This is a genomic window from Actinomycetospora chlora (assembly GCF_039542135.1).
GTDB classification, from domain to species: Bacteria; Actinomycetota; Actinomycetes; order Mycobacteriales; family Pseudonocardiaceae; genus Actinomycetospora; species Actinomycetospora chlora.
In genome coordinates this window covers 1-52,600 of the sequence record NZ_BAABHO010000047.1, presented here as the reverse complement: position 1 = coordinate 52,600, position 52,600 = coordinate 1, and the positions used below count along the sequence as shown (strand labels likewise).

At 75.4% G+C, this 52,600-nt stretch carries 55 protein-coding genes and 1 pseudogene; 42 read left to right on the top strand and 14 right to left on the bottom strand.

Features of this window, described 5'->3' with window-relative positions:
• The 8 genes and pseudogenes from ABD994_RS23905 to ABD994_RS23870 form a co-directional block, all read left to right on the top strand.
• Window positions 1-247 (top strand): annotated as a pseudogene (locus ABD994_RS23905) (8-amino-7-oxononanoate synthase); the annotation flags it as partial.
• Between the two features lie 150 nt (window positions 248-397).
• Window positions 398-1,270: an STAS domain-containing protein gene (locus ABD994_RS23900; protein WP_345421289.1), complete on the top strand. Its 873-nt coding sequence runs from the start codon at window positions 398-400 to the stop codon at window positions 1,268-1,270.
• Entirely contained in the window at window positions 1,267-2,163 is an 897-nt protein-coding gene (locus tag ABD994_RS23895; protein ID WP_345421286.1) for a hypothetical protein, read from the top strand. Before ABD994_RS23900 ends, ABD994_RS23895 begins: the two co-directional genes overlap by 4 nt.
• A 14-nt stretch (window positions 2,164-2,177) precedes the next feature.
• Window positions 2,178-2,888, top strand: coding sequence for a dethiobiotin synthase (bioD, locus tag ABD994_RS23890; protein ID WP_345421283.1), 711 nt, complete (start codon window positions 2,178-2,180; stop codon window positions 2,886-2,888).
• 46 nt (window positions 2,889-2,934) lie between these two features.
• Window positions 2,935-3,969, top strand: coding sequence for a biotin synthase BioB (gene bioB, locus ABD994_RS23885; protein ID WP_345421280.1), 1,035 nt, complete (start codon window positions 2,935-2,937; stop codon window positions 3,967-3,969).
• Window positions 3,966-4,220 (top strand): biotin synthase auxiliary protein BsaP, encoded by a 255-nt coding sequence (gene bsaP, locus ABD994_RS23880; RefSeq protein ID WP_345421277.1) that lies wholly within the window; start codon window positions 3,966-3,968, stop codon window positions 4,218-4,220. Before bioB ends, bsaP begins: the two co-directional genes overlap by 4 nt.
• Window positions 4,217-4,852 carry a DUF2567 domain-containing protein gene (locus ABD994_RS23875; protein ID WP_345421274.1) on the top strand — a complete coding sequence of 212 codons (636 nt, stop codon included), beginning with the start codon at window positions 4,217-4,219 and terminating at the stop codon, window positions 4,850-4,852. Before bsaP ends, ABD994_RS23875 begins: the two co-directional genes overlap by 4 nt.
• The gene (locus ABD994_RS23870; RefSeq protein ID WP_345421271.1) at window positions 4,849-5,910 is read left to right on the top strand and encodes a M20 family metallopeptidase; all 1,062 of its coding nucleotides are present in this window, start codon (window positions 4,849-4,851) and stop codon (window positions 5,908-5,910) included. Before ABD994_RS23875 ends, ABD994_RS23870 begins: the two co-directional genes overlap by 4 nt.
• A gap of 6 nt (window positions 5,911-5,916) precedes the next feature.
• On the opposite strand, the gene ABD994_RS23865 is transcribed toward ABD994_RS23870, so the two are convergent.
• From ABD994_RS23865 to ABD994_RS23850, 4 genes are all read right to left on the bottom strand, one after another.
• Window positions 5,917-6,342 (bottom strand): ester cyclase, encoded by a 426-nt coding sequence (locus ABD994_RS23865; RefSeq protein WP_345421268.1) that lies wholly within the window; start codon window positions 6,340-6,342, stop codon window positions 5,917-5,919.
• A 160-nt stretch (window positions 6,343-6,502) separates the two neighbouring features.
• A complete protein-coding gene (locus ABD994_RS23860) occupies window positions 6,503-6,967 on the bottom strand; it encodes a DUF3237 domain-containing protein (RefSeq protein ID WP_345421264.1) in 465 nt (154 codons plus the stop codon).
• A gap of 2 nt (window positions 6,968-6,969) precedes the next feature.
• Window positions 6,970-7,680, bottom strand: coding sequence for an LON peptidase substrate-binding domain-containing protein (locus ABD994_RS23855; RefSeq protein ID WP_345421261.1), 711 nt, complete (start codon window positions 7,678-7,680; stop codon window positions 6,970-6,972).
• 60 nt (window positions 7,681-7,740) lie between these two features.
• Window positions 7,741-8,439 carry an NUDIX hydrolase gene (locus ABD994_RS23850; protein WP_345421258.1) on the bottom strand — a complete coding sequence of 233 codons (699 nt, stop codon included), beginning with the start codon at window positions 8,437-8,439 and terminating at the stop codon, window positions 7,741-7,743.
• Between the two features lie 226 nt (window positions 8,440-8,665).
• Between ABD994_RS23850 and nadA the strand changes: the two genes are divergently transcribed.
• The 6 genes from nadA to ABD994_RS23820 all read left to right on the top strand — a co-directional run bounded on the left by nadA (window position 8,666) and on the right by ABD994_RS23820 (window position 15,165).
• Window positions 8,666-9,670, top strand: a complete 1,005-nt coding sequence (gene nadA / locus ABD994_RS23845) for a quinolinate synthase NadA (RefSeq protein ID WP_345421255.1) — start codon at window positions 8,666-8,668, stop codon at window positions 9,668-9,670.
• Window positions 9,667-11,274: an L-aspartate oxidase gene (gene nadB / locus ABD994_RS23840; RefSeq protein ID WP_345421252.1), complete on the top strand. Its 1,608-nt coding sequence runs from the start codon at window positions 9,667-9,669 to the stop codon at window positions 11,272-11,274. Before nadA ends, nadB begins: the two co-directional genes overlap by 4 nt.
• On the top strand, window positions 11,271-12,143 hold the full coding sequence (gene nadC / locus ABD994_RS23835; RefSeq protein ID WP_345421249.1) for a carboxylating nicotinate-nucleotide diphosphorylase: 873 nt from the start codon (window positions 11,271-11,273) through the stop codon (window positions 12,141-12,143). The genes nadB and nadC overlap by 4 nt, the downstream gene beginning before the upstream one ends.
• 41 nt (window positions 12,144-12,184) lie before the next feature.
• Window positions 12,185-13,339 (top strand): NAD(P)/FAD-dependent oxidoreductase, encoded by a 1,155-nt coding sequence (locus tag ABD994_RS23830; RefSeq protein ID WP_345421247.1) that lies wholly within the window; start codon window positions 12,185-12,187, stop codon window positions 13,337-13,339.
• Between the two features lie 10 nt (window positions 13,340-13,349).
• Window positions 13,350-14,249, top strand: coding sequence for a GH12 family glycosyl hydrolase domain-containing protein (locus ABD994_RS23825; protein ID WP_345421244.1), 900 nt, complete (start codon window positions 13,350-13,352; stop codon window positions 14,247-14,249).
• A 127-nt stretch (window positions 14,250-14,376) separates the two neighbouring features.
• Complete coding sequence (locus ABD994_RS23820; protein WP_345421241.1) at window positions 14,377-15,165, top strand: GH12 family glycosyl hydrolase domain-containing protein; 789 nt, start codon at window positions 14,377-14,379, stop codon at window positions 15,163-15,165.
• Here the strand turns inward: ABD994_RS23820 and ABD994_RS23815 are convergent.
• Window positions 15,151-15,546 (bottom strand): RNA-binding S4 domain-containing protein, encoded by a 396-nt coding sequence (locus tag ABD994_RS23815; RefSeq protein ID WP_345421238.1) that lies wholly within the window; start codon window positions 15,544-15,546, stop codon window positions 15,151-15,153. The two genes, ABD994_RS23820 and ABD994_RS23815, sit on opposite strands and share 15 nt — an antisense overlap.
• Before the next feature lie 55 nt (window positions 15,547-15,601).
• Between ABD994_RS23815 and ABD994_RS23810 the strand changes: the two genes are divergently transcribed.
• Together ABD994_RS23810 and ABD994_RS23805 are read left to right on the top strand one after the other, a co-directional pair.
• Complete coding sequence (locus ABD994_RS23810; protein ID WP_345421235.1) at window positions 15,602-16,441, top strand: LLM class F420-dependent oxidoreductase; 840 nt, start codon at window positions 15,602-15,604, stop codon at window positions 16,439-16,441.
• 4 nt (window positions 16,442-16,445) lie between these two features.
• Complete coding sequence (locus tag ABD994_RS23805) at window positions 16,446-16,874, top strand: TIGR03668 family PPOX class F420-dependent oxidoreductase (protein WP_345421232.1); 429 nt, start codon at window positions 16,446-16,448, stop codon at window positions 16,872-16,874.
• On the opposite strand, the gene ABD994_RS23800 is transcribed toward ABD994_RS23805, so the two are convergent.
• Complete coding sequence (locus ABD994_RS23800; protein WP_345421229.1) at window positions 16,871-17,791, bottom strand: alpha/beta hydrolase; 921 nt, start codon at window positions 17,789-17,791, stop codon at window positions 16,871-16,873. The genes ABD994_RS23805 and ABD994_RS23800 overlap by 4 nt on opposite strands.
• Window positions 17,792-17,902: 111 nt before the next feature.
• A complete protein-coding gene (locus ABD994_RS23795; protein WP_345421226.1) occupies window positions 17,903-18,448 on the bottom strand; it encodes a hypothetical protein in 546 nt (181 codons plus the stop codon).
• A 191-nt stretch (window positions 18,449-18,639) separates the two neighbouring features.
• Between ABD994_RS23795 and ABD994_RS23790 the strand changes: the two genes are divergently transcribed.
• On the top strand, window positions 18,640-20,394 hold the full coding sequence (locus tag ABD994_RS23790) for an arabinofuranosyltransferase AftB family protein (RefSeq protein ID WP_345421223.1): 1,755 nt from the start codon (window positions 18,640-18,642) through the stop codon (window positions 20,392-20,394).
• Between the two features lie 16 nt (window positions 20,395-20,410).
• Here the strand turns inward: ABD994_RS23790 and ABD994_RS23785 are convergent, their stop codons facing one another.
• The 3 genes from ABD994_RS23785 to ABD994_RS23775 are packed head-to-tail and all read right to left on the bottom strand — an operon-like array spanning window position 20,411 to window position 21,877.
• Window positions 20,411-21,088, bottom strand: coding sequence for an MBL fold metallo-hydrolase (locus tag ABD994_RS23785; protein WP_345421221.1), 678 nt, complete (start codon window positions 21,086-21,088; stop codon window positions 20,411-20,413).
• 11 nt (window positions 21,089-21,099) lie between these two features.
• Entirely contained in the window at window positions 21,100-21,288 is a 189-nt protein-coding gene (locus tag ABD994_RS23780) for a hypothetical protein (protein WP_345421217.1), read from the bottom strand.
• Window positions 21,289-21,304: 16 nt separating this feature from the next.
• Window positions 21,305-21,877 (bottom strand): TIGR03086 family metal-binding protein, encoded by a 573-nt coding sequence (locus tag ABD994_RS23775; RefSeq protein WP_345421214.1) that lies wholly within the window; start codon window positions 21,875-21,877, stop codon window positions 21,305-21,307.
• 52 nt (window positions 21,878-21,929) lie between these two features.
• Here ABD994_RS23775 and ABD994_RS23770 point away from each other — a divergent pair, with 52 nt between their 5' ends.
• The 7 genes from ABD994_RS23770 to ABD994_RS23740 all read left to right on the top strand — a co-directional run bounded on the left by ABD994_RS23770 (window position 21,930) and on the right by ABD994_RS23740 (window position 29,519).
• Window positions 21,930-22,691: a helix-turn-helix domain-containing protein gene (locus tag ABD994_RS23770; RefSeq protein WP_345421208.1), complete on the top strand. Its 762-nt coding sequence runs from the start codon at window positions 21,930-21,932 to the stop codon at window positions 22,689-22,691.
• A gap of 176 nt (window positions 22,692-22,867) precedes the next feature.
• A complete protein-coding gene (gene uvrA, locus ABD994_RS23765) occupies window positions 22,868-25,768 on the top strand; it encodes an excinuclease ABC subunit UvrA (RefSeq protein WP_345421204.1) in 2,901 nt (966 codons plus the stop codon).
• 73 nt (window positions 25,769-25,841) lie between these two features.
• The gene (locus ABD994_RS23760; RefSeq protein ID WP_345421201.1) at window positions 25,842-27,008 is read left to right on the top strand and encodes a serine hydrolase; all 1,167 of its coding nucleotides are present in this window, start codon (window positions 25,842-25,844) and stop codon (window positions 27,006-27,008) included.
• Between the two features lie 280 nt (window positions 27,009-27,288).
• Window positions 27,289-27,894 (top strand): translation initiation factor IF-3, encoded by a 606-nt coding sequence (infC, locus tag ABD994_RS23755; RefSeq protein WP_345421198.1) that lies wholly within the window; start codon window positions 27,289-27,291, stop codon window positions 27,892-27,894.
• A 136-nt stretch (window positions 27,895-28,030) separates the two neighbouring features.
• The gene (rpmI, locus tag ABD994_RS23750; protein WP_345421195.1) at window positions 28,031-28,228 is read left to right on the top strand and encodes a 50S ribosomal protein L35; all 198 of its coding nucleotides are present in this window, start codon (window positions 28,031-28,033) and stop codon (window positions 28,226-28,228) included.
• A gap of 74 nt (window positions 28,229-28,302) precedes the next feature.
• Complete coding sequence (gene rplT, locus ABD994_RS23745; RefSeq protein ID WP_345421192.1) at window positions 28,303-28,698, top strand: 50S ribosomal protein L20; 396 nt, start codon at window positions 28,303-28,305, stop codon at window positions 28,696-28,698.
• Complete coding sequence (locus ABD994_RS23740; protein WP_345421298.1) at window positions 28,695-29,519, top strand: TrmH family RNA methyltransferase; 825 nt, start codon at window positions 28,695-28,697, stop codon at window positions 29,517-29,519. Before rplT ends, ABD994_RS23740 begins: the two co-directional genes overlap by 4 nt.
• A gap of 7 nt (window positions 29,520-29,526) precedes the next feature.
• Here the strand turns inward: ABD994_RS23740 and ABD994_RS23735 are convergent, their stop codons facing one another.
• Window positions 29,527-30,069, bottom strand: coding sequence for an NADPH-dependent F420 reductase (locus ABD994_RS23735; protein WP_345421189.1), 543 nt, complete (start codon window positions 30,067-30,069; stop codon window positions 29,527-29,529).
• Between the two features lie 86 nt (window positions 30,070-30,155).
• Between ABD994_RS23735 and ABD994_RS23730 the strand changes: the two genes are divergently transcribed.
• The 3 genes from ABD994_RS23730 to pheT all read left to right on the top strand — a co-directional run bounded on the left by ABD994_RS23730 (window position 30,156) and on the right by pheT (window position 34,361).
• Window positions 30,156-30,635 carry a MarR family winged helix-turn-helix transcriptional regulator gene (locus tag ABD994_RS23730; protein WP_345421186.1) on the top strand — a complete coding sequence of 160 codons (480 nt, stop codon included), beginning with the start codon at window positions 30,156-30,158 and terminating at the stop codon, window positions 30,633-30,635.
• Between the two features lie 83 nt (window positions 30,636-30,718).
• Window positions 30,719-31,786, top strand: a complete 1,068-nt coding sequence (pheS, locus tag ABD994_RS23725) for a phenylalanine--tRNA ligase subunit alpha (RefSeq protein WP_345421183.1) — start codon at window positions 30,719-30,721, stop codon at window positions 31,784-31,786.
• Window positions 31,787-31,847: 61 nt separating this feature from the next.
• Entirely contained in the window at window positions 31,848-34,361 is a 2,514-nt protein-coding gene (gene pheT / locus ABD994_RS23720) for a phenylalanine--tRNA ligase subunit beta (RefSeq protein WP_345421180.1), read from the top strand.
• Here the strand turns inward: pheT and ABD994_RS23715 are convergent.
• From ABD994_RS23715 to ABD994_RS23705, 3 genes are all read right to left on the bottom strand, one after another.
• On the bottom strand, window positions 34,358-34,954 hold the full coding sequence (locus tag ABD994_RS23715) for a TetR/AcrR family transcriptional regulator (RefSeq protein ID WP_345421178.1): 597 nt from the start codon (window positions 34,952-34,954) through the stop codon (window positions 34,358-34,360). The genes pheT and ABD994_RS23715 overlap by 4 nt on opposite strands.
• A gap of 15 nt (window positions 34,955-34,969) precedes the next feature.
• Window positions 34,970-35,404, bottom strand: a complete 435-nt coding sequence (locus tag ABD994_RS23710; RefSeq protein ID WP_345421175.1) for a VOC family protein — start codon at window positions 35,402-35,404, stop codon at window positions 34,970-34,972.
• 75 nt (window positions 35,405-35,479) lie between these two features.
• Complete coding sequence (locus ABD994_RS23705) at window positions 35,480-36,034, bottom strand: TetR/AcrR family transcriptional regulator (protein ID WP_345421172.1); 555 nt, start codon at window positions 36,032-36,034, stop codon at window positions 35,480-35,482.
• 23 nt (window positions 36,035-36,057) lie between these two features.
• Here ABD994_RS23705 and ABD994_RS23700 point away from each other — a divergent pair, with 23 nt between their 5' ends.
• The 15 genes from ABD994_RS23700 (at window position 36,058) to tyrS (ending at window position 52,309) form a co-directional block, all read left to right on the top strand.
• Window positions 36,058-36,894: an alpha/beta hydrolase family protein gene (locus ABD994_RS23700; RefSeq protein WP_345421169.1), complete on the top strand. Its 837-nt coding sequence runs from the start codon at window positions 36,058-36,060 to the stop codon at window positions 36,892-36,894.
• Window positions 36,891-37,955 (top strand): winged helix DNA-binding domain-containing protein, encoded by a 1,065-nt coding sequence (locus ABD994_RS23695; protein WP_345421166.1) that lies wholly within the window; start codon window positions 36,891-36,893, stop codon window positions 37,953-37,955. Before ABD994_RS23700 ends, ABD994_RS23695 begins: the two co-directional genes overlap by 4 nt.
• A 228-nt stretch (window positions 37,956-38,183) precedes the next feature.
• Window positions 38,184-40,235: an FAD-dependent oxidoreductase gene (locus ABD994_RS23690; protein ID WP_345421163.1), complete on the top strand. Its 2,052-nt coding sequence runs from the start codon at window positions 38,184-38,186 to the stop codon at window positions 40,233-40,235.
• A gap of 111 nt (window positions 40,236-40,346) precedes the next feature.
• Window positions 40,347-40,913 (top strand): hypothetical protein, encoded by a 567-nt coding sequence (locus ABD994_RS23685; protein WP_345421160.1) that lies wholly within the window; start codon window positions 40,347-40,349, stop codon window positions 40,911-40,913.
• Window positions 40,864-41,895, top strand: coding sequence for an N-acetyl-gamma-glutamyl-phosphate reductase (gene argC, locus ABD994_RS23680; RefSeq protein WP_345421295.1), 1,032 nt, complete (start codon window positions 40,864-40,866; stop codon window positions 41,893-41,895). The genes ABD994_RS23685 and argC overlap by 50 nt, the downstream gene beginning before the upstream one ends.
• On the top strand, window positions 41,892-43,052 hold the full coding sequence (argJ, locus tag ABD994_RS23675; protein ID WP_345421157.1) for a bifunctional glutamate N-acetyltransferase/amino-acid acetyltransferase ArgJ: 1,161 nt from the start codon (window positions 41,892-41,894) through the stop codon (window positions 43,050-43,052). The genes argC and argJ overlap by 4 nt, the downstream gene beginning before the upstream one ends.
• A 17-nt stretch (window positions 43,053-43,069) precedes the next feature.
• Window positions 43,070-43,984, top strand: a complete 915-nt coding sequence (gene argB, locus ABD994_RS23670; RefSeq protein WP_345421292.1) for an acetylglutamate kinase — start codon at window positions 43,070-43,072, stop codon at window positions 43,982-43,984.
• A gap of 3 nt (window positions 43,985-43,987) precedes the next feature.
• Complete coding sequence (locus ABD994_RS23665) at window positions 43,988-45,196, top strand: acetylornithine transaminase (RefSeq protein ID WP_345421154.1); 1,209 nt, start codon at window positions 43,988-43,990, stop codon at window positions 45,194-45,196.
• Window positions 45,193-46,131 (top strand): ornithine carbamoyltransferase, encoded by a 939-nt coding sequence (gene argF / locus ABD994_RS23660; RefSeq protein WP_345421151.1) that lies wholly within the window; start codon window positions 45,193-45,195, stop codon window positions 46,129-46,131. The genes ABD994_RS23665 and argF overlap by 4 nt, the downstream gene beginning before the upstream one ends.
• A complete protein-coding gene (locus ABD994_RS23655) occupies window positions 46,128-46,673 on the top strand; it encodes an arginine repressor (RefSeq protein WP_345421148.1) in 546 nt (181 codons plus the stop codon). Before argF ends, ABD994_RS23655 begins: the two co-directional genes overlap by 4 nt.
• Window positions 46,670-47,863, top strand: coding sequence for an argininosuccinate synthase (locus ABD994_RS23650; RefSeq protein WP_345421145.1), 1,194 nt, complete (start codon window positions 46,670-46,672; stop codon window positions 47,861-47,863). Before ABD994_RS23655 ends, ABD994_RS23650 begins: the two co-directional genes overlap by 4 nt.
• Complete coding sequence (argH, locus tag ABD994_RS23645) at window positions 47,863-49,287, top strand: argininosuccinate lyase (protein ID WP_345421142.1); 1,425 nt, start codon at window positions 47,863-47,865, stop codon at window positions 49,285-49,287. Before ABD994_RS23650 ends, argH begins: the two co-directional genes overlap by 1 nt.
• Window positions 49,288-49,432: 145 nt before the next feature.
• Complete coding sequence (locus tag ABD994_RS23640; RefSeq protein ID WP_345421139.1) at window positions 49,433-50,362, top strand: lytic transglycosylase domain-containing protein; 930 nt, start codon at window positions 49,433-49,435, stop codon at window positions 50,360-50,362.
• Window positions 50,363-50,379: 17 nt separating this feature from the next.
• Window positions 50,380-51,006, top strand: coding sequence for a DNA-3-methyladenine glycosylase (locus tag ABD994_RS23635; protein WP_345421136.1), 627 nt, complete (start codon window positions 50,380-50,382; stop codon window positions 51,004-51,006).
• Between the two features lie 22 nt (window positions 51,007-51,028).
• Window positions 51,029-52,309: a tyrosine--tRNA ligase gene (gene tyrS / locus ABD994_RS23630; protein ID WP_345421134.1), complete on the top strand. Its 1,281-nt coding sequence runs from the start codon at window positions 51,029-51,031 to the stop codon at window positions 52,307-52,309.
• Window positions 52,310-52,600 lie beyond the last annotated feature (291 nt).

Below are 52,600 nucleotides of genomic sequence, written 5' to 3'. Positions count from 1 at the left end.
CGGCCTGGACGTGCCGGCGCCGACGGCCGCGGTGGTGCCGGTGGTGCTCGGCGAGCCCGAGCCGGCGCTGGCCGCCGCGGCGGGCTGCGCTGAGCACGGCGTGCGCGCCGGCTGCTTCCGCCCGCCGTCGGTGCCCGCGGGTACCTCGCGCCTGCGCCTGACCGCGCGTGCCGACCTCACCGCCGACGACCTCGCGCTGGTCGACCAGGTGCTGCACAAGGTGCTCGGCCCGATCGTCGGCGCCTGAGCCCCCGACCGGCCGACGTCACACGCCACCGACCGGGCGTGCGCCCGCTGCGCCGAACTACGCAGCGTCGAACGACTCGTCACCCACCGTGTCAGCGCGGTAAGCTCCGTCCCCGCTTCGGGAGCCGCCCGGCGCGTTCGGGGAGGTGGCGTGACTCCGCTGCTGCCCGTGCGTCCGGATCTCGACGGCGCCACGCCCCACACGTTGCTCGTGGCCGACACGGTCGAGCAGGGCCGGCGCGGCACGGCGTCGTGGGTGGAGCGCGAGCTCGCCCACGGTTCGAAGGTCTACTACAAGGGCTGGCTGCACGAGGGGCAGCGGCTCGACCAGCACTGGATCACCGGACCGGCCGGCCCGCGCGGCGCCCGCGACGCCCTCGCGTCGGGCCAGCTCGAGTTCCTCGACTTCCTGAGCCTCATCGAGCGCTACGGCGCCACCAGCGACGGCGTCCTCACGCTCTACCGCAGCGAGGTCGAGCGCGCCCTCGAGGACATGTGGCCGACGGTCGCGATGACCCAGGAGAGCCCCGAGCTCCCGATGGCCGAGGCCGCCCAGGTCGCCGAGTACACGACCTGGGAGACCGGGTTCGACGGGCTGACCCAGCGGTGGCCGGTCCGGATGCTCTGCCAGCTCACCGTGCCCGTCGAGAACGAGACCGCGGTGTGGGAGACGGTCGCGGTGCACCACCGCGACGTCGTCGACGGGTTCTGGGCGGCCAGCGGGTGCGGCGACCGGTGGCGGCCCCACGGCGACCTCGACGCCCACGTCGCCCGCCGCTTCGGCGCCGCGGTCAACGGCGCGCTGCGGGCGGCCCGCGAGCGCGAGGACGGCCCGGACCTGCACCTCGACCTGACCGCCATCGACTTCATGGACGTGGCCTGCGCGGAGATCCTCATGCTGGCCGCGCGCTCCGCGCCGGACGGGCAGCAGATGGTGCTGCACGGCGGCCACCGGTTCCTGCGCCGCCTGTTCGACGCCGTCGGCCGCCCCCCGTCGGTGCGCGAGAGCGAGGACGTGTCGTGACCGGGCCGGCGCCGGAGGGCCTGGTCCACCTCGGGCTCGTGTACGACGGTCCGGACGACCTCGTGCGGCAGGCCGTGCCCGAGCTGCGGCGCCGGATCGCCGCCGGCGACGCCGTGTCCGTCACCGCCGACCGCGCCACGGTGCGCCGGGTCCGCGAGGAGCTCGGCCCGGCGGGGGAGCGCGTCGAGTACCCGCCGCCGTCGACGACGGTGACGCCGTCGGAGCCGGCGTTCCTCGCCACCGTGCGCGGCTGGGCCGGGTCGGGGCGGCGCACGACGGTGCTCGGCTGCTGCCCGGCGTCGATGTCCGCCGCCGAGTGCGGGTTCGGCGAGGACGCCCTCAACGCCGTGCTCGGCGACCTGCCGCTGACGCTGATCTGCTGCTGCCGCCGCGACCTCGACCCGGGCCTGCTCGCCGTCGCCCGCCGCACGCACCCGCTGCTCGCCACCCCGATCGGCACCACCGACAACCCCGACTACCGCGCCCCGGCCACCGCGTGCCCGGCGCCGGCCGCGCTGTGGGGCGCGGTCGCCGGCCGGGTCGACCTCGACGGCACCGGGGACCTCGCGGAGCTGCGCCGCTGCGTCGCCGCCGCCGCCGGCCGGACGGGGCTCGAGGGCGACGCCGTGCGCGCCGCGGTGCTCGCCGTGCACGAGGCGGCCGTGCTCGCCGTGCGCCGCCGCGACCCGGACGGGCCGGGCCTGGTCGTCGAGATCCGGGCCGAGCCCGGCCGCTCGCTCTTCTCCGAGATCGTGGGGCCGCGCGCGCCGCTGGACGACCACCTCGACGGCCACCACACCGACCCCCTCGGCCGGCTCCGGCCGTTCTGCACCGAGGCGCTGGTGCTCGACGACGCCGAGCACCGGGCGGTCCGGGTGCTGTCGACGATGTGACAGGCTCGCCGCCCGTGCGGACCTTGATCGTGACGGGGACGGGCACGGACGTCGGCAAGACCGTCGTGGTCGCCGCGATCGCGGCCCTGGCCCGTGCGGCGGGGGAGCGCGTCACCGTCGTCAAGCCCGCGCAGACGGGCGTGGCCCCCGGCGAGGACGGCGACCTGGCCGCGGTCGTCCGCCTGGCCGGGCCGGTGGACACGCTCGAGCTCGCCCGCTTCCCCGACCCCCTCGCGCCCGCGACGGCGGCCCGCCGGGCCGGGGCGACGCCGCTGACGGCCGCCGAGGTCGTCGCGGCCGTGCGCGCCCTCGACACCGACCTGGCGATCGTCGAGGGCGCGGGCGGGCTGCTCGTCCGCCTCAACGACGGCACCGACACCCACCCACCCCAGACCCTCGCCGACGTCGCCGCCGCCCTCGACGCGCCCGTCGTGGTCGTCGCGAGCGCCGGGCTCGGCGTGCTCAACACCGCCGCGCTGACGGCCGAGGCGCTGGCCCGCCGCGGGATCCCGCTGGCCGGCACCGTCGTCGGCGCCTACCCGGCGCAGCCCGACCTCGCCGAGCGGACCAACCTCGACGACCTCCCCGTCGTCACCGGTGCCCCCCTGCTGGGGGTGCTGCCGGGCGGGCTCGGGACGGCGTCGCCGGCGGCGCTCCTCGACGCCGCGCGGTGTGGCCTGGGTCCCGTCCTGGGCGGTCGGTGGTCCCCGGACCGCGCGTCGTGAGGCACACTGCGGCGAGCCCGAACAACCCCGACGAAGGGAGCCCTGCGTGACGGCCGTGGATCGCGGAGCGACCGCTCCGGAGACCGGCGAGGACGTCCTCGCCGTGGCCCGCGAGCAGGTCCTGGAACGCGGGGAGGGCCTGACGCAGGAGCAGGTGCTGGCCGTCCTGCAGCTGCCCACCGAGCGCCTCCCGGAGGCGCTGGCGCTCGCGCACGAGGTGCGGATGCGCTGGTGCGGGCCCGAGGTCGAGGTCGAGGGCATCGTCTCGCTGAAGACCGGCGGGTGCCCCGAGGACTGCCACTTCTGCTCGCAGTCGGGGCTGTTCGAGTCGCCGGTGCGCGCCGCGTGGCTCGACAAGGACCGCCTCGTCGAGGCCGCCAAGCAGACGGCGAAGACCGGCGCGACGGAGTTCTGCATCGTCGCCGCCGTGCGCGGACCCGACGCGAAGCTCATGGAGCAGGTGCGCGCGGGCATCGCCGCGATCCGCGCCGAGGTCGACATCAACGTCGCCTGCTCGCTGGGGATGCTGACCCAGGCCCAGGTCGACGAGCTCGCCGCGATGGGCGTGCACCGCTACAACCACAACCTCGAGACCGCCCGCAGCCACTTCCCGGAGGTCGTCACCACGCACTCCTGGGAGGAGCGCTGGGACACCCTGCAGATGGTGCGCGCGGCGGGGATGGAGGTGTGCTGCGGCGGCATCGTCGGCATGGGCGAGACGCTCGAGCAGCGCGCCGAGTTCGCGGTGCAGCTCGCCGAGCTCGAGCCCGACGAGGTGCCGCTGAACTTCCTCATCCCCAACCCGGGGACGCCGTTCGCGCACCTCGAGGTACCGCAGGGGGCCGACGCGCTGATGACCGTCGCCGCGTTCCGGCTCGCGCTGCCGCGCACCGTGCTGCGCTTCGCCGGCGGCCGGGAGCTCACGCTCGGCGACCTCGGCGCGGAGCAGGGCATGCTCGGCGGGGTCAACGCGATCATCGTCGGCAACTACCTGACCAACCTCGGGCGCCCGGCCGAGCAGGACCTCGACATGCTCGAGACCCTCAAGATGCCGATCAAGGCCCTGAACGACACGCTGTGAGCGCCGTCCTCGAGCCGACCGACGAGCCCGGCGGGCCCGACGGGACCGCGGCCTACTGCGCCTGGTGCGGCGGCGCGCGGGCCGAGGGCGACCACGCGGCGTGCGAGCGCCGGCTGGCCACCGTCGACCCGCCGCGGCACTGCCCGGTCTGCGCCCGGCGCATGGTCGTGCAGGTCGATCCCGTGGGCTGGACCGCCCGCTGCAGCCGGCACGGGGAGTCGGCCGGGACGAACGGGTTCTCGACACCGTGACGACGACGGTCGACGACGACTTCCTGCCCACCGAGCGGCCCGGGCGGCTCGTGCGGGAGGAGCTGCGCGAGGACGTCCCGGCCGCGCTGCGCTACGCCGCGATCCTCGTGGTGGTCGGGCTCCCGCTCGGCGCGCTGTGGGCGCTGCTCGCGCCCGTCGTGCACGTCGTCGCGCTGCCCGGGGCGGGCACCGGGTCGCCGGCGGGGGAGGCCGACCACGCCTTCGACGCGGTGGCGATCCACATCCTGCTCGTGGCGTCCTTCGGCGTGATCGCGGGCGCCGTGGCGTGGCGCCGTCGCCACCGGCGCGGGCCGGTGATGCTCGTCGCGCTGGTGGTGGGGACGCTCGTGGGCGGCTGGGTCGCCGGGCGGGTGGGCGCGCTGCTGGCGTGGGCGGCCTCGCCGGTCCCGGTGCTCGTCGACCCGTCGGCGCTGGGCAGCGCGGGCGCGCCCGGCGCGCCGCTGCCGGCCGTGCTGACGAGCCTGCCGCCGTCGCCGGGGCCCTGGTGGATCGCGCTCGTCGCCGGGCTCGGCGGGGCGCTGGCCTACGTGCTCGCCGCGATCGTCGACGGGCACGAGGACATGAGCCGGGACGACGGGCTGTCATCCCCGGGGCATCCCGGTCAGGCATGAGCGCCCTCGACCTCGCCGCCGAGCTCGTCCGCCTCGACACCCGCGGCGGCGGGGAGCGGGCCGCGGCGGACCTGCTCGCCGGCCGCCTCGACGACGCCGGGCTCGCCGTGACCGTGCACGAGACCCGGGCCGGCCGCGCGAACCTCGTCGCCCGGCACGGCGACGACACCCCGGTGACGCTCACCGGGCACCTGGACACCGTGCCCGCCGACGCGGCGGTGTGGTCGTTCGACCCGCTGGCCGGCGACGTCGTCGACGGGCGACTGCGCGGCCGGGGCAGCAGCGACATGAAGGCCGGGGTGGCCGCCGCGGTCGTCGCGGCGGCCGACCACGTCCGCGCGGGCGGTCGCGGCGTGCAGGTCGTGCTCACGTTCGGCGAGGAGACCGGCTGCGAGGGCGCCCGCGAGATCCCGGCCGGGACGCTCGCGCCCTCGCGGACGCTGCTCGTCGCCGAGCCGACCGCGAACCACGTCGTCCTGGGCCACAAGGGCGTGCTCTGGCTCGCGCTGCGGGCCACGGGCGTCCCGGCGCACGGGTCGCGCCCCGACCTCGGCCACAACGCGCTGGTCGACCTCGCCCGGGCCGCCGTGCGCGTCCACGAGCACGACGCCTGGCCCACGAGCCCGACCCACGGCGCCACCACCGCGAACGTCGGCATGATGCGTGCGGGTGTCCAGCCCAACGTCGTGCCCGACCGCGCCGAGCTCACCGTCGACCTGCGCCTCGTCCCGGGCGACACCCCCGACGCGGCCGAGGCCACCGTCGTCGACCTGGCCGGCGTCGCGGTCGAGACCGAGCGCCTCGTCGAGCTGCCGCTGATCGACACCGACCCGGCCCGCGTCGCCCGGGTCGTGGAGCTGCTCGGCGGGGGAACGCCCCGGTACGCCACCTACTTCACCGACGCGAGCGTCCTCGCCGCCGCGCTCGGGGACGCCGACACCGTCGTCTTCGGGCCCGGCGACCCCGAGCAGGCCCACGTCACCGACGAGACCGCGCCGGCCGGCCTCGTCGAGCCCGCCGCGGACGCGTTCCGGCGGGTGCTCGCCGCGCTGACCTAGGCGGGCTCACCCGACCGGCGCCGCCACGACCCCGAGCTGGGTCATCAGCTCGACCTGGTCGAAGTACAGCGCGAAGTCGGTGAACCGCTCGCCGTCGTTGTCGCCGATGTTGATGAAGGGGACGCTCACGCGGCGGCCGGTGGCCGGGAGATCCCCGCCCGGCGCGTGCAGCGTCTCGGTGTGGGTGCCCTCGAACACCGCCTCGAGCGCGCCGCTGGTGCCCCCGTCGACCAGCCGCAGGATGCGGCACCGGTTGTCGGGGAAGGCCTCCTGCCACAGGCGGTAGAACATCGTCACGATCTCCGGCCCGGAGCCGCCGACGCCGCCCGGCGCCCTCAGCGTCGCGTCCTCCCCGAAGAGGGCGCACCACCCGGCCCGGTCCTTGTCGTTCCAGCGCTCGAGGCTCAGTTCCATCAGTGCCCGCGTGTCCATGGGTGCTCCTCGGTCCTCGGACGGCGGCCCCGTCGGTCGCCGTCGGGGGAGTGCAGGATCGGGGCGCCGCGTCACCAGCGGGTACAGCGCGGGCCGAGGTTGGGTCTCGTCACTCACGGGGTCCGGACGGCCACGGCTCGGGTCCGGGCGAGGGCGACGGTCAGGTGAGCGTGTAGGCGTCGTACACCACGGCCGACGGGGTGCGTCGCGCCGCCGCGACCGTCAGCACCCGCGTCATCCAGCGGTACCGCGGCGCGGACGTCTCGAACGTCGCGGAGACCCGGAAGTAGTACGTCGCCGGGTCGACGTCCTCGCCGCGGGCCAGCGCGTCGAGCACCGCGGCCGGGCCGGCGCGCACGCCGGCGGTGCGGATGTGCACGAGCGCGCCGTCGTCGGCCCGCCACGTGTAGCGGGTGTCGACGACGACCGCGCCGTCGTCGTGGACCACCTGCCAGTCGGCGCCGCCCGGGACGACCACGCCCGAGAAGCGCTCACCGCGCACGGTGCCGCCGGTGATCGGGACGATGCGCCGGTGACCGGCGTCGGTGGTGCCGAGGTCCATCACCTCGCCGAGCTCGACCTCGACGTGGGCGAGGAACTCCAGGGCGGGGACGGGCAGGTCCATCGCTAGTTCAGGCTGTGCTCGACCGCGAACTTCACGCTCGGCGCCCACACCGCGCGCAGCTCGCCGAGCAGCACGGCCTCCCGCGTCATCGAGCGCCGGATGAGCTGCAGGCGTTCCATCGGGCAGGTCTGCTCGAGCAGCTCCTGGCGGTCCGAGAGCGGCAGCAGGCAGTCGCCGGCGAGGATGTGGGCGAGCTCGGGGCCGGCGACACCCGACGCCGCCTCCTCGGTGAGCTCGGCGGGCATCTCCCCGTCGCCGCCGCCCTGCTGGCGCCAGGCCGTCGTGCAGTAGCGGCGGTGGGCCGCCCGGGCGGCCATCGCGAGCGGCGCGAGGTCGCTCTCCTCGTCGCCCTCGTCGTCGGGCACCCACTCGACGTTGGCGACGAGGTACGGGGCCGCCGTCTCGTCGACGTCGAGGAGGCGGAACCGGCGGTCGCCGGTGGTCTGGATGTCGAAGCGGCCGTCGGGCAGGCGCCGCACCTCGCGCAGCGTCGCCGTGCAGCCGACGTCGTGCAGGCCGTCGCGGCCGTCGTCGGGGCTCCAGCCCTCCCGCACGGCGACCACGCCGAACTGCTTGCCGGGCAGCGTGCCCGTTACCAGGTCGATCGTCAGCTGGCGGTAGCGGGGCTCGAAGATGTGCAGCGGCAGCGACGCGCCCGGCAGCAGCACGGTCCCCAGGGGGAACAGGGGCAGCGTCTCGACCACGGCGCTCACGCTACGACCCCGAGGCGTACCCCGCCGGGTGGACGGCGACGCGCGGAACGGCCGGGCCGGTCAGCCGCCGTCGCCCGGTGGGCGCAGCGCGGCGAACGGGTCGGTGACGCGCAGGGCGTGCTCGCAGAACCGGAACGTCGCGGCCGGGCGGCCACCGGCGGGGCCGGGGGCGGCGGTCGCGCCGGTCGGGACGAGCACGCCGCGGCGGGTCAGGACGCGCTGGAGGTTGGTCGCCGAGACGCGGTGGCCGAGCGCCGCGGCGTAGAGGTCGCGCAGCTCGGAGACGGTGAACGTCGCCGGCGCGAGCGCGAACCCGATGTTGGTGTACGAGAGCTTGGCGCGCAGGCGGTCGAGCCCGTCGCGGGTGATGACGCCGTGGTCGAACGCCGTGGGCGGCAGCGCGTCCACGCGGTGCCAGGCGGTGTCGTCGGGGACCGCCGGATCGGCGTCGGTGGGCACGAGTCCGAGGAACGCCGTCGCGACGCGCCGCGGCGGCGGGCCGCGGTGGGGGTCGGAGAAGACGCCGAGCTGCTCGACGTGCGCGACCTCGGCGAGGTCGACCTTCTCGGCCAGGTGGCGGCGCACCGAGGCCTCGACGTCCTCGTCGGGCCCGAGGCGCCCGGCCGGGAGCGACCAGCGCCCGGCCTGCGGCTCCCGCGCCCGCTGCCAGAGCAGCACGCTCGGCACGGCCTCGGTGATGCGCAGGACGACGGCGAGCACGTCGTGCGCGTACGTCCCCGCCTCGCCGCTGCTCTCCACGGAGAGTGATCGTAGGCGGTGTCAGCGGTGGGGCCCCGCTGACGTTCAGTGTCCGCAACGCCACTCAGTCGCCGGCGCGTCCGTGGTGCTCGCCACCCGCCGTGACGGAGACCTGGCGCGAGGGCCCGGGGGCCGGGTACGGTCGGCCATGTTTTCGACCAAGAGGCGAAAACTACCGAGACCGGTCGCCCTCGACGCCGAGGGGCTGCCGGGGGAGGAGACGGCGATGACCGTCACCGCAGCCACGGACCTCGTCGAGCCGCTGACCGCGGGCCCGGGCTGGGCCGAGGAGATCCGCCGGCTCGCCCGGGAGCGCGACGCCGTGGTGCTCGCGCACAACTACCAGCGTCCCGAGATCCAGGACGTCGCCGACCACACCGGCGACTCGCTGGCCCTGAGCCGCATCGCCGCCGCCAGCGACGCGAGCACGATCGTCTTCTGCGGCGTCCACTTCATGGCCGAGACCGCGAAGATCCTCGCGCCGGACAAGACCGTGCTCATCCCCGACGCCCGCGCCGGCTGCAGCCTCGCCGACTCGATCACCGCCGACGAGCTGCGCGTCTGGAAGGCCGAACACCCCGGGGCCGTCGTGGTCAGCTACGTCAACACCACCGCCGCGGTGAAGGCCGAGACCGACGTCTGCTGCACGTCGTCCAACGCCGTCGAGGTCGTGCGCTCGATCCCGGCGGACCGCGAGATCCTCTTCCTCCCCGATCAGTTCCTCGGCGCCCACGTGAGACGGGAGACCGGCCGGGAGAACCTGCACGTCTGGGCCGGCGAGTGCCACGTCCACGCCGGCATCAACGGCGCCGAGCTCACCGCCCGCGCGCAGGCCGACCCGGAGGCGGACCTGTTCGTCCACCCCGAGTGCGGCTGCGCGACCAGCGCGCTCTACCTCGCCGGCGCGGGCGCGGTGCCCGCCGACCAGGTCCACATCCTGTCCACCGGCGGGATGCTCGACGCCGCCAAGAACACCACCAGGCGCAGCGTCCTCGTCGCCACCGAGGTGGGGATGCTCCACCAGCTGCGCCGGGCCAACCCCGACGTCGACTTCCGACCCGTCAACGACCGCGCGTCGTGCGGGTACATGAAGATGATCACGCCGGGCGCGCTGACGCGGGCGCTGGTGGAGGGCCGCGACGAGGTCCACGTCGACGCCGACACCGCCGCCCGTGCCCGCGGCGCCGTCCAGCGGATGATCGAGATCGGGCGGCCCGGGGGTGGGGAGTGACCGCCTGGGAGGTGACGGCCGACCTCGTCGTCGTCGGCTCCGGCGTCGCCGGGCTGACCGCCGCGCTGGAGGCCGCGCGCGCCGGGCTGCGGGTCGTCGTCGTGACCAAGGACGCGCCCGAGGAGGGCAGCACCCGCTGGGCCCAGGGCGGGATCGCGGTCGTGGTGGGTGACGGTGTCTCGGAGGAGCAGGGCGACAGCGTCGCCACCCACCTCGCCGACACGGTCGCCGCGGGCGGCGGGCTCGTCGACGCCGGCGCGGCGGGGACGATCCTCGCCGCGGTGCGGGCCGCCGTCGCCGCGCTGCGCGCCGCGGGCGCGGTCTTCGACGGCGAGCCGGGGGAGCTCGCCCGCGGCCGCGAGGTCGTGCTGTCGGCGTTCCGCGTCGTGCACGCGGGCGGCGACGCGACCGGCGCGGAGGTCGAGCGCGCCCTCGTCGCCGCGGCCCGGCGTGCCGAGCTGACGGTGCTCGCCGGCCACGCCGCGGTCGCCGTGCTGACGGGTGCCGACGGTGCCGTGCGGGGCCTGGAGGTCCGGGACGGCGCGGGCACGGTCGGGCGCGTGGCCGCGCCTGCGGTGCTGCTCGCGACCGGGGGCGTCGGCGGGCTCTACGAGACCACCACCAACCCGGCGGTCGCGACGGCCGACGGCTGGTCGCTCGCGCTGCGGGCCGGCGCGGCGCTCGCCGACGTCGAGTTCGTGCAGTTCCACCCCACCGCCCTCTTCACCGGCCCGGCCGCCACGGGCCGGGCGCCGCTGGTCACCGAGGCCCTGCGCGGCGCGGGGGCGGTCCTGCGCGACACCGCGGGCCGGTCGGTGACGGCGGGGGTCCACCCGCTCGGCGACCTCGCGCCCCGCGACGTCGTCGCCGCGGCGATCACCCGTCGGATCGGCGAGCTCGGTGCCGGGCACGTCTGGCTCGACGCCACCGGGGTCCCCGACGTCGCCGCGCGCTTCCCGACCGTCGCCGCCTCCTGCGCCGCGATCGGGGTCGATCTCGCCCGCGACCCGGTGCCCGTCCGGCCCGCCGCGCACTACTCCTGCGGCGGCGTCGTCACCGACACCCGCGGCCGGACCGGCGTCGCGGGCCTGTGGGCGGCCGGCGAGGTCGCGCGCACCGGGCTGCACGGCGCCAACCGGCTGGCGTCGAACAGCCTGCTCGAGGGCCTGGTCGTGGGCCGGCAGGCGGCCGCGGACGTGCTCGAGGCGCTGGCCGGGCCCCGCCGCCTCGCCCCGGCCGCCGATCCCGCGCCGGTGCCGGTGCCGGTGGCCGACCGCCCGGTGCTCCAGGCCGCGATGACCCGGGGCGCGGCGATCGGCCGCGACGCCGCGGGCCTGGCCGCCGCCTCCGACGCGATCGAGGCCGCGAGCGCCCTGCGGGTGCCCCGCTCCCGGGCCCAGGTCGAGGACGCGGCGCTCACCCTCGCTGCGCACGCCCTGCTGGCCGCGGCCGGGTCGCGCACCGAGACCCGCGGCTGCCACGTCCGCCACGACCACCCGACCACCGACGACCACTGGCAGCGCGCGTCGAGCACCGTCGTCCTCGACGGTGACGGCCGCCTCCACGTCGGCGTCACCGACGCCCGCCACGGAGGTGCGGCATGACCGTCACGACGCTGCCGGCGACCCTCGACCCCGCCGAGGTCGACGCCGTCGTCGCCCGGGCCCTCGACGAGGACCTGCGCGACGGCCCGGACGTCACGACGACGGCCTGCGTGCCCGAGGGCGCCGTGGCCGTCGGCGAGTTCCGCACCCGCCCCGCCGGGACGCTCGCGGGCGTCGGCGTCGCGGTCCGCGTGCTCGAGCGGGTCTGCGGGCCCGAGCTGGAGATCCTCGACGCCCGGCGTGACGGCGACCGGCTCGCGGCCGGCGACGTCGCCCTGGCCGTCCGGGCGCCGCTGCGCACCCTGCTCACCGCCGAGCGCACGGCGCTCAACCTGCTCGGGCAGCTCTCGGGGGTCGCGACGGCGACGGCGGCGTGGGTCGACGCCGTCGCCGGCACGCAGGCGCGCATCCGCGACACCCGCAAGACCGTGCCCGGGATGCGCGCGCTGCAGAAGTACGCGGTGCGCTGCGGCGGCGGGGTCAACCACCGGATGTCCCTGGGCGACGCGATCCTCATCAAGGACAACCACGTCGCGGCCGCCGGCTCGGTGACCGCGGCCCTCACCGCCGCCCGCGCGGCGGCGCCACACCTGCCGTGCGAGGTCGAGGTGGACTCGGTCGAGCAGCTCGAGGAGGCGCTGGGGCTCGGGGTCGAGCTGGTGCTGCTCGACAACTTCACCCCGGCGCGAACGGCCGACGCGGTGGCCCGCCGCGACGCCCGCGCGCCCGGCACCGGCCTCGAGGTCTCCGGCGGCCTGACGATCGACACCGCCGCGGCCCACGCCGCCGCGGGCGTCGACTACCTCGCGGTCGGCGCCCTCACCCACTCGGCCCCGGTCCTCGACCTCGGGCTCGACCTCCGTCCGTGAGTGGTTCCGTGGCCCATGGCCCACGCAAGCGCTCACACGGGGTGGTGGTCGTCGGCGGCGGCATCGCCGGGATGTCGGTGGCCGCGGAGCTGGCGCGTGGGCGTGACGTCCTGCTCGTCGAGGGGGAGCCCGAGCTCGCCCGGCACACCACCGGGCGCTCGGCCGCGAGCTACATCCCCGGCCATGGACGCCCGCCCGCCCGGGCGCTGATCGCCGCGTCCCGAGCGCGGTTCGACGCGTTCGCCGCCGAGGCGGGCCACCCGTTCCTGCGCCCGCGCCCGGTCCTGCGCGTCGCGCACGACGAGGACGAGGAGCGGCTCCTGCGGGCGGCCATCCGGGACCTCGAGACCCTCGACGAGCTCCCCGTCGCCGACGCCGTCGCCCGCTGGCCTGTGCTGCGCCCGGAGCCCCTGCGGGCCGCCGGCGTCGTCGAGGGCGCGCAGGACGCCGACCCGCTCGGCCTGCACCAGCACTACCGGCGGACCCTCCGCCACCGGGGCGGCACGATCCGGACGGGCACGCCGGTGACGGCCCTGGCCCGCACCGCCTCGGGCTGGCGCGTCGGCCTGGGCTCCCCGGGACACACCGAGCACGTCGACACCGACACCGTCGTCCTCGCCGCCGGCGCCTGGACCGACCACCTGCTCGCCCTCGCCGGCGCCCCGCCGCTGCGCCTGCGCCCGCTGCGCCGCACCATCGCCATCGCCCGGGTGCCCGCGGGCGCGCCCGTGCGCCGCGACGACCCGTTCGTCGTCTCGGCCGCCGAGCGCTGGTACGCCAAGCCCGAGGGCGAGCACCTGCTCGTCTCGCCGTCGGAGGAGACCCCGGCCGAGCCCGGCGACCCGCGTCCCGACGAGCTCGACGTCGCCCGCGCGCTCGAGGCCGTCAACGCCGTCACGACGCTCGGGCTGCGCTCGGTGGTCACCAGCTGGACCGGCCTGCGCACCTTCGCGCCCGACCGCGCCCTGGTGATCGGCGACCGCCCCGAGCACCCGGGCCTGCACCTCTTCGCCGGCCAGGGCGGCTCCGGCATCGAGACCGCGCCGGCCGCGGCCGCCCTCGCCGCGGCCGTGATCAGCGGCGACGTGCCCCCGCCGGACGTCCTCGCTGCCCTGCACGACCACGGCGCGGAGGTCGGGGCTCTGCTCGCCACCCGACCCGGGACCGGCGCCGGGACCTCGCGAGCACCTCGCTAGCCTCGCCCGTATGGGGGAGACTCGCCGCCTGGTCGCCGCGGTGCTGGCCGTGCTCGCGCTGGCGCTCGCCGGGTGCGCCACGGCCGGGGACGACCTGCCGCCGCTGCCGGTCACGGCGCCGGTGGGTCAGGACACGCCCGCCCCGGCGGCCCCGGACACGCCCGCGCCCGCTGCGGTGCCCAACGACGACGGACCGGCCGGCCTCCTCGCCCCGCTCCCGGCGATCGGCTCGCGCAACGGCCCGCGCATCTGCGGCAAGACCCAGTCGACGCCGGTCGCCGGCGGGCGCTACGAGGTCCAGAACAACGCCTGGGGCGACGACACCCCGCAGTGCACCACCGCGTTCGACACCGGCTTCGTGGTGCAGGCGAACCACAACAAGGACTCGGGTCCGGCCGCGTACCCGTCGATCGTCTACGGCTGCAACTACGGCACCTGCACCCGCGGCTCGCCCTTCCCCCGGCCCGTCGCCGACATGGGCGACGTGCGCTCCAGCTGGGCGGTGACGGTGCCCCGCCGCGGCGACTACAACGTCGCCTACGACGTCTGGCTCGACCCGACCCCGCGGCGCGAGGGGGCCAACACCGGCGCCGAGCTGATGATCTGGCTGGACCGCACCGACCGCGTCCAGCCGATCGGCGCCGAGCGCGGCAGCGTCCGCATCGGGGACGCGAGCTGGACGATCTGGACCGGCGAGAACCAGGGCACGCCGGTGATCTCCTACGTCCGCGACCAGCCGACCGCGCAGGTCCTCGACCTGCCGATCACCGAGTTCGTCGGCGACGCCACCCGCCGCGGCGTCGTGCAGCCCTCGTGGTTCCTCACCAACATCCAGGCCGGCTTCGAGCCCTGGATCGGGGGCGAGGGCCTGTCGACCGACGCCTTCGCCCTCACCCGCAACGGGGTCTGAACCGGCGCGTCACCCACAGGAACACCCATCCGTGCTGCTCCCGAACGAGGGAGGGCCACTCCCGCTCCGGCCGCGGCGAACGTAGCTTCAGCTGCGCCGAACGGTCGAGCAGCGAGGATGGCCAGAGATGAACGGTCGACGTCGGTCGACGAGCGGGATCTTCGTGGTGATGACGGTCGTGCTGGCGGTGCTGCTCGGCGGCGCCCCGGCGAGCGCCACCACGCCCCGGGTCGACGGGGTGCGCGTCTGCGACAAGTTCGGCTCGACGCCGGTCGCGGGCGGCCGGTACGAGGTGCAGAACGACGTGTGGGGCGCCGACACCCCGCAGTGCGTCACGGCCTTCGACACCGGCTTCGTCGTCGACCCCGCCGACCACCACAAGGAGAACGAGCCCGCGGCGTACCCGTCGATCGTCTGGGGCTGCAACTACGGCAACTGCACCAAGGACACCCCGTTCCCGCGGCCGGTCTCGCAGCTCGCCGGCCTGACGTCCTCCTGGGCGGTCACCGTGCCGCCGACCGGCGACTACAACGTCGCCTACGACCTCTGGATGGACCCGACGCCGCGCCGCGACGGCCGGCCGACCGGCCTCGAGCTGATGATCTGGCTGCGCCACACCGACCGCGTCCAGCCCATCGGGGACAAGAGGGCGGAGGTCCAGATCGCCGGCACGACGTGGGACGTGTGGCTCGGCGCGATCGACCTGCCCACGATCACCTACGTGCGCCACGAGCCGACCGACGAGGTCACCGACCTGCCGCTCGACCAGTTCGTCACCGACGCGCAGAACCGGGGCGTCGCGAAGCCCGAGTGGTTCATGACGAGCGTGCAGGCCGGCTTCGAGCCGTGGATCGGCGGCGCGGGCCTCACGACCCGGTCGTTCTCGGCGGACATCCCGCCCCTACCCGCCGCCTGACGGGTCCTCGCCCGGAGCTCCCGGACGGAGGGCGTCGATCATCCGGCGGTCCCGCTTGGTGGGGCGTCCCGCACCCCGGTCGCGCACGGCGACCGGCGCGGGGCGCTCCTCCGGCGGTGGGGGCGGCGGGGTGTGGTCGACGTAGCAGGTGACGGCGACGGGCGCGCCGACCCGCTTCTCGATCACCTTGGTGACCTCGACGATCCGCGGGATCTCGTAGACCCGCGTGCGGACGGTGTCACCCGGCTTGACCGGCGTCGCGGGCTTGGCCGGGGTGTCGTTGACGCGCACGTGCCCGCCGCGGCACGCCTCGGCGGCGTCGGCGCGGGTCTTCGTCAGGCGCACCGCCCACAGCCAGCGGTCGACGCGGGTGGAGTCCATCGCCTCCCAGCATGGCCCAGCATGACGCGGCCGTCGCGGGGATAACCCGCCGCACGTGGACCACGGCATCATGATGTTCCCGACGGACTACGCCATCGACCCGGCCGAGCTGGCCAAGGAGACCGAGGACCGGGGCTTCGACTCGCTCTGGTTCCCCGAGCACAGCCACATCCCGACGAAGCGCGAGTCGCCCTATCCCGGGGGCGGCGACCTGCCGCGGATGTACGTGCACACCTACGACCCGTTCGTCGCCCTCACCGCCGCGGCGGCCGCGACGTCGACGCTGAAGCTCGCCACCGGCATCTGCCTGGTCATCCAGCGGGACACGATCCACACCGCCAAGGAGGTCGCGAGCCTCGACCGCCTGTCGGGCGGGCGGTTCCTCTTCGGCATCGGCGGCGGCTGGAACCGCGAGGAGATGGCCGACCACGGCACGAACCCGAAGACTCGGATGCGCAAGATGGGCGAGCAGGTCCACGCCATGAAGGCGCTGTGGACGCAGGAGGAGGCCGAGTTCCACGGCGAGTTCGTGGACTTCGAGCGCAGCTGGGCCTGGCCGAAGCCACTCCAGGATCCGCACCCGCCGGTGTACGTCGGCGGGATGGGGCCGGGCGTCGAGGACCGCGTCCTCGACTTCGGTGACGCGTGGCTGCCCCAGCGCGTCGGGCCGGACAACATCGGCCAGTTCGAGCAGCGCGCGGAGGCCCTCCAGCGGCGCGCCGCCGACGCCGGCCGCGGCCGCATCCCGATGTCGCTGTTCGGGGCCGAGACGTCGTCCGAGGCGCTCGACGGCTACCGCCGCATCGGTCTGGAGCGCGCGATCTACGGCGTGAGCTCGTCGGACCGCGACACCGTCCTGAAGGAGCTCGACGAGCTGGCGACGCTGGTGGACTGACCCCGTGCCCACGCTCGACGTCGACGACGCGCGCCGCCGGTTCGCCGCGGCGCGCGTCGCGCGCCTGGCGACGGTGTCGGCCGACGGGCGGCCCCACCTCGTGCCCGTGGTGTTCGCCGTCGAGGGCGACGCCGTGCTGATGGCCGTCGACCAGAAGCCGAAGCGTCACCGCGACCTCAAGCGGCTGCGCAACATGGCCGACCATCCCGCGGTGTCGCTGCTCGTCGACCGCTACGACGACGACTGGGGCGCCCTGTGGTGGGTGCGCGCCGACGGCACGGCGACGGTGACCGACGACGGGGACGTCCTCGGCCGCGCCCGCGCGGCGCTGGGGGCGCGCTACCCCCAGCACCGCGCGGACCCGCCGGAGGGCCCGGCGTTCACCGTCGAGGTCACCCGCTGGACGGGGTGGGCTGCCTCCCGGAGCGGCTAGTGCTTGCCGGCCTGCAGGTGCTCGACGAACCAGTCGCGGGCGGCGGCCGAGGTGATCTCGAAGCCCGGGCCCTGGTAGGCGTCGAAGTGGCCGCCCGGGGCGATCACGATCTTCTTCGGGTGCACGGCGGTCTCGTAGGCCGCGGCGGCGAGCTCGCCGGCGATGAGGCGGTCGTTGGGGGTCACGACCATCTGCACCGGCGTCGGGGAGATCAGGGGCAGGAACGCGCGGGGCTCGTAGCCCTGGAGCAGCTCGACCGACCGCAGCGTCACCTCGTTGCGCCAGGACGGGGCGCGGTCGCGGTGGGTGCGCGTGAACCACTCGTAGGAGTCCGGGGTGGGCAGCGCGGCCGGCGCCGTCGGGTCCTCGGTGACCACCGGCATCATCGCCGGCTCGCCGCCGCGGGCGCGCTCGAGGCGGTCGGCGGCGAACGCCTCCCACGTCGGGCCCCAGGCGTCGATCCGCACGAGCGACTCGAAGCCGCGGCGCCCGGAGACCAGCGGCGCCTGCCCGGAGACGGCCTTGACGCGACGGTCGATCGCGCCGAGCACGTAGACGTGCCCGCCCGAGTAGCTGGAGCCCCAGGCGCCGATCCGGTCGGCGTCGACGTCGTCGCGGCCCTGGGCGTAGGTGACCGCGTGCTGGTAGTCGCGGATCTGCTCCCACGGGTCGATCTCCTGGCGCGGCTTGCCCGGCGCGGCGTCGGAGGCGCCGAACCCGCGGTTGTCGTAGACGACGCAGGCCAGCCCGGCGGCGGCGAACACCTCGGCGTAGTCGTCGAGGTGCTGCTCCTTCACCGCCGAGAAGCCGTGGGCCATCACCACGCAGGGATGGCCGCCGTTCGCGTCGCCCTCGGGGGCGTAGAACCAGCCCCGCAGCGTCACGCCCTCGGCGTCGAACTCGATGTCCTCGCGCATCCCCGCGCTCCCGTCCTCGTCGACCCTGGTCGTCCGAGCGTGGTGGAGCGCGGGGCGCCGGAGGTACCGCCGAGGACGATCAACCGCGTCACGGTTCGGTCTCGGAGCAGGTCAGCGGGCAGCCAGGTCGATCCGGCACTGCGGCACCGGGTCGTCGCCGACCGGGAGCTGCGCGACGGGCTGGGCCGGCGTGACGCCGGTGATCTCGAACGTGCCCGAGAGCGCGACGCCGCCGCCGGACTCGGGCGAGCGGGCCTGCACGTGGGCGGGGTCCGCGCCGTCAACCGTGATCAGCGCGTTCGCGGCCGCGCTGTCCGCGCCGGGGCAGCTGTAGTTGCGCATGACGATCGTCGCCGGCTGCGCCGCGAGGTCCCCGCCGCCGAGGGCGGCCTGGTCGATCTGCACGTCGAGGTCGACCTGCCCGCCGGCGAGCGTCCCGCCGCGGAAGGAGTCCTGGTAGCCGACGACCTGCGCGACCAGCCCGCTGGCGTCGACGTCGTTGCGGACCGTGCGGTCGATGTCCTTGGCGAACAGCCCTCGCGTCACCCCCGTGAGCACGAGGATCGCCAGGACGATGATCACCACGATCACGGCCCCGACCACCCCGAGGACGACCTTCGACCGGCCGCTGCGCGGCGTGCTCTCCTGCACCGACATCTGACCCTGCCCCCGACTGCTGCGTTGCGACGTTGTCACGTGCTCGATCGGCGCGAGCGGACGAAGCGTTAGCGCAGTTCGTCCGGACGGGGGACAGGGCGCGCGTCCGACGACCTCCGTGGCGGGGCCGCCCGGCCCCCGTGGTTGCATGTCCGTCTGGTCGAGCGGCGGGGAGCGGACCCATCGGTGCGGTGACGGCGGAGGTCGGCGAGGCGAGGCCTGCGCCGTCGGGACCACGGGCGTCGGCCCCGGCGCGGTGGAGGCCCGGCTGGAACGCGGTGGTGCTGGGCGGTACGGTCGCCGTGTTCGCCGTGCTCGTGTGGCACCGGCGCTGGATCAGCGACGACGGCCTGATCGTGCTGCGCACGGTGCGCCAGCTCGCCATCGGCAACGGTCCGGTGTTCAACGCGGGCGAGCGGGTGGAGGCCAACACCTCCACGCTCTGGACCGCCCTGCTCGCCCTCCCCGGCCTCCTGCCCGGCGCCGCACTCAACTGGTCGGCCGTCGTGCTCGGGCTGGTGCTCTCCGTCGCGGGCCTCGGACTCGCCCTGGACGCCGCGCGGCGCCTCTGGGGGGTCCCGCCGCGCATGCTCCCGTGCGGCGCCCTCGTCGTCGTCGCCCTCCCGCCCTTCTGGGACTTCGGCACCTCCGGGCTGGAGACCGGCCTCATCGTCGGCTGGCTCGGCCTCGTGTGGTGGATGCTGGTGCGTCGCCTCGAGGCCCGCCGCCGGGGTGCGGGCGGCGCCCTGTGGCCGCTCGCCGTCGTGCTCGGCCTGGCGCCGCTGGTCCGCCCGGATCTCGCGCTGGTGGCGATCGTCGTCGGCGTCGCGACGGTGCTGCTCGAGGCACCTCGGGGCTGGCCGCGACTGGCCGGGGCGGCGGGGGCGGCCGCGGTGCTCCCGCTGCTCTACGAGGTCTTCCGTGCCGGGTACTACGGGCTCCTGGTGCCCTCCACGGCGCTCGCGAAGGAGGCCTCCAGCCCGCGCTGGGAGCAGGGCCTGAGCTACCTCGACGACACCGTCGGCACCTACGTGCTCTGGGTGCCGCTGGCGGTGCTCGCCGTGCTCGGGCTGACGCTCCTCCTGGCGTCACGCGACGCCGTGCCGGACGCCGCCCTGCGCCGCGTCACGCTCGCCGTCGCGGCCGCCCCGCCGGTCGCCGCCGCGCTCCTGGCCCTCTACGTCACGCGGGTGGGCGGCGACTTCATGCACGCCCGCATGCTGCTCCCGGCGCTGTTCTGCCTGGTCCTGCCCGTGATGGCCGTCCCGTGGCGGCGCGAGGTGGTGCCCGCCGTGGCGGTGATCGCGGTGTGGGCGCTGGTGTGCCTGGCGGGCCTGCGGCCGGACTACGGCGAGGAACTGGGCCCGGACTTCATCGCCAACGAGCGCATGTACTACGTCAACATCACCGGGAACCCGCACCCGATCACCACCGACGACTACCTCGGCCACCCGGTCGCCCCCTCCGGCGCGGCGACGGTCGCGGCGGCACCGCCCGGGACGTTCGTGCTGCGGGGTCCCGGTGACGGCTGGACGCTCTTCCGCGAGGCGCCCGGGACGCCGTCGACCATCGTCTGGCTCAACCTCGGGGTCACCGGCGAGCTCGCGCCCCTCGACGTCCGCGTGCACGACGCGGTCGGGCTGACCAACCCGCTGGCCGCCCACTCGACGAGCCTCCCGAACGGGCGGATCGGGCACGACAAGGACCTGCCCGCCTACTGGGACCTGGCCGACGCCGGCGTGACCGACCCGCAGTGGCTCGACCCGGCGGAGCTCGACGCCGCCCGGCGCGCGGTGTCCTGCCCGCGCACGCAGGAGGTGCTCGCCTCGGTGCGGGACCCGCTGACCGCGGGGCGGTTCTGGGCCAACCTCACCGGGGCGTGGGAGCGCACCTCCTACCGCTACCCGACCGAGCCCGCCCTCGCGGCGGGCTGCCCGGGCGGCTGACGGCGGGCGGCGAAACTCACCAGCCGCGCTCGCGCCACTCCCCGAGCTTCGGGCGCTCGGTGCCCAGCGTCGTGTCGTCGCCGTGGCCGGGGTAGACGTGCGTGGCGTCGTCCAGCCGACCGAAGACCTTCGCCTCGAGGTCGTCCATCAGCGACCGGAACTCGTCCGGGCCTGCGGTCTTGCCCGGGCCGCCGGGGAAGAGGGAGTCGCCGGTGAAGAGGTGCCCGGAGCCCGCGGGGTCGCGGTAGAGCAGGGCGATCGACCCGGGGGTGTGGCCGTCGAGGTGGATGATCTCGACCTGCGACCCGCCGAAGGACACGGTGTCGCCGTCGCCGACGGTGTGGTCGGGCGCGACGGGCAGCTCGGGGGCGTCGGCGGCGCCGGCGTAGGTGGTCGGCGACAGCGCGCGGACGGCGTCCTCCAGCGACTGGATGTGGTCCCAGTGCTTGTGGGTGGTCGCCAGGCTCGTCACCCGGTCGCGGTCGGCCACCGTGTCGACGGTGTCGAGGAGCCGGTCGGTCTCGTTGGCGGCGTCGATGAGCAGCGCCTGCCCGGAGCCGTGGTCCACGAGCACGTAGGCGTTGTTGTCCATCGGCCCGACCGACACCTTGGTGATCGAGACGTCCTGGAGGTCGCGGCGGGCGGCGGGGCCGCCGGGCTCGACGTGGCCGGTGTAGTCGTCGATGAGGTCCACGGCCGGGGAGCCTAGCGCCGTTCGGGCTTCCAGCCCGCCCGCCGCAGCGCGTCGGGGGAGAGGACCGCGCCGCACTGCTCGCAGCGCGGCAGTTCGTCCTCGCCCAGGGCGACGGACCGGTGCCGGCAGTCGGCCGGCGCGTCCTCGCCCCAGGTGCGCGAGCGCAGGCGCTTCAGGTCCGCCGGGTCCACCTCGTCCATGCCGACCATGGTGCCCTCAGGGCCGCCACCCCGGGTCGCGCCCGGCGAGGGCGACGACGCGGTCGAGCATCGGCGCGTCGGGCGGCACGTCCACGGCGGCCCCGAACGCCCCCATCTGCCGTCCCAGCGGCGTCAGCTGGGCGAGCGCCTCGTGGACCTCCTCCAGCAGCGCGTCGTCCCAGCTCACCCGACGTCCGACCGCGGCGGCGAGGTCCCAGCCGTGCAGCACGAGCTCGCACAGTGCCATCGTCCCGACGACCGGTGCGGGGAGCTCCGAGCTCGTCATCGTCGTGGTGCCCGTCCACGCCTGCGGGTCGCTCCAGACGGCGACGAGGTCCGCGCGCTCCCGGCCGAGCACGTCGGGCCAGTCGTCGCCCAGGGCGCGGGAGGCGGGCTCCGGGGGCGCACCCCGACCGGCGCCGGCGAGGACCGGGGTCCAGGTCAGGAGGTGCTCGGCCAGGTCGCGGACGGTCCAGCCCTCGCACGGCACGAGCGCGTCGAGCTGCCCGGCCGCCTCGGCGACGAGATCCGCGTGCGGGGCGGCCGCGGCGGCGACGATGTGGGGGCGGGGGGCGAAGTCGGGGAACACGGGCGGGGACGCTAGCGACGGCGGCACCGGCCGGTCATGGAGGAACGCGACAGTGCGGCAACGGGATCCCCGCGAGCTCGGCGGGCACTGGCGCACCGCGCAGCGCATCGCCGTGCACGAGCCCGACGCGGACCTCGCGCCGTGGGTGGAACGGATCTGGACGGCGTCGTGGGACTACGCCGAGCCCTACGCCCAGAAGATCGTCCCGCTGCCGCAGGTGCACGTCTCGGTGATCGGTGGGGGGACCCCGCGCGTCGTCGGGCCGCGCAGCCGCCACATGGTCCGCGAGCTGGCCGGCCGGAGCTCGGTCGTCGGCGCCGCCTTCCGCCCCGGCGTCTTCCGAGCCCTGGCGGGGGCGCCGGTGAGCCGGCTGGTCGACCGGGAGCTCGACGCCGGCGACCTCCCGTCCCTCGCGGGCGGACCGGCGTGGGCGGGGGTCATGGCCGACTGGCTCCGCGCCCGCCTGCCCGCCGACGGGCCGGGCCCGGCGGCCCGGGAGGCGGGGGCGCTGGTGGCCCGCGTGGCCGCCGACCCGACGATCGCGCGGGTCGACCGGCTCGCGGCCGGGTCCGGGCTGGGCGTCCGGACCCTGCAGCGGCTCTTCGCCGAGCACGTCGGCCCCGGGCCGAAGTGGGTGATCCGCCGCTACCGGCTCCAGGAGGTCACCGCCCGGCTCGAGGCCGGGGGACCGGCCGTCGACTGGGCGGACCTCGCCGCCGAGCTCGGCTACGCCGACCAGGCCCACCTGTCGCGGGACTTCGCCGACCTGTTCGGCGAACCGCCCACCGCGTACGCCCGCCGCTACCCGGACTGACCACCCCCACGGCGCAACCGGTCGTCGCCCCTGGGGCCCGACCGGTCGCGCGGCACCGAGGTCGCAGGGCCGTTGTCGGGGGTCGCTCCTAGCATGGGGTGGACCGGGGGAAGAGACATTCGACGTCGCGTGTTGCACCCCCGGCGCGTCTCGCTACCGGCCAGGAGGCCCTGCACGTGGTCGATCGTCTCGTCGTCCAGGGCGCCCGTGAGCACAACCTCACCGGCGTCGATCTCGACCTGCCCCGCGACAGCCTGGTCGTGTTCACCGGCCTGTCGGGATCGGGCAAGTCGAGCCTGGCGTTCGACACGATCTTCGCCGAGGGCCAGCGCCGCTACGTCGAGTCGCTGTCGGCCTACGCGCGCCAGTTCCTCGGGCAGATGGACAAGCCCGACGTCGACTTCATCGAGGGCCTCTCGCCCGCGGTGTCGATCGACCAGAAGTCCACGAGCCGCAACCCGCGCTCGACGGTCGGCACCATCACCGAGGTCTACGACTACCTGCGCCTGCTCTACGCCCGCGCCGGCACGCCCCACTGCCCGACGTGCGGCGAGATCATCTCGAAGCAGACGCCGCAGCAGATCGTCGACCAGGTGCTCGAGATGGAGCCCGGCCGCCGCTTCCAGGTCCTCGCGCCGGTGATCCGCGGGCGCAAGGGCGAGTACGTCGACCTGTTCAGCCAGCTCCAGGGGCAGGGCTACTCGCGCGTCCTCGTCGACGGCACGGTGTATCCGCTGGCCGAGCCGCCGACGCTGAAGAAGCAGGAGAAGCACGACATCGCGGTGGTGGTCGACCGCCTGTCGGTGAAGGCCAGCGCCAAGCAGCGCCTCACCGACTCGGTGGAGACCGCGCTGCGCCTCGCCGAGGGCATCCTCGTGCTCGACTTCGTCGACCTCCCCGACGACGACCCGGACCGCGAGCGCCGCTTCTCCGAGCGCATGGCGTGCCCCAACGGCCACCAGCTCCAGGTCGACGACCTCGAGCCCCGCGCCTTCTCGTTCAACTCGCCCTACGGCGCCTGCCCGACCTGCCACGGCCTGGGCATCAAGAAGGAGGTCGACCCCGAGCTGCTCGTGCCCGACGACGAGCTCTCGCTCGCCGACGGCGCCATCGCGCCCTGGGCGATCGGCCAGTCCGCCGAGTACTTCACCCGCCTGCTCACGGCGCTCTCGGAGCAGGTCGGGTTCCGCATGGACGCACCGTGGCGCAAGCTCCCGGCGCGGGTGCAGAAGGCGGTGCTGCACGGGTCCGACGAGCAGGTGCACGTGCGCTACCGCAACCGCTACGGCCGCGAGCGCTCGTACTACGCCTCGTTCGAGGGCGTGGTGCCGTTCCTCGAGCGCCGGCTCGACCAGGCCGAGTCCGACAGCGCCCGCGAGCGCTACGAGGGCTACATGCGCGACGTGCCGTGCCCGGCCTGCGGCGGCACGCGCCTCAAGCCCGAGATCCTCGCGGTGACGCTGCGGCACGAGTCGCAGGGCGACCGCTCGATCGCCGACCTCACCGCACTCTCGGTGGCCGACTGCGCGGAGTTCATGAAGGACCTGGTCCTCGGCCCGCGCGAGCAGGTCATCGCCGGCGCGGTGCTCAAGGAGATCGACGCCCGCCTCGGGTTCCTGCTCGACGTCGGGCTCGACTACCTCTCGCTCGCCCGCGCCGCGGCGACGCTGTCGGGCGGCGAGGCGCAGCGCATCCGGCTGGCCACGCAGATCGGCTCCGGCCTCGTCGGCGTGCTCTACGTGCTCGACGAGCCGTCGATCGGGCTCCACCAGCGCGACAACCGCCGGCTGATCGACACGCTGTCGCGCCTGCGCGACCTCGGCAACACCCTCATCGTGGTCGAGCACGACGAGGACACCGTCCGCGCGTCGGACTGGGTGGTCGACATCGGGCCCGGCGCGGGCGAGCACGGCGGGCGCGTCGTCTACTCCGGGCCGGTCGCGGGCCTGGAGAAGAGCGCGGAGTCGCTCACCGGGGCGTACCTGTCCGGCCGCGAGCAGATCCCGGTGCCGGAGATCCGCCGCCCGATCGACAGGAAGCGCCAGGTCGGCGTCGTCGGCGCCCGCGAGCACAACCTCCACGACGTGGACGTGTCGTTCCCGCTGGGCTGCCTGGTCTCGATCACGGGGGTGTCCGGGTCGGGCAAGTCGACGCTGGTCAACGACATCCTGGCGACGGTGCTGGCCAACAAGCTCAACAACGCCCGCCAGGTCCCGGGCCGGCACACGCGCGTCACCGGGCTCGAGCACCTCGACAAGCTGGTGCGGGTCGACCAGTCCCCGATCGGGCGCACGCCGCGGTCCAACCCCGCAACCTACACCGGGGTGTGGGACCACATGCGCAAGCTCTTCGCGTCGACCAACGAGGCGAAGGTGCGCGGCTACGGGCCCGGCCGGTTCTCGTTCAACGTCAAGGGCGGCCGCTGCGAGGCGTGCGCCGGCGACGGCACGATCAAGATCGAGATGAACTTCCTGCCCGACGTGTACGTGCCCTGCGAGGTCTGCAAGGGCGCGCGGTACAACCGCGAGACCCTCGAGGTGCACTACAAGGGCAAGAACGTGGCCGAGGTCCTCGACATGCCGATCGAGGAGGCCGCCGAGTTCTTCAAGCCGATCGGCGCGATCCACCGGCACCTGCAGACGCTCACCGAGGTGGGCCTGGGGTACGTGCGGCTCGGCCAGCCCGCGCCGACTCTGTCCGGCGGCGAGGCCCAGCGCGTGAAGCTGGCCTCGGAGCTGCAGAAGCGCTCGATGGGCCGGACGATCTACATCCTCGACGAGCCCACCACGGGGCTGCACTTCGAGGACATCCGCAAGCTCCTCGGCGTGATCAACGGTCTGGTCGACAAGGGCAACACCGTGCTGGTCATCGAGCACAACCTCGACGTCATCAAGGTGTCGGACTGGGTCGTCGACATGGGGCCCGAGGGCGGCAACAACGGCGGCACCGTCGTCGCCCAGGGCACGCCGGAGCAGATCGCGGCGGTGCCCGAGAGCTACACCGGCCAGTTCCTGTCGGGCCTCGTGGAGCCCGACGCCGGCCCGGTGCGCAAGAGCCGGGCGAGGAAGGCCGGCTGACGCTCCGCTGAAGAACCGCCCGCGGGCGGCCGCTCCTCAGCCGGCCATCAGCAGGCGGCGCGACGCTGCGGCGATGACCACTCTCTGGCGACCCCTCGTCGCCCTCCTCCTGCTCGCCGTCGCGGCGGGCTGCTCGGCCCCGGCACGGCCGCAGTCCCCGCCGCAGCCGCGCCGGCGGGACGGGTCCGAGCACGTCGTGAGCGGCACCGTCGTCGCCGAGCAGGCCGGCAGGTGGACGGTGCGCGCGGGCGCGACGACCTACACGGTGACCCTCACCCCGCAGACGGCCTTCGGCACGAGCCGCCAGCCGCAGCCGGTGACGGCCTTCCCGGTCGGCGCGCAGGTCCGCGTGCACGGCACTGTCACCGGCCCCGGCGCGATCACGGCACGGCGCGTGTCCCCGCCCCTGCGCGGCACCCGGCCCCCGGGCACGCCGGCGCCGCCCACCACGGCCGTCCCCACCCCGTCCCCGACCCCGGGCCCGGCCCCGACCGCGGTCCCGGCCGCCGACGTGCCCGCCGCGGTCTCGGCGGCCGATGCGGTCGCGGGTCGGCACCCCGGGACGATGCTCGGCGTGGCCGTCGCCGACGGCACGGACGGGCCGGTCACCCTCGGCACCGACGGCGCGCGACCGTTCGAGTCCGCGTCGGTGGTCAAGCTCTACACCGTGGTCGACGTGCTGCACCGCGCCGAGACCGGCGCGACCCTGACCCCCGCCGACACCGACGACGTCCAGGCCGCCCTGACCCGCAGCGACGACGGCGCCATGGACGACCTGTGGGAGCGCTGGGGCGACGTGGCGACCGTCGAGGACGTCGTGTCGCTGGCCCACCTGCAGGACACCCAGCCGCCCTCGGACACGGGGGAGTGGGGCGAGACCACGACGTCGGCGCGCGACGTCCTCGCCGTCTACCGCTACGCCCTGACCGCGCTCGACGCCCCGGACCGGGCCACGGTCACGGGCGCGCTGGGCGACGCCGCCCCGTCCGGGGCCGACGGGTTCGACCAGTCGTTCGGTCTGCTCGAGACCCCGCGGCCCGCGGGCGTCGAGGCCAAGCAGGGCTGGATGCAGGACGGTCCGCTGTTCCTGCACACCACCGGCCGGCCCGCCGCCACCTCGCCCTACCTCGTCGCCGTGCTGAGCGAACAGCCCGCCGACGACAGCTGGGACACCGCCCGCGCGACGCTCGACGACGCCACCCACGCCCTGGTCGGGGGGCTCGCCGCGCCCGCCGCGTGAGGGCCGGCGTCGGGGAACACCGCAGCGCGGTGGTACGTTGTCTCCAGAGCGACCAGCTCGGTGGGTGCTTCGCGTCCGTCGAGCGGCAAGTGGAGCCCCGGCTCCCACCCGTCCACCGTCCAGGTGAGCGGGTCCGGTCCAGCCGCCCCAGGGTCCGCCCGGGGGTGGAGGTGCCCACGCAGGTGGGCGCCGGATCGGTCGACCGTGGGCCCCGCCGCCACCTCCCGTGGTGCGGGGCCCGACGTTCATCGGGGCTCCGCGTGCCGGGTCGCAGCACAGTGTGACGACCCGAGGAGAGCTCATTACCACAGAGACCCGCATCAACGAGCGCATCCGCGTTCCCGAGGTGCGACTGGTCGGCCCCAACGGGGAGCAGGTGGGGATCGTCCGGATCGAGGACGCCCTGCGCCTGGCCCGCGAGGCCGACCTCGACCTGGTCGAGGTGGCCGCCCAGGCCCGCCCGCCGGTCTGCAAGCTCATGGACTACGGCAAGTTCAAGTACGAGAGCGCGCAGAAGGCCCGCGAGTCGCGGCGCAACCAGCAGCAGACGGTGATCAAGGAGCAGAAGCTCCGGCCGAAGATCGACCCGCACGACTACGAGACGAAGAAGGGTCACGTGACCCGCTTCCTCGGGCAGGGTCACAAGGTCAAGGTCACGATCATGTTCCGCGGTCGCGAGCAGTCGCGCCCGGAGCTGGGCTTCCGCCTGCTGCAGCGCCTCGCCGAGGACGTCGGTGAGCTGGGCTACGTCGAGGCCACGCCGAAGCAGGACGGCCGCAACATGACGATGGTCCTGGCGCCGAACAAGAAGCCGCAGAAGGCGCCGCGCGCCAACCAGGACGCCCCGCAGGACGCCCCCGAGCCGGCCCCCGAGCCCGCGGGCTGACAGCAGCACGACCGGCCGCGCCCACCTCGCGGGGTGGGCGGCGGCCGGACACCCGGGCGTCCGTACCGTCCTCGCGAGAGACGGTGCGGACGTCACTCCGGAGCACGCCTCCGCTCGAGGAGCACAGGAACAGGACATGCCGAAGCACAAGAGCCACAGCGGCACCAAGAAGCGCATCAAGGTGACCGGCACGGGCAAGCTGCTGCGCGAGAAGGCGGGCAAGCGCCACCTGCTGGAGAAGAAGTCCAGCCACAAGACCCGCGCGCTCTCCGGGAACACCGAGGTCGCCCCGCAGGACACCCAGCGCGTCAAGCGCCTGCTCGGCGGGGTCTGAGCACCACCCCCACCCCGCCGACCCACCCCGGACGGATCCCTTCCGCTCCCTGATCAGATCGAAGGCAGGACCACGTGGCACGCGTGAAGCGCGCGGTCAACGCGCAGAAGAAGCGGCGCACCACCCTGGAGATGGCGAGCGGCTACCGCGGCCAGCGCTCCCGGCTCTACCGCAAGGCCAAGGAGCAGACGCTCCACTCGCTGACCTACGCCTACCGCGACCGCAAGCAGCGCAAGGGCGACTTCCGGCAGCTGTGGATCACGCGCATCAACGCGGCGGCGCGCTCCAACGACATGACCTACAACCGGTTCATGCAGGGCCTGAAGCTCGCCGGCGTCGAGGTCGACCGCAAGAACCTCGCGGAGATCGCCGTCTCCGACCCGGCCGCGTTCACGGCGCTGGTCGAGGTCGCCCGGGCGGCGGTCCCGTCGGACAAGAACGCTGCCGGCAAGGACGAGGACGCGGCCTGACCGCAGTCCTCACCGAGCGCACGCCGCGCGTCGCCGCAGCCCGCAAGCTGCTGCGGCGCGCGGCGCGTTCGGAGGCCGGGCGCTTCCTCGTCGAGGGGGTCCGGCCGGTGCACGAGGCCCTGACCTGGGCCGGGGAGGGTCCCGGCCGGGTGCACGACCTCTTCCTCACCGACGCCGTCGCCGACCGGGACCCCACGCTGGAGGAACGGGCGACGTCGCTCGGGATCCGCGTCGCCCGTGTCACCGAGAAGGCCGCGGCCGGGCTGTCGGACACCGTCACCCCGCAGGGCGTCGCCGCCGTGTGCTCGACCGTCACGGTCGACCTCGACACCGCGCTGGGCACCGACCCGCGCCTGGTGACGGTGCTCGCCGGCGTCGCCGACCCCGGCAACGCCGGCACGGTCATCCGCACCAGCGACGCCGCCGGCGCCGACGCCGTCGTGCTGGTCGGCGACAGCCGGAACCAGCCCGTCGACCCGCACAACGGCAAGTGCGTCCGGGCCACGATGGGGAGCCTCTTCCACCTCCCGCTGGCGGTCGCCGGCGACGTCGACGACGTGTTGGCCCGGGTGCGGGCCCGCGGCCTGGTGGTGCTGGCGGCCGCCGGCGACGGCGAGACCGTCCTCGACGCCGGCGCCGACGCGCTGCTCGCCCGGCCCACCGCCTGGCTGTTCGGCAGCGAGGCCCACGGGCTGGACGCCGCGGCGGCCGCCGCGGCCGACCACCGCGTGCGGGTCCCCATCCACGGCCGTGCCGAGAGCCTCAACCTCGCGACGGCGGCCGCGGTGTGCCTGTACGCCTCGGCCCGCGCCCAGCGCTGACCGGCCCTCAGAGCTCGCCCGGCACAGCGACGCGGTAGAAGGTGCCGCCGGGGGGCTGGGCCTCGAGCAGCAGCCAGACGGCGCCCTCGAGGTCGCGCGCACGGGACAGGTCCCCCACGCGCACGGGGTCGTAGCCCGCGTCGCGGATCAGCTGCTCGGTGACCTCGACGGCGCCGTCGTCGGCGACGTACCAGTTGCTCGGCCGCACCCGCTGCTCGCGCGCCCGGTCGAACAGGCTCGCGAAGTTCGCGTTGAAGCTCTTCGCCACCGGCCCGCCGGTGAACGACGCGACCTCCTCGGCGTTCGACGGGAACCCGCCCGCCCGCTCCCCGAAGACGTTGGTGGCGTCGATCGCGATCTTCCCGGCCAGGCCGGTGACCTTGCCCAGCGCCGGCGAGATCTGGTCGCCGGGCACCGCCACGAGCACGACGTCCGCGTCCGAGACGTCGCCGCCGTCGCGTCCCAGCTCGTCGACGTCGTGGCCCGCCTCGCGCCACAGGCGGGCAAGCCCGCCCCCGATGTTGCCCCGCCCGATCGTCGCGATCTTCACGGCGGCCTCCTCGAATCATTGGTTTACGTGTGAACCAAAAGCTAGGCGCCGTTGGTTCACACGTCAACCAGCCTTAGGCTGTCCCCGTGGGCGAGCCGCGGTGGCTGGACGAGCGCGAGGCGCGGGCCTGGCGCGGCCTCATGGCGATGCAGGTCGACCTCGCGGAGTTCCTCGACCGCCGCCTGCGGACCCGCTGCGGGCTGTCGGGCGCGGACTACGAGGTGCTGGCCCACCTCTCGGAGACGCCGGACGGGTGCGTGCGGCCGTTCGTGCTGGGCCGGTACCTGGGCTGGGAGAAGGGCCGCCTCTCGCAGCACCTCGGCCGCATGGAGCGGCGCGGCCTGGTGACCCGCGACCGGTGCCCGACCGACCAGCGCGGGGCGATCGTGACCCTCACCCCGCGCGGCCGGGACCTCATCGAGGCCGCGGCCCCGCAGCACGTCGCCGACGTCCGCGAGGCCGTCGTCGACCACCTCACGGCCGCCGAGCTGGAGGCGCTGGCCGCGATCGGCGAGACGGTGCGCGCCCGGTTGGCGGCCCTCGACGAGGGGCGCGCGGAGCCCTGAGCCGGGTGCAGGTCGGCGGCGCGCTCGACCTGCTCCGATAGGATCGGCCGGCACCCGAGAGCAGCAGGAGCGAGACGACCTCGATGTCCGGCACCAACGACCTCTACGACCCCAAGCAGGTCGCGGCGCTCGACCCCGAGACGCTCGACGCCGCGCGCGCCGACGCGAGCGCGGCGTTCGGCGGGGCGACCACGCTGGAGGCGCTCACCGCGCTCAAGCCCGCCCACCTCGGCGACCGCTCGCCGGTGCTCACGGCGCGGCGCGAGATCGGGGCGCTGCCCCCGCAGGCGCGGTCGGAGTCCGGCAAGCGGGTCAACGAGGTGCGGCAGGCCATCCAGACCGCGTACGACGAGCGCCACGCGGTGCTCTCCGCGGAGCGCGACGAGCGGGTGCTCGCCGAGGAGGCCGTCGACGTCACCCTGCCCGGCGACCGGCACCCGCGCGGCAGCCGGCACCCGCTCACCCAGCTCTCCGAGCGGATCGCCGACATCTTCGTCGGCATGGGCTACGAGGTGGCCGAGGGCCCCGAGGTCGAGTCGGAGTGGTTCAACTTCGACGCGCTGAACTTCCTGCCCGACCACCCGGCGCGCACCATGCAGGACACGTTCCACGTCGAGCCCGCCGCGGCCCGCCAGGTGCTGCGCACCCACACCTCACCGGTGCAGATCCGGGCCCTGCTCGAGCGCGACCTGCCGGTGTACGTCGTCTGCCCCGGGCGGACGTTCCGCACCGACGAGCTCGACGCGACGCACACGCCGGTGTTCCACCAGATCGAGGGCCTGGCCGTCGACAAGGGCCTGACGATGGCCCACCTCAAGGGCACGCTCGACGCCTTCGCGCAGGCGATGTTCGGCGCGGAGTCGGCGATCCGGCTGCGGCCGTCGTACTTCCCGTTCACCGAGCCGTCGGCCGAGCCCGACGTGTGGTTCCCGCAGAAGCGGGGCGGCGCGGGCTGGGTCGAGTGGGGCGGCTGCGGCATGGTCGACCCCAACGTCCTGCGCGCCTGCGGCGTCGACCCGGACGTCTACTCCGGGTTCGCCTTCGGGATGGGCCTGGAGCGCACGCTGATGTTCCGCAACGGGCTGCCCGACATGCGCGACATGGTCGAGGGCGACGTGCGGTTCACCTCGGCGTTCGCCGTTGAACCGTGATCTTGGCTGAGCCCTAGCGGCACCGCGACCACCACCTGATCAGCAGAAGGAAGGCCCGTCCGTGCGCGTCCCCGTCTCGTGGCTCCTCGAGCACGTCGACCTGCCGGCGGAGCAGGCCCTGTCCGCCGACGCCGTCGGCGAGGCCCTCATCCGGGTCGGGCTCGAGGTCGAGGACGTCGTGCCGATCCCGGCGTCGACCGGCCCGCTCGTGGTCGGCCGCGTCGCGTCGGTCGAGGAGCTGACGGAGTACAAGAAGCCGATCCGCTACTGCCGGGTCGATGTCGGATCCGCGCACAACGAGGACTCCGGCACCCGCGGCATCGTCTGCGGCGCGACCAACTTCGCCGAGGGCGACCTCGTCGTCGTGGCCCTGCCCGGGGCGGTGCTGCCCGGCGACTTCGCGATCGCCGCGCGGAAGACCTACGGCCACGTCTCCGACGGCATGATCTGCGCGCTCGACGAGCTGGGCCTCGGCGACGACCACAGCGGCATCCTCGTGCTGCCGCCCGGCACCGCCGGCCCCGGCGACGACGCCGCGGCGCTGCTCGGGCTCGGCGACGCGGTGCTGGACATCGCCGTCACGCCCGACCGCGGCTACTGCCTCTCGGTGCGCGGGCTGGCGCGCGAGCTCGCGTGCGCGCTCGACCTGCCCTACGGCGACCCCGCGCTGGTGGGGCGCGACCTGCCCGAGCAGGAGGGCGAGGCCTGGCCGGTGCGCCTGGACCCGTCGTCCCAGTGTCGGCGCTTCGTCGCCCGCCGCGTGACCGACCTCGACCCCACCGCGCCGTCGCCGTGGTGGCTGCGCCGTCGGCTGCTGCTCTGCGGCGTGCGCCCGATCTCGCTGGCCGTCGACGTCACCAACTACGTGATGCTCGAGCTCGGTCAGCCGATGCACGCCTACGACGCCGCCACCGTGCGCGGCGACATCGTCGTCCGGCGGGCCACCCAGGACGAGAAGATCACGACGCTCGACGACGCCCAGCGCGCGCTCGACCCCGACGACGTCGTGGTCGCCGACGAGTCCGGGCCCATCGGCCTCGCCGGTGTCATGGGCGGCGCGAGCACCGAGGTCGGCCCGGGCACGTCGGACGTCCTGCTCGAGGCGGCCACCTGGGACGCGCCGTCGGTCGCCCGGGCCGCGCGGCGCCACCGCCTGCCCAGCGAGGCCGCGCGGCGCTTCGAGCGCGAGGTCGACCCGGGCGTCGCCCGCGCCGCCACCGACCGCGCGGCGTGGCTGCTCGCCCACTACGGCGGCGCGACCGTGAGCCCGGGCGTCACCGACGAGGGTGGCGTGCCCGCGCCGGAGCCGGTCGTCATGGCCCTCGACCTGCCCGACCGCGTCGCGGGCACCCGCTACGAGCGCGGCGCGGTGGTGCGGCGGCTGAGCCAGATCGGCTGCTCGGTGGAGGTCGCGGGCGCCGACCCCGGCGACGGCGGCGGCGCCGGCCTGCGCGCCGTGCCGCCCACGTGGCGACCCGACCTGACCCGCCCGGCCGACCTCGTCGAGGAGGTCCTGCGCCTCGAGGGCTACGCGGGCATCCCGTCGCAGCTGCCGGCCGGCCGCCCGGGCACCGGGCTGACGCTGGCCCAGCGCCGCCGCCGCCAGGTGTCCCGGGCGCTCGCCGACGCCGGGTACGACGAGGTGCTGCCCTCGCCGTTCATCGCGCCGTCGGTGTTCGACGCGTTCGGGCTCGACGCCGACGACGACCGCCGGAACGCCCTGCGCCTGGCCAACCCGCTCGACGCCGACCGCTCGCTGATGGCGACGACGCTGCTGCCGGGCCTGCTGGACGCCGTCGTCCGCAACGTGTCGCGCGGCCTGCGCGACCTCGCGCTCTACCAGGTCGGCCAGGTCGTGCGCCCGGGTCCGGACGCCCCGCCCGAGGCGCCGCTGCTGCCGGTCGACCACCGCCCGGACGACGCCGCGGTCCAGACCGTCCTCGGGGGCCTGCCACGCCAGCCGCTGCGCGTCGGCGCCGTCCTCGCCGGCGCGTGGGAGCGCGCGGGCTGGTGGGGGCCCGGCCGTCCCGCCGACTGGGCCGACGCCGTCGAGGCCGCCCGGCTCGTCGGCCGCGTGTACGGCGCCGAGCTGACGGTCACCAGCGACCGCCACGCGCCCTGGCACCCGGGCCGCTGCGCCGCGCTGACCCTCGGCGACACCCTCGTCGGCCACGCCGGCGAGCTGCACCCGAAGGTCCTCGAGGCCCTCGGGCTGCCGGCGCGGACGTGCGCGATGGAGCTCGAGCTCGACCGGCTCCCGCTCGCCGAGGACCGGCCCGCGCCCGCGGTGTCGTCGTTCCCGCCCGTGCTGCTCGACGTCGCGCTCGTGCTCGCCGAGGACGTGCCGGCCGCGTCGGTGGTCACCGCCCTGCGCGACGGCGGCGGCGACCGCGTCGAGGACGTACGGCTCTTCGACGTCTACACCGGCCCGCAGGTGGGGGAGGGCAACCGCTCGCTCGCGTTCGCCCTGCGCCTGCGCGCGCCCGACCGGACGCTGACCCTCGAGGAGGCATCAGCCCGGCGCGACGCGGCCGTCGCCACCGCGGCCGAGCGTCACGGGGCCCGGCTGCGCTAGGGCGTGTCCCGCGGGCGGCGCCCGGGCATGCCCGAGAGCACCGTCTCGACGAACGACGCGTCGAGGGGTTCGCGGGAGAACCAGCGGCGATAGAACAGCGGCCCGACCAGCAGCGCGACCACGTCGGCCGGTTCGTCAGCGGCCGCGACCTCGCCGCGCTGCCGAGCCCGCTCGACGGCCTCGACGAAGGGCGCCATCAGGGTCCGGTGCAGCGACGCATGGGCGCGCGCGATGTCGGGATCCCGCTCGGCGGCATCGATGACCGAGGGCAGGACGGACGCCCAGCCCGGCGCACCGAGCTCGGCGACCAGGCCCTCGACCAGGATCCGGAGGTCGTCGGCCAGGCTGCCGGTGTCGGGCTGCGGGGCCGCGACGCCCATCTGCGAGCAGGCGTCGAGCACCAGCGCGGCGCGCGAGGGCCAGTGCCGGTAGATCGTCGTCTTGGCCACCCCGCACCGACGGGAGACCTCGTCGACGCTGACCCCACCGAGGCCACCCTCGAGCATGAGCTCGTAGGTCGCCGAGAGGACGGCGTCCTTCGACCGCGCCACGCGCCTGTCGAGCCCGACCGCGGACTCCACCCCCTCGACCACGGCCCTCCCCGCGACTCAACCCCCGCTCGGCGCCTGTGACGGCCAGCCCCGGTCGGCGCCGGCGATCGGGGTGAAGACGTTGACCAGGTTGCCGTCCGGGTCACGCAGGAGCATCGATCGATTGCCCCACGGCTGGTCGGTCGGCTCCTGCACCCACTCCCGCACGCCACCGCCGTCACGGAGATGCTCGCGCACGGCGTCGAGGTCGTCGACCTCGAACTCCAGGATGACCGACGAGTCGGTCGGGGCCGCGGCGACCCGTCCGCTCCCGGCGGCGCCGGGACTGGCCGCCACCAGGGCCTCGCGGCTGCACAACGCCAGCGTCGCGCCCGACGTGGCGAGCTCGGTGTAGTCGGAGGCCCCGACCGGGGTGGTGCCGGTGATGCGGGCGTAGAAGGCGGCGAGCGTGGCGACGTCGTCGGTCGCCACGCGCACGGACGAGAGCTTCACGGGCGACTCCTCGGGTCCCGGCAGAACGCTACGCAACCGTAGCGTAGCAGTGTGACCCCTCCCTGCCGGTCCCGGCTAGGTAGGGGCCGTCGCGCCCGTCAGCAGCCAGCCGAGCGTGACCTCGAGCTCGGCGCGGAGCCGCGGCGGGTCCAGGGGCGCCTCGGCCGTGGCCAGGGCCGCGTAGCCCAGCGTGTGCACGATCAGCGCCCGCACGACGAGGCCCGCGTCGTCGCCGGTGACGCCCCGGCGGGCCAGCAGCACCGTCATCGCCGCGCCCAAGGCCCGGGCGTTCTCCCCGCGCGCGCCCTGGCGGGCCAGGTAGAGGGGGACGAGGTCGGCGTGGCGGCCCAGCAGGTCGAAGGTCGCGAGCATGACGTCGCGGAGGCCGGCGAGCGGCTCGGCGTCGGCCGGCGGGGGTGTCAGCGCACCGAGCCGGTCGTCGAGCAGGGCGTCGACCAGGGCCGTCTTGTCCGCCACGTGGCTGTAGAGCGCGTTGGGTGCGACCCCGAGCTGCGCGGCGACCGCGCGCATCGACAGCCCCGCCGTTCCGCGCTCGGCGAACACCTCGCGGGCCGCGGCGAGGACCGCGTCGCGGCTGAGCCCGGCACGCTGTCCGGGGGTCCTGACCATGGACGTACTGTACACCGTCCAGTATGCTGGACACCGTACAGTTCGAGTGCTGGGAGCTCCTCATGACCGAGTCCGGGACCGCCGCCGGCGTGCCGTTCCTCGCTGTTCCGCCGGAGGGCGGACCCCGCGCCGACACGCCCGTCGTCGTCGGCTGGCACCTCATGGACGCGCCACGCAGCGAGGCGGCGTTCGCCGCGGCGGTGCCGCTCACCGGGCTCGACGCCTGGCGGGTCTACCTCGGCCTGCCCCGCATGGGGGCGCGGCTGCCCGCGGGCGGCATGGACGAGCTCATGGCGCTGGGGTACGAGGACGCGGTCGGGCTGATGCACGGTCCGGTCAACGCCGAGGCCGCCGACGAGTTCGACGCAGCCCTCGCCGTGCTGCGCGAGCGCTTCGGCGCCCGCGGGCCGCTGGGTCTCCTCGGTGGGTCGGCGGGGGCCGGCGTCGCGCTCGAGGTCGCCACGCGGCGGGACGACGTCGCGGCCCTGGTCGGCGTCAGCCCGCTGGTCCAGCTGCGGCCGGTGGTGACGACGCTCGGGAAGCTCTTCGGGGTCGACTACGCGTGGGGCCCGAAGTCCGACGCCGTCGCCGACCGCATGGACTACGTCGCCCGGGTCGGCGAGCTCGGGACGACGCCGACGCTGCTCGTCGTCGGGGCGCAGGACGAGCCCTCGGCCTTCCTCGAGCCCGCGCGGGAGCTCGTGGCCGGCGCGGCCGGGCCGGCGGACCTCGTGGTCGTCGAGGGCATGGGCCACGCGCTCGCCGAGGAGCCGGGTCTCGAGCCGGCCCCCCAGACCCCGCACGCGGCCGAGGTCGACGCGCACGCCGTCGACTGGTTCCGGCAGCATCTGGGCGCGTGAGCAGCGCGCGGGTCTCCGAGGTCGGGCTCCTGCGGCTGGTGTCGCTGGGGCTCGTCGACCCCGTCGGGTCCGTCCGGGAGGTGGTGGAGCACCTCGGCGCCGCCCAGGCCCAGGATCTCCCCGGTGCGCTCGTGTCGCTGGCGCTGCGGACGGCCGCGCGCTCCCGCGACAAGGTCGTCGCGGCCTTCGACGCGGGCGAGGTCGTCCGCAGCTGGCCGATGCGCGGCACCCTGCACGTCGTCCCCGCGGCGGACCTCGGATGGATGCTGCCGCTGGGCACGCCCCGCCCGCGCGCCCAGGCGGCGCGGCGGCGCGTCGAGCTGGGGCTCACCGACGCCGACCTCGACCGCGCGCGGGAGCTGGCGCTGGCCACCGTGCCGGCCACGCGGGAGGCCCTGTTCGCGGCGTGGGAGGAGGCGGGCCTCGCGCCGGCGAAGGGCCGCGGCTACCACCTGCTCGGCGAGCTGGCCTCCACCGGCGTGCTGTGCTTCGGGCCGTTCTCCCCGGACACCACCCGGGGGGTCGACCGCGGCCAGCAGATCGTGGACGTCGAGCGCTGGATCCCGGCGCCCCGGCGGCTCGGGCGGGACGAGGCGCTGGGGGAGTGGGCCCGGCGCTACTTCCGCTCGCACGGCCCGGCCTCGCGCGCGGACTTCGCCCGCTGGACCGGCATCCCGGCCGCCGACGTCGACACCGGCATCGCCCTGGCCCGCCCCGAGCTGGCGACCATGGACGTCGACGGCGTCGAGCACCTCCTGGACCCGGCGGTGCCGGACCGCCTCGCCGCGAGCCGGCGGCGCGCGCTGGGGGTGCACCTGCTGCCGGGGTTCGACGAGTTCGTCCTGGGCTACGCCGAGCGCGGGCACGTCATGGCGCCCGAGGAGTTCGACCGGATCGTGCCGGGCGGCAACGGCGTCTTCCGCGCCACGGTCGTCCAGCGCGGCCGGGTGACCGGGACGTGGGCGGTGCCCCGCGGGCGCCTGGAGGTCACGCCGTTCCGCCCCCTCGACGAGCGCACCGAGGCCGCCGTCACCCGCGCCCACGCCCGCCTGCCGCGATGACCGCTCGTCGCGGTCCCTGAGAGGCGAGCGGGCGCCGAGTGGGCCGATCGGGCGATCACCCGACCGATGACCGCGCGGCAGCGGCTGGTGGACGGCTCGGCGCGTGTCGGCCTCTCAGGTGCGCGGCGGGTGGTGATCGAGCTTCGTACCGTGACCAGTCCGTGACCCGGGAGCTCCCCCTCTGCCCGGGCCGGACCACCTCGACCCCGACAGCGAGGAGAGTCCTGCATGTCCAGCGCGCCCGAACCGCCGCTCCCCGACGACGGTGCCGACTCCTTCTCGACCGCGGACTTCGTGGTCGGCCGGGGAGCGCTGCTCGTCGTCGGGCCGGTGATCGTCGCGCTGCTGTGGGTCTTCGGCGCGCTGCCGGCCTGGGGCGCCGCGGCCCTCGGCGGCTTCCTGTGCGTGGTCGCCGTCGTGTTCCTCCTGCGGCTGCGGGGCCGCGGGGACGCCGGCGGCGAGGGCGCGCGCGTGCTGGTGGTCGGCGGCGGCTACGCCGGCCTGGTCGCCGCGCGGGCGCTGCAGGCCCGCCTGCCCGGCGGCACGCGCGGCGGGCGCCACCTCGGGTCGGGCGACGCCGAGGGCATCGCCTCGATCACGGTCGTGGACCCGCAGGCCCACATGACCTACCAGCCCTTCCTGCCCGAGGCGTCCGCCGGCGCGATCGAGCCGCGGCACCTCACGGTCCCGCTGCGCCGGGTGCTGCGCCGCTGCGACGTCATCACGGGGTCGGTCGCCTCGATCGACGACGCCCGCCACCACGCGGTCGTCTCCCTGCCGTCCGGCGGCACGCGGGAGATCACCTACGACGTCCTCGTCGTCGCGCCGGGCACCGCGCCCCGGCGGCTGCCGATCCCCGGGCTGGACGACCGCGCGCTGCCGTTCCGCTCGGTGACCGACGCGCTCGCCCTGCGCGACCACGTGCTCTCCCGCCTCGACGCGGCCGCGTCGACGACCGACCCGACCGAGCGGCGCCGCCTGCTGACCTTCACGGTCACCGGCGGCGGGTTCGCCGGCCTCGAGGTGCTCGGCGAGCTCGAGGACATGACGCGGCGCGCGGCCCGCCACCAGCCCGCGTACGTCGCCGAGGAGGTCCGCTGGGTGCTCCTCGAGGCGGCCGGGCGGATCATGCCCGAGGTCTCGCCGGCGCTGGCCGCCCGCGTGCACGCCCAGCTGCTGCGCCGCGGCATCGAGGTCCGCGTCGGCGCGAAGATCACCTCGGCCCACGGCGGGAACGTCGTGCTCGCCGGCGGCCCGGAGTTCGCCACCGACACGATCGTCGTCGCCGCCGGCTCCGTGCCGAACCCGCTGCTCGAGCGCACCGACCTGCCGCTCGACCCGCGCGGCCGGGTGCGCTGCGCGACCACGCTGCAGGTGCGCGACCGGGCCCACGTGTTCACCGCCGGCGACTGCGCCGCGGTGCCCGACGTGACCGTCCCCGTCGCCCGCGACGGCGAGCCCGTGACCACCGCGCCCACCGCCCAGCACGCCGTGCGCCAGGCCCGCCTGCTCGCCCGCAACGTCGACGCCTTCCTCGCCGGGCGGCTGCTCAAGGGCTACCGGCACAAGAACGCCGGCGCGGTGGCCGGTCTGGGCCGCCGGCGCGGAGCGGCCCAGATCGGCCCGCTGCGGCTCACCGGGTGGCCCGCCTTCCTGCTGCACCGGGCCTACCACCTGTGGGCCATGCCGACCGCGGACCGCACGGTGCGCATCGCCCTCGACTGGCTCGTCTCGGGCCTGCTGGGCCGCGACCTCGTCGCCGTCGGCCGCCGCGACGCCGCCCCGGTGCCCGAGACCGACGCCCCGCCCACGGTCGCGCCGCGCGTGGCGGAGGAGCCGGTCGAGCCCGCTGCCCCAACGACCGTGTCGGCTCCCACGTCGGCCCCCACGTGGGGCGCCGACCCGGCCGCGACCGGCTCCCGTCCGGTGGTGCCGACGCCGGTGGCCGGGTCGGACGACGCCCGCCGCCGCGACCCCGACTCGCAGGGCATCCCGGCGATGCACCTCGCGGCCCTGTCCGGCGAGCTCCCCGCGGTGCGCGAGCCGCACCCGTCGTTCCCGCCGTTCCGGGAGCCGTTCCCGTCGACGTCGTTCCGCGAGCCGACGCCGTCGCTGTCGTTCGGGGAGCCGCTCGGGGAGCCGCTCGCGGAGCCCTCCACCGGTTCGTTCCGCGAGCCGCACCCGTCGTTCCCGCTCGAGGACCGGCCGGACGACCGGCCCGAGGGCCCGCGCGCCCCGTACCCCTCGACCTCCCGGCCCCGCCACAGCCGCTCGAACTGACCCCCGAGCACGGGTTACTGGCTGGTATCGCTCGCTCAGCGAGCGATACCAGCCAGTAACCGCTGGACAAGTCGGGTGCGCCGCGCCGTCGCCGCGTGATCGCATGGCCGCGTGCACGTCGAGTTCTCGAAGCGCCCGGACGGCGGGTCGCTGGCGCTGATCGACCGCGGCGACGGCACGCGGTGGCGGCTGCGGTCGTACGACCGCACCGGCACGGCCCCGCACGACGCCGTCCACCTGGTCGGCGAGCGCGCCCTGCGCCTCGATCGCGGCCTGTGGGGCTCGATCCGCGCCGGGGCGCTGTTCGACAGCCTCGAGCTGGTCGACGGGACGCCGCGCCACGACCGCCGGCGACGCTCCGACGCCGTGCGGCGGGCGAACGCGGAGGAGCTGCGGCTCGCCGAGACGGTCGTCGGGGTGCTGGCGCAGTCGCTCGACCGCGACGGGCCGGCGACGAAGGCCGCGCTCGACGCCGCCTGGGGCATCACGCGGACCGGCCCGAGCCCCTACACGGCGGCGCAGGCCGCGACCGCGGTCGCCGAGCTGCGCGAGCTCCGCCGGCGCTGGCGCACCCTGGGCCCGGGGGAGACCATCCCGTTTGCATGGCTTTCCGAAGACCTGCATACTCATTCGCATGCGCGTCGCCGTGGCCGGAGCCAGTGGGTACGTCGGGGGTGAAGTGCTGCGGCTCGCGCTGGCCCACCCCGAGGTCGAGATCGGGGCGGTGACGGCCGGGGAGTCCGCGGGCACCGCGCTGGGGGCCCACCAGCCCCACCTCCCGTCCCTCGCCGAGCGCACGATCGCCGCGACCACCCCGGAGCAGCTCGCGGGGCACGACGTCGTGTTCCTCGCCCTGCCCCACGGGCGCTCGGCCGAGCTCGCGGCCCAGCTGCCGGACGATGTCCTCGTCGTCGACTGCGGCGCCGATCACCGGCTCACCGACCCGGCCGCCTGGCAGCGCTGGTACGGCGGCGAGCACGCCGGCGCCTGGCCCTACGGCCTGCCCGAGCTGCCCGGCGCCCGCGAGCGGCTCGCCGGCAGCCGGCGCATCGCCGTCCCCGGCTGCTACCCGACGGCCAGCACCCTGGCCGCGTTCCCCGCGGTGGCCGCCGGGCTGGTGCAGAACGACGTCAGCATCGTCGCCTTCTCCGGCACGTCCGGGGCGGGCAAGGCCGCCAAGCCGCACCTCCTCGGCGCCGAGGTGATGGGCTCGGCTACGGCGTACGGCGTCGGCGGCGGGCACCGGCACACGCCGGAGATCGTGCAGAACCTCAGCACGGTGAGCCCGCAGCCGGTGCGGGTGTCGTTCACGCCGGTCCTCGCGCCGATGCCCCGCGGCATCCTCGCCGTCGCGAGCGCTCCGCTCGCCGACGAGGACATCACCGAGGACCAGGTCCGCGAGGCCTACGCCAAGGCCTACGACGCCGAGCCGTTCGTGCACCTGCTGCCCGCGGGCGTCCAGCCGCAGACCAAGTCGGTGGTCGGCTCCAACAGCGTGCAGATCCAGGTCGCGGTCGACCCCGATGCCGGTCGGCTCGTGGTCACCGCCGTCATCGACAACCTGACCAAGGGCACCGCCGGCGGCGCGTTCCAGTCGGTCAACCTCGCCCTCGGCCTCGAGGAGACCCTCGGCCTCCCGACCACGGGCCTCGCGCCGTGAGCGTCACCGCCCCGCAGGGCTTCCGCGCCGCCGGCGTCCGGGCGGGTCTGCGCGCCCACGGCGACCGCCCCGACGTCGCCCTCGTCGTCAACGACGGCCCCACGCAGGTCGCGGCCGGCGTCTTCACCCGCAACCAGGTCAAGGCCGCGCCGGTGCTGTGGTCGCAGCAGGTGCTCCGGGAGCACGACCTGCGCGCGGTCGTCCTCAACGCCGGCGGCGCCAACGCCTGCACGGGTCCCGACGGCTTCGGCGACACCCACCGCACCGCCGAGCACGTCGCGGAGGTCCTGGGCTGCGGCGCGATCGAGGTCGCGGTCTGCTCCACGGGTCTGATCGGCGAGCGCCTGCCGATGGACGCCCTCCTCGAGGGCGTCGACGCCGCCGCCGCCGAGCTCGCCGACGGCGAGGACGCCGGCACGCGCGCCGCGACGGCGGTGCTCACCACCGACACCGTTGCCAAGGAGGCCGCGGCGAGCCGCCACGGCTGGACCGTCGGCGGCTTCGCCAAGGGCGCCGGGATGATGGCCCCGAGCCTCGCGACGATGCTGGTCGTCGTCACCACCGACGCGGTCGTGGACGCGGCCACCGCCGACTCCGCCCTGCGCGCCGCGACGGCGATGACGTTCGACCGCCTCGACATCGACGGCTCCACCAGCACCAACGACACCGTGCTGCTCCTCGCGTCCGGCGCCTCCGGCGTCGAGGCCGATCCGGCCGCGTTCACCGAGGTCGTCACCGAGGTCTGCGCCGAGCTCGCGCGGGGCCTGCAGGCCGACGCCGAGGGCGTCACCAAGCGGATCGCGGTGACCGTGACCAGCGCCCGCGACGACCACGACGCCCTCGTCGGCGCCCGCGCGATCGCCCGGGACAGCCTGGTCAAGACCGCGCTGTTCGGCTCCGACCCGAACTGGGGCCGGATCGCCGCGGCGGTCGGGGCGAGCGAGGCGCAGGTCGACCCGCAGAGCCTGTCGGTGACCGTCAACGGCGTGCTGCTCTGCGCGGCGGCCACGGCGGTGGGGGACCGGTCGAAGGCCGACCTCTCCGGCCCCGAGATCACCGTCGACGTCGACCTCGGCCTCGGCGGCGGGCGGGCCACCGTCCTGACCACCGACCTGTCGCACGCCTACGTCGAAGAGAACAGCGCGTATTCCACGTGAGCACCACCGAGACCTCCATCCCGGTCCCGCCCGACGTCCCCGACCACTACCAGTCCGCCGCGGCCAAGGCCGGCGTCCTGGCCGAGGCGCTGCCCTGGCTGCAGCGCTTCCAGGGTGCGGTGGTCGTGGTCAAGTACGGCGGCAACGCCATGACCGACGAGGGCCTGCGCCGCGCGTTCGCCGAGGACATGGTGTTCCTGCGCCTCGCGGGCATCCGCCCGGTCGTCGTGCACGGCGGCGGCCCGCAGATCACGAGCATGCTCGGCCGGCTCGGCATGGAGGGCGAGTTCCGCGGCGGCCTGCGCGTCACCACCCCCGAGACGATGGACGTCGTCCGGATGGTGCTGGTCGGCCAGGTGGGCCGCGAGCTCGTCGGGCTCATCAACGCGCACGGGCCGTACGCCGTCGGCCTCTCGGGCGAGGACGCGCGGCTGTTCACCGCCGCGCGCCGCACCGCCACCGTCGACGGCGAGCAGGTCGACGTCGGCCTGGTCGGCGACGTCGTCGACGTCAACCCGGCCGCCGTGCTCGACCTCGTCGCGGGCGGGCGCATCCCCGTCGTCTCGACGGTCGCCCCCGACGTCGACGGCGTCGTGCACAACGTCAACGCCGACACCGCGGCCGCGGCGCTCGCCGAGGCGCTGGGCGCGCGCAAGCTCGTCGTCCTCACCGATGTCGAGGGGCTCTACACCGACTGGCCGGACCGCACGAGCCTGCGCTCGCAGATCGACGACGTCGAGCTCGCCGCGCTCCTGCCGTCCCTGTCCAGCGGCATGATCCCGAAGATGGAGGCCTGCCTGCGGGCGGTCCAGGGCGGCGTGCCGCGCGCCCACGTCATCGACGGTCGGGTGGCGCACTCGGTGCTGCTCGAGGTGTTCACGAGCGCAGGGGTGGGGACGATGGTCGTCCCCGCCGACGGGAAGGAGGCATGACGGATGACGGCCACGCTCTCGGGTGAGGACCTCCGCCGCCGCTGGAGCGCCTCCCTCATGGACAACTACGGCACCCCGCCGATCAGCCTCGTGCGCGGCGAGGGCGCCCGGGTGTGGGACGCCGACGGGCGCGAGTACCTCGACCTGCTCGGCGGCATCGCGGTGAACCTGCTCGGCCACGCCCACCCGGCGGTCGTGGAAGCCGTGTCCCGGCAGGTCGCGACCCTGGGCCACACGTCGAACCTCGTCATCAACCCGCTGACCGTCGAGCTCGCCGAGCGCCTGCTGGACCTGCTCGGCCACGCGGGACGGGTGCTGTTCTGCAACTCCGGCGCCGAGGCCAACGAGGCCGCGTTCAAGATCACCCGGCGGACCGGGCGCACCAAGGTCGTGGCCGCCGAGAACGCCTTCCACGGCCGGACGATGGGTGCGCTCTCGCTGACCGGGCAGCCGGCCAAGCGCACGCCGTTCGAGCCGCTCGTGCCCGGCGTGGAGTTCGTGCCCTACGGCGACGTCGAGGCCCTGCGCGCGGCCGTCGACGACGACACGGCCGCGGTGTTCCTCGAGCCGATGCAGGGCGAGGCCGGCGTCATCGTCCCGGCCGACGGCTACCTGCGCGCCGCCCGCGACGTCACCACCGAGCGCGGCGCCCTGCTGGTGCTCGACGAGGTGCAGACCGGGGTCGGGCGCACCGGGCGGTGGTTCGCCCACCAGCGCACCGACGTGGTCCCCGACGTCGTCACCCTGGCCAAGGGCCTCGGCGGCGGGCTGCCGATCGGGGCCTGCATCGGGGTGGGCGCGGCCGGTGACCTGCTCGGTCCCGGGCAGCACGGCACGACGTTCGGCGGCAACCCCGTGTGCTGCGCGGCCGCCCTGGCCGTGCTCGACACCATCGCCGGCGAGGGCTACCTCGACCGCGCCACCGCGCTGGGTCGCGACGTCGCCGCCCGCGTCGAGGGCCTGGGGCACGGCCTGGTCGACCACGTCGACGCCGTCGGCATCCTCATCGGCATCGCGCTGCGCGAGCCGGTCTCCACGCAGGTCGCCGCCGCGGCCCGCGAGTCCGGCTACCTCATCAACAACGCGGTCCCCGAGCGCGTGCGGCTCGCGCCGCCGGTCGTGGTGACCGACGAGCAGGTCGACGGCTTCCTCGCCGCGCTGCCCGACGTCCTCGACCAGGGGGCCGCGGCGGCCGAGGCGGCCGGCTCGTGACCGCCACGGTGGGCACGACCGTGCGGCACCTGCTGCGCGACGACGACCTCGCGCCGGCCGAGCAGGCCGAGGTGCTCGAGCTCGCGGCGACGATGAAGGCCGACCCGTTCGGGCAGCGGCCGCTGGCCGGGCCGCGGGCCGTGGCCGTCATCTTCGACAAGAGCTCCACCCGCACGCGCGTGTCGTTCGAGGTCGGGGTGGCCGCCCTGGGCGGTACCCCGGTGATGATCGACGGGCGGGACGCCCAGCTCGGGCGCGGCGAGACGATCGCCGACACCGCGCGCGTGCTCTCGCGCTACGTCGACGCGATCGTCTGGCGCACCGGCGACGACGCGCGCATCCAGGAGATGGCCGCGTACGCGTCGGTGCCGGTGGTCAACGCACTGACCGACGGCTTCCACCCGTGCCAGGTGCTCGCCGACCTGCAGACGATCGTCGAGCACCACGGCCGCACCGCGGGCCTGGTGCTGACCTACCTCGGCGACGGCGCCAACAACATGGCCCACTCGCTGCTGCTCGGCGGCGCCACGGCCGGGATGCACGTGCGGGTCGCGAGCCCGACCGGCTTCACGCCCGAGCCGGCGGTCGTGGCCGCCGCCCGGGAGCGGGCGGGCCTGACCGGCGGCTCGGTGGAGGTCACCGACGACCCGGCCGCCGCCGAGGGCGCCGACGTGCTCGTCACCGACACCTGGACCTCGATGGGCCAGGAGTCCGACGGCCGCGACCGGTCGGTCCTCGTGCCGTTCCGGCTCGACGACGCCGCGGTCGCGCGGGCCCGTCCGGGCGCGACGGTGCTGCACTGCCTGCCCGCGCACCGCGGCGACGAGATCACCGCCGAGGTGATCGACGGGCCCGCGTCGGCGGTGTGGGACGAGGCCGGCAACCGCCTGCACGCCCAGAAGGCGGTGCTGACGTGGCTGCTGGAGCACTCGTGACGGAGACGGCGAAGGGCGTCACCAGCCGTGCGGCCCGGCAGGCCCGGATCGTCGCGCTGCTGACCGACCGGGCGGTGCACAGCCAGTCCGAGCTGGCCGCGCTGCTGGCCGCCGACGGCGTCGAGGTCACCCAGGCCACGCTGTCGCGCGACCTCGACGAGCTCGGCGCGGTCAAGCTGCGCGGCGTCGACGGCGGCGTCGGGCGCTACGTCGTCCCCGACGACGGCAGCCCGGTGCGCGGCGTCACCGGCGGCACCGACAGACTGTCGAGGCTGCTCGCCGAGCTGCTGGTCTCCGCGGACCACTCCGGCAACCTCGCGGTCCTGCGCACCCCGCCCGGGGGCGCGCACTACCTGGCCAGCTCGCTGGACCGGGCCGCGCTCGCCGAGGTGGTCGGCACCATCGCCGGCGACGACACGGTGCTCGTCGTCGCCCGCGAGCCCCTCGACGGGGCCGGGCTCGCAGCCCGCCTGCGGGCCCTGGGCACCAGGACGACGGCGCGGTCGTCCTCCGCACACGAGAAGGAAGAGGAAGAGCAGTGAGCGAGCGCATCGTGCTGGCGTACTCCGGGGGTCTGGACACCTCGGTCGCCATCGGCTGGATCGCCGAGGAGACCGGCCGCGAGGTCGTGGCCGTCGCCGTCGACGTGGGGCAGGGCGGGGAGGACCTCGAGGTCATCCGCAAGCGGGCCCTGGACTGCGGCGCGGTCGAGGCGGCCGTCGCCGACGCCCGCGACGAGTTCGCGGAGGGCTACTGCCTGCCGGCGCTGCGCGCCAACGCGCTCTACATGGACCGCTACCCACTGGTCTCGGCGCTGTCGCGGCCGCTGATCGTCAAGCACCTCGCCGAGGCCGCCCGCGCCCACGGCGCGACCACCGTCGCCCACGGTTGCACCGGCAAGGGCAACGACCAGGTCCGCTTCGAGGTCGGCGTCGGCGCGCTCGCCCCCGACCTCGACGTCATCGCCCCGGTCCGCGACTTCGCCTGGACCCGCGAGAAGGCGATCGCGTGGGCCGAGGAGCGCTCGCTGCCCATCGACGTCAACAAGCGCTCGCCGTACTCGATCGACCAGAACGTGTGGGGCCGCGCGGTCGAGACCGGCTTCCTCGAGGACATCTGGAACGGCCCGATCGAGGACGTCTACTCCTACACCGCGAACCCGGCCGAGCCCCGCGACGCCGACGAGGTCGTGGTCGGCTTCGAGGCCGGCGTGCCGGTGACGCTCGACGGCCAGAAGGTCTCGGTGCTGCAGGCCATCGAGCAGCTCAACCAGCGCGCCGGCGCCCAGGGCATCGGGCGGCTGGACATGGTCGAGGACCGCCTGGTCGGCATCAAGAGCCGCGAGGTCTACGAGGCGCCGGGCGCGATCGCGCTGATCACCGCGCACCAGGAGCTGGAGAACGTCACCGTCGAGCGCGAGCAGGCCCGGTTCAAGCGCCAGGTCGAGCAGCGCTGGGGCGAGCTGGTCTACGACGGCCTGTGGTTCTCGCCGCTGCGCCGCAGCCTCGACGCGTTCGTCGACTCCACCCAGGAGCACGTCACCGGCGAGGTCCGGATGACGCTGCACGGCGGCCGCGCCGTGCCCACGGGCCGGCGCAGCGCCCAGTCGCTCTACGACTTCAACCTCGCCACCTACGACGAGGGCGACCTGTTCGACCAGTCGCTGGCCAAGGGCTTCGTGCAGCTCTGGGGCCTGCCCTCCAAGATCGCCGCCAAGAGGGACCAGCAGTAATGCCCGAAGGCTCGGCCCTCTGGGGCGGCCGGTTCTCCTCGGGACCGGACGCGGTGATGGCAGCGCTGTCGAAGTCGACGCAGTTCGACTGGGTGCTCGCGCCCTACGACATCGCCGGCTCCCGCGCCCACGCCCGCGTGCTGCACGGCGCCGGGCTGCTCACCGACGAGCAGCTCGAGGGCATGCTCGAGGGGCTGGGGCGCCTCGCCGACGACGTCGCGTCGGGAGCGTTCGGGCCCGCGCCCGAGGACGAGGACGTCCACACCGCCCTCGAGCGCGGGCTCATCGAGCGGGTGGGGGAGGACCTCGGCGGGCGGCTGCGCGCCGGGCGCTCCCGCAACGACCAGATCGCCACGCAGCTGCGGATGTGGCTGCGGGACACCTTGCGGTCGGTCGTGCGGGGCGTGGCGGGCGTCGTCGACGCGCTGCTCATCCAGGCCCGCGCGCACCCCGAGGCCGCGATGCCGGGGCGCACGCACCTGCAGCACGCCCAGCCGGTGCTGCTCGCCCACCACCTCGGCGCCCACGCCCAGGCCCTGCTGCGCGACGTCGGGCGCTGCCGCGACCTCGACCGGCGGCTGGCGTACTCGCCCTACGGGTCGGGGGCGCTCGCCGGGACGTCGCTGGGCCTCGACCCGGCCGCGGTGGCCCACGACCTCGGCTTCGTCGACGCCGTCGACAACTCCATCGACGGCACGGCCTCGCGCGACCTCGCCGCCGAGGGCGCGTACGTGCTGGCCCAGATCGCGGTCGACCTCTCCCGGATCGCCGAGGAGGTGATCCTCTGGGCGACCGCCGAGTTCGGCTACGTGACGCTGGCGGACGCCTGGTCGACCGGCTCGTCGATCATGCCGCAGAAGAAGAACCCGGACGTCGCGGAGCTGGCGCGCGGCAAGGCGGGCCGGCTCGTCGGCAACCTGTCCGGGCTGATGACCACGCTCAAGGCCCTCCCGCTCGCGTACAACCGCGACCTGCAGGAGGACAAGGAGCCGCTCTTCGACTCGGCGGCCCAGCTCGCGATGGTGCTCCCGGCCATGGCGGGCATGGTCAAGACGCTGACGTTCCACACCGACCGGCTCGCCGAGCTCGCCCCGGCGGGCTTCACGCTGGCGACCGACCTCGCGGAGTGGCTGGTGCGCCAGGGCGTCCCGTTCCGGCGGGCGCACGCGGCGGCGGGGGCCTGCGTGCGCGCGGCCGAGGAGCGGGGCGTGGGGCTCGACGAGCTCACCGACGACGAGCTCGCCGCCTGCGACCCGGCCCTGACCCCGGACGTGCGGGCGGTGCTCACCGTCGCGGGGTCGCTGGCGTCCCGCGACGCCCACGGCGGCACCGCCCCGAAGCGCGTGGCCGAGCAGCTCGACCGCATCTTCGGCGCGGCCATCGAGGCCCACGCCTGGGCCGGCCGCTCGATCGAGCGCCGCTGAGGGGACCGTCAGCGAAGTGCCATCGCAGACGCTGAGCGTCCGTATCGGGACGTCGATCACCGACCGGGTGGTGTCAGCGGAGTGGCACCGCAGACGTTGAGTGTCCGTGACTCCCCGTCGATCACCGGTGCCTAGGCTCGTCGTCGTGCGAGCGGGGACGTGGGCGGCGGTGGCCGTCGTCGTGGTCGCGCTCGTCGCGGGCTGCGCCGGGAACCCGCCGCCGGGGCCGCCCCCGGGTCCGCCGGTCCAGCCCGCCCCACCGGCGTTCGCGGACGCCGTCGGCCCCCGCGGACCGTCCGTCCCCGAGGATCCCGTCGCGCTCGCCGCTGTTCTCGACACCGCGCAGCGGACCGTCGCCGACCCCGCCCGACCCCCGGGTGAGGTCGCCGCGGCTGCGCGGACCGCGCAGGTCGGCTACGAGGAGCTCGCCTTCCGCCCCGAGCGGCTCGCGCCCGTGCTCGCCGCGATGCCGGCGGACGGGGCGGCCGTCACCGACCGGATCGTCGGCGCCGGCCGGGAGCTGCTGTCCATGTCCCGGCGCGGGCCCGGCGACATGCTCCCGGCCTGGCGGATCGTCGCGCCCCTGCCGCCCGACCAGCTGCGGGCGGTCTACGCCGAGGCCCAGCAACGGTTCGGCGTGCCGTGGACGGTGCTGGCGGCGGTGAACCTCGTCGAGTCGCGGATGGGCCGGATCGCGTCGCACTCCGAGGCCGGCGCCCAGGGCCCGATGCAGTTCATGCCCAGCACCTGGGCGAGCTACGGGCTCGGCGGCGACGTCGCCGACCCGCGCGACGCGGTGCTCGGCGCGGCCAACTACCTGCGCGCCAACGGCGGGGCCACCGACGCCGGTCTGGACCGGGCGCTGCGGCGATACAACGACGACGGCCGGTACGTGGACGCGGTGCGCGCCTACGCGGCGGTGATGCAGGCCGACGAGCGCGCCTACCTGGGCTTCCACGCCTGGGAGGTCTACTTCCGGACGACGGCGGGCCGCGTGCACCTGCCCGTCGGCTACGACGAGGCCCAGCCGGTCCGGGCCGTCGACTACCTCGCGCGTCCGGGGACCGGGCGCTGACTGCGAGGATGGCGGTGATGACCCTGCTCCCCGCCGCCGACCTCGCCGGCGACGTCCTCGAGGCCGCGCGCCGGCTGCTCGGGTGCGTCATCGCCGCCGACACCCCCGAGGGCGAGGTCCGGGTGCGGCTGGTCGAGGTCGAGGCGTACCGCGGTGCCGACGATCCGGGCTCGCACTCCTACCGCGGCCGGACCGCCCGCAACGCCGTCATGTGGGGTCCCGCCGGCCACCTCTACGTCTACTTCGTCTACGGCATGCACTTCTGCGCCAACGTCACGTGTCTCGAGGACGGGGCCTCCGGCGCGGTGCTGCTGCGGGCCGGGGAGGTGGTCTCCGACCTGGGCGCGGCGCACGCTCGTCGCCCGACGGCCCGCGGCCGCGACGCCGAGCTCGCCCGGGGCCCGGCCCGGCTCTGCACGCTGCTCGGGCTCGACCGCGAGCACAACGGCGTCGACGTGCTGTCCGCGACGTCGCCGGTCCGGCTCGAGGCGGGGGAGCCGGTACCCGACGCCGACGTCCGGACCGGGCCCCGCGTGGGGGTCGCCGCCGGCCAGCAGCGCCCGTGGCGGTGGTGGGTGGCCGGGTCGCCCGCGGTGTCGCCGTACAAGGCGGGCCGGGCCCGGGCCGACGGTCCGGACTGGTGAGCCGATTCGGCAGACTGGACGCGTGACCGCACCGCACGTCCTCGACGACCTCGCCTGGCGGGGCCTCATCGCCCAGAGCACCGACCTCGACGCGCTGCGCCGGGACCTCGACGCGGGGATGGTCACGCTCTACTCGGGGATCGACCCCACGGCGCCCAGCGCGCACATCGGGCACCTGCTGCAGTGGCTCACGCTCGCCCGCTTCCAGCAGGCGGGCCACCGGCCGATCGCGCTGGTGGGCGGCGCGACCGGACTGATCGGCGACCCCAAGCCGACCTCGGAGCGCACGCTCAACGACCGCGACGTCGTCGCCGGCTGGGTCGAGAAGCTCGGCGCCCAGCTCCGGCCGTTCCTCGAGTTCTCCTCGGGGGAGAACGCCGCGCTGCTGGTCAACAACCTCGACTGGACCGAGGGGCTCTCGGCCCTGGACTTCCTGCGCGACGTCGGCAAGCACTTCCGCGTCGGCCGGATGCTGGGCAAGGAGGCGGTGAGCCGGCGCATGGAGTCCGAGGAGGGCATCAGCTACGCCGAGTTCTCCTACCAGCTGCTGCAGTCCTACGACTTCCTCGAGCTCTACCGCCGTTACGGCTGCACGTTGCAGACCGGCGGGAGCGACCAGTGGGGCAACCTCACCGCCGGCACCGACCTCGTCCACCGCGTCGAGGGACGCTCCCTGCACGCCCTCGGCACCCCGCTGATCACCAAGGCCGACGGCACCAAGTTCGGGAAGACCGAGAGCGGCACGGTGTGGCTCGACCGGGAGCTCACGAGCCCGTACGCCTTCTACCAGTTCTGGATCCAGGCCGAGGACGCGATGGTGGGCACCTACCTGCGCGCCTTCACCTGGCTGTCGCACGAGGAGATCCTCGAGCTGGAGCGGCTCACGGAGGAGAAGCCCCAGGCGCGGGAGGCCCAGCGGGCCCTGGCGCGGTCGGTGACGGCCCTGGTGCACGGGGAGGACGAGGTCGAACGCGCTGAGGCGGCCAGCCGGGCGCTGTTCGGCCGGGGCGAGCTCGCCGCCCTCGACCCCGGGACGCTCGCGGCCGCGATCGCCGAGATCCCCTCCTTCACCGCGACGCGCTCGGAGCGCCCGACGATCGTCGACCTGCTCGTCGGCAGCGGCTTGTCCGCGAGCCGGGGCGCCGCACGCCGGACGGTGGCGGAGGGCGGGGCCTACGTGAACAACACCAAGATCGAGGCCGACGACTGGGAGCCGGCCGACGCCGACCTGCTCCACGGCCGCTGGATGGTGCTGCGCCGGGGCAAGCGCAACGCCGCCGGCGTGGAACTCGTGGGCGCCTGACGGGTGGTTTCCCCGGCCGCCGGGCCGGGCACCAGGCGTGACCAGCGACGACGCGGTGATCCACCCCCCGCTGCGGGGCAGGTTTCCGGCGTGTGTAGAGTTCTGGTCATCGCAAGGTCAGGGGTTGTCCCCGGGGCCGGCGAACAACTAAGCTAGGAACTTCGCCCCCCAGGCGCTCCGTCTCTCGGACGGGTGCTAGGGTGGGGATCACCGCGAAGCGATCGGCCGGTAACGGTCGGGGGATTCGTGTGTGGTTGTCCTTTGAGAACTCAACAGTGTGCCGATGTTTGG

Excerpts from the sequence above, each read along its gene's own strand:
- ABD994_RS23870 (WP_345421271.1), top strand. The coding sequence starts at position 4,849 with ATGAGCGCCCTCGACCTCGCCGCCGAGCTCGTCCGCCTCGACACCCGC.
- ABD994_RS23865 (WP_345421268.1), bottom strand. The coding sequence starts at position 6,342 with ATGGACACGCGGGCACTGATGGAACTGAGCCTCGAGCGCTGGAACGAC.
- ABD994_RS23860 (WP_345421264.1), bottom strand. The coding sequence starts at position 6,967 with ATGGACCTGCCCGTCCCCGCCCTGGAGTTCCTCGCCCACGTCGAGGTC.
- nadA (WP_345421255.1), top strand. The coding sequence starts at position 8,666 with ATGACCGTCACCGCAGCCACGGACCTCGTCGAGCCGCTGACCGCGGGC.
- nadC (WP_345421249.1), top strand. The coding sequence starts at position 11,271 with ATGACCGTCACGACGCTGCCGGCGACCCTCGACCCCGCCGAGGTCGAC.
- ABD994_RS23825 (WP_345421244.1), top strand. The coding sequence starts at position 13,350 with ATGGGGGAGACTCGCCGCCTGGTCGCCGCGGTGCTGGCCGTGCTCGCG.
- ABD994_RS23820 (WP_345421241.1), top strand. The coding sequence starts at position 14,377 with ATGAACGGTCGACGTCGGTCGACGAGCGGGATCTTCGTGGTGATGACG.
- ABD994_RS23815 (WP_345421238.1), bottom strand. The coding sequence starts at position 15,546 with ATGGACTCCACCCGCGTCGACCGCTGGCTGTGGGCGGTGCGCCTGACG.
- ABD994_RS23800 (WP_345421229.1), bottom strand. The coding sequence starts at position 17,791 with ATGCGCGAGGACATCGAGTTCGACGCCGAGGGCGTGACGCTGCGGGGC.
- ABD994_RS23795 (WP_345421226.1), bottom strand. The coding sequence starts at position 18,448 with ATGTCGGTGCAGGAGAGCACGCCGCGCAGCGGCCGGTCGAAGGTCGTC.
- ABD994_RS23780 (WP_345421217.1), bottom strand. The coding sequence starts at position 21,288 with ATGGACGAGGTGGACCCGGCGGACCTGAAGCGCCTGCGCTCGCGCACC.
- ABD994_RS23760 (WP_345421201.1), top strand. The coding sequence starts at position 25,842 with ATGACCACTCTCTGGCGACCCCTCGTCGCCCTCCTCCTGCTCGCCGTC.
- rpmI (WP_345421195.1), top strand. The coding sequence starts at position 28,031 with ATGCCGAAGCACAAGAGCCACAGCGGCACCAAGAAGCGCATCAAGGTG.
- pheS (WP_345421183.1), top strand. The coding sequence starts at position 30,719 with ATGTCCGGCACCAACGACCTCTACGACCCCAAGCAGGTCGCGGCGCTC.
- ABD994_RS23705 (WP_345421172.1), bottom strand. The coding sequence starts at position 36,034 with ATGGTCAGGACCCCCGGACAGCGTGCCGGGCTCAGCCGCGACGCGGTC.
- ABD994_RS23700 (WP_345421169.1), top strand. The coding sequence starts at position 36,058 with ATGCTGGACACCGTACAGTTCGAGTGCTGGGAGCTCCTCATGACCGAG.
- ABD994_RS23690 (WP_345421163.1), top strand. The coding sequence starts at position 38,184 with ATGTCCAGCGCGCCCGAACCGCCGCTCCCCGACGACGGTGCCGACTCC.
- ABD994_RS23665 (WP_345421154.1), top strand. The coding sequence starts at position 43,988 with ATGACGGCCACGCTCTCGGGTGAGGACCTCCGCCGCCGCTGGAGCGCC.
- argH (WP_345421142.1), top strand. The coding sequence starts at position 47,863 with ATGCCCGAAGGCTCGGCCCTCTGGGGCGGCCGGTTCTCCTCGGGACCG.
- ABD994_RS23635 (WP_345421136.1), top strand. The coding sequence starts at position 50,380 with ATGACCCTGCTCCCCGCCGCCGACCTCGCCGGCGACGTCCTCGAGGCC.